Annotated in this window: 56 protein-coding genes (2 of these 56 only partly in view); 46 read left to right on the top strand and 10 right to left on the bottom strand. The window is 57.1% G+C overall.

Annotation, left to right across the window (positions count from 1 at the left end):
* The 3 genes from motA to B9Z31_RS07095 form a co-directional block, all read left to right on the top strand.
* A protein-coding gene (motA, locus tag B9Z31_RS07105) for a flagellar motor stator protein MotA (RefSeq protein WP_100118880.1) crosses the window boundary here: on the top strand, positions 1–657 show its 3' portion. The gene continues 207 nt to the left of window position 1, outside the view; only the last 657 of its 864 coding nucleotides appear in the window; its start codon lies off the left edge, out of view; its stop codon occupies positions 655–657.
* Positions 657–1643 carry a flagellar motor protein MotB gene (locus B9Z31_RS07100; protein WP_100118879.1) on the top strand — a complete coding sequence of 329 codons (987 nt, stop codon included), beginning with the start codon at positions 657–659 and terminating at the stop codon, positions 1641–1643. Before motA ends, B9Z31_RS07100 begins: the two co-directional genes overlap by 1 nt.
* Before the next feature lie 84 nt (positions 1644–1727).
* Positions 1728–2231: a hypothetical protein gene (locus B9Z31_RS07095; protein ID WP_100118878.1), complete on the top strand. Its 504-nt coding sequence runs from the start codon at positions 1728–1730 to the stop codon at positions 2229–2231.
* Positions 2232–2300: 69 nt separating this feature from the next.
* On the opposite strand, the gene B9Z31_RS07090 is transcribed toward B9Z31_RS07095, so the two are convergent.
* On the bottom strand, positions 2301–3575 hold the full coding sequence (locus B9Z31_RS07090) for a sigma-54-dependent Fis family transcriptional regulator (protein WP_100118877.1): 1275 nt from the start codon (positions 3573–3575) through the stop codon (positions 2301–2303).
* A gap of 328 nt (positions 3576–3903) precedes the next feature.
* On the opposite strand from B9Z31_RS07090, the gene B9Z31_RS07085 reads away from it, so the two are divergent.
* The 5 genes from B9Z31_RS07085 to B9Z31_RS07065 are packed head-to-tail and all read left to right on the top strand — an operon-like array spanning position 3904 to position 7632.
* A complete protein-coding gene (locus B9Z31_RS07085) occupies positions 3904–4395 on the top strand; it encodes an LPP20 family lipoprotein (RefSeq protein WP_100118876.1) in 492 nt (163 codons plus the stop codon).
* Positions 4396–4399: 4 nt separating this feature from the next.
* On the top strand, positions 4400–5635 hold the full coding sequence (locus B9Z31_RS07080) for a hypothetical protein (RefSeq protein ID WP_100118875.1): 1236 nt from the start codon (positions 4400–4402) through the stop codon (positions 5633–5635).
* Positions 5636–5670: 35 nt separating this feature from the next.
* Positions 5671–6210 carry a hypothetical protein gene (locus tag B9Z31_RS07075; RefSeq protein ID WP_143473821.1) on the top strand — a complete coding sequence of 180 codons (540 nt, stop codon included), beginning with the start codon at positions 5671–5673 and terminating at the stop codon, positions 6208–6210.
* A gap of 22 nt (positions 6211–6232) precedes the next feature.
* The gene (locus B9Z31_RS07070) at positions 6233–7354 is read left to right on the top strand and encodes a flagellar hook-length control protein FliK (RefSeq protein WP_100118873.1); all 1122 of its coding nucleotides are present in this window, start codon (positions 6233–6235) and stop codon (positions 7352–7354) included.
* Complete coding sequence (locus tag B9Z31_RS07065; protein WP_100118872.1) at positions 7351–7632, top strand: EscU/YscU/HrcU family type III secretion system export apparatus switch protein; 282 nt, start codon at positions 7351–7353, stop codon at positions 7630–7632. The genes B9Z31_RS07070 and B9Z31_RS07065 overlap by 4 nt, the downstream gene beginning before the upstream one ends.
* Before the next feature lie 28 nt (positions 7633–7660).
* Here B9Z31_RS07065 and B9Z31_RS07060 read toward each other — a convergent pair whose 3' ends face one another.
* The 3 genes from B9Z31_RS07060 to flgA form a co-directional block, all read right to left on the bottom strand.
* Positions 7661–8092, bottom strand: a complete 432-nt coding sequence (locus B9Z31_RS07060; protein WP_100118871.1) for a flagellar protein FlgN — start codon at positions 8090–8092, stop codon at positions 7661–7663.
* Between the two features lie 7 nt (positions 8093–8099).
* The gene (gene flgM / locus B9Z31_RS07055; protein WP_100118870.1) at positions 8100–8402 is read right to left on the bottom strand and encodes a flagellar biosynthesis anti-sigma factor FlgM; all 303 of its coding nucleotides are present in this window, start codon (positions 8400–8402) and stop codon (positions 8100–8102) included.
* Between the two features lie 112 nt (positions 8403–8514).
* Positions 8515–9351: a flagellar basal body P-ring formation chaperone FlgA gene (gene flgA / locus B9Z31_RS07050; protein ID WP_233200824.1), complete on the bottom strand. Its 837-nt coding sequence runs from the start codon at positions 9349–9351 to the stop codon at positions 8515–8517.
* Between the two features lie 265 nt (positions 9352–9616).
* On the opposite strand from flgA, the gene flgB reads away from it, so the two are divergent.
* The 12 genes from flgB to fliD all read left to right on the top strand — a co-directional run bounded on the left by flgB (position 9617) and on the right by fliD (position 22493).
* Positions 9617–10006 (top strand): flagellar basal body rod protein FlgB, encoded by a 390-nt coding sequence (gene flgB / locus B9Z31_RS07045; protein ID WP_100118869.1) that lies wholly within the window; start codon positions 9617–9619, stop codon positions 10004–10006.
* 2 nt (positions 10007–10008) lie between these two features.
* A complete protein-coding gene (gene flgC / locus B9Z31_RS07040; RefSeq protein ID WP_100118868.1) occupies positions 10009–10434 on the top strand; it encodes a flagellar basal body rod protein FlgC in 426 nt (141 codons plus the stop codon).
* A 14-nt stretch (positions 10435–10448) separates the two neighbouring features.
* A complete protein-coding gene (locus tag B9Z31_RS07035; RefSeq protein ID WP_100118867.1) occupies positions 10449–11141 on the top strand; it encodes a flagellar hook assembly protein FlgD in 693 nt (230 codons plus the stop codon).
* A gap of 62 nt (positions 11142–11203) precedes the next feature.
* Entirely contained in the window at positions 11204–13603 is a 2400-nt protein-coding gene (locus B9Z31_RS07030; RefSeq protein WP_100118866.1) for a flagellar hook-basal body complex protein, read from the top strand.
* 26 nt (positions 13604–13629) lie between these two features.
* The gene (locus tag B9Z31_RS07025) at positions 13630–14391 is read left to right on the top strand and encodes a flagellar basal body rod protein FlgF (RefSeq protein WP_100118865.1); all 762 of its coding nucleotides are present in this window, start codon (positions 13630–13632) and stop codon (positions 14389–14391) included.
* 19 nt (positions 14392–14410) lie between these two features.
* A complete protein-coding gene (gene flgG / locus B9Z31_RS07020; protein ID WP_199174455.1) occupies positions 14411–15196 on the top strand; it encodes a flagellar basal-body rod protein FlgG in 786 nt (261 codons plus the stop codon).
* A gap of 7 nt (positions 15197–15203) precedes the next feature.
* On the top strand, positions 15204–15935 hold the full coding sequence (locus B9Z31_RS07015; protein WP_100118863.1) for a flagellar basal body L-ring protein FlgH: 732 nt from the start codon (positions 15204–15206) through the stop codon (positions 15933–15935).
* A 23-nt stretch (positions 15936–15958) separates the two neighbouring features.
* On the top strand, positions 15959–17083 hold the full coding sequence (locus B9Z31_RS07010) for a flagellar basal body P-ring protein FlgI (RefSeq protein WP_100118862.1): 1125 nt from the start codon (positions 15959–15961) through the stop codon (positions 17081–17083).
* A 10-nt stretch (positions 17084–17093) separates the two neighbouring features.
* Entirely contained in the window at positions 17094–17579 is a 486-nt protein-coding gene (locus B9Z31_RS07005; RefSeq protein WP_100118861.1) for a rod-binding protein, read from the top strand.
* Positions 17576–20059 (top strand): flagellar hook-associated protein FlgK, encoded by a 2484-nt coding sequence (flgK, locus tag B9Z31_RS07000; protein WP_100118860.1) that lies wholly within the window; start codon positions 17576–17578, stop codon positions 20057–20059. Before B9Z31_RS07005 ends, flgK begins: the two co-directional genes overlap by 4 nt.
* 11 nt (positions 20060–20070) lie before the next feature.
* A complete protein-coding gene (flgL, locus tag B9Z31_RS06995) occupies positions 20071–20985 on the top strand; it encodes a flagellar hook-associated protein FlgL (RefSeq protein WP_100118859.1) in 915 nt (304 codons plus the stop codon).
* An 83-nt stretch (positions 20986–21068) separates the two neighbouring features.
* A complete protein-coding gene (gene fliD, locus B9Z31_RS06990; RefSeq protein ID WP_100118858.1) occupies positions 21069–22493 on the top strand; it encodes a flagellar filament capping protein FliD in 1425 nt (474 codons plus the stop codon).
* A gap of 24 nt (positions 22494–22517) precedes the next feature.
* Here fliD and B9Z31_RS06985 read toward each other — a convergent pair whose 3' ends face one another.
* From B9Z31_RS06985 to B9Z31_RS06975, 3 genes are read right to left on the bottom strand one after another with little or no spacing between them, the layout of a single operon-like run.
* The gene (locus B9Z31_RS06985; protein WP_100118857.1) at positions 22518–23387 is read right to left on the bottom strand and encodes a hypothetical protein; all 870 of its coding nucleotides are present in this window, start codon (positions 23385–23387) and stop codon (positions 22518–22520) included.
* 1 nt (position 23388) lies between these two features.
* On the bottom strand, positions 23389–23742 hold the full coding sequence (locus B9Z31_RS06980; RefSeq protein WP_100118856.1) for a cyclic nucleotide-binding domain-containing protein: 354 nt from the start codon (positions 23740–23742) through the stop codon (positions 23389–23391).
* Positions 23739–24239, bottom strand: coding sequence for a Crp/Fnr family transcriptional regulator (locus B9Z31_RS06975; RefSeq protein ID WP_143473820.1), 501 nt, complete (start codon positions 24237–24239; stop codon positions 23739–23741). The genes B9Z31_RS06980 and B9Z31_RS06975 overlap by 4 nt, the downstream gene beginning before the upstream one ends.
* A gap of 247 nt (positions 24240–24486) precedes the next feature.
* Here B9Z31_RS06975 and B9Z31_RS06970 point away from each other — a divergent pair, with 247 nt between their 5' ends.
* On the top strand, positions 24487–26430 hold the full coding sequence (locus B9Z31_RS06970) for a methyl-accepting chemotaxis protein (protein ID WP_100118854.1): 1944 nt from the start codon (positions 24487–24489) through the stop codon (positions 26428–26430).
* Positions 26431–26455: 25 nt separating this feature from the next.
* Entirely contained in the window at positions 26456–26620 is a 165-nt protein-coding gene (locus tag B9Z31_RS15480; RefSeq protein ID WP_158235661.1) for a hypothetical protein, read from the top strand.
* A 114-nt stretch (positions 26621–26734) separates the two neighbouring features.
* Here B9Z31_RS15480 and B9Z31_RS06965 read toward each other — a convergent pair whose 3' ends face one another.
* Together B9Z31_RS06965 and B9Z31_RS06960 are read right to left on the bottom strand one after the other, a co-directional pair.
* A complete protein-coding gene (locus tag B9Z31_RS06965; RefSeq protein WP_100118853.1) occupies positions 26735–27124 on the bottom strand; it encodes a response regulator in 390 nt (129 codons plus the stop codon).
* A gap of 26 nt (positions 27125–27150) precedes the next feature.
* Positions 27151–30405 (bottom strand): ATP-binding protein, encoded by a 3255-nt coding sequence (locus B9Z31_RS06960; protein WP_100118852.1) that lies wholly within the window; start codon positions 30403–30405, stop codon positions 27151–27153.
* Between the two features lie 157 nt (positions 30406–30562).
* Here B9Z31_RS06960 and B9Z31_RS06955 point away from each other — a divergent pair, with 157 nt between their 5' ends.
* The 10 genes from B9Z31_RS06955 to B9Z31_RS06910 all read left to right on the top strand — a co-directional run bounded on the left by B9Z31_RS06955 (position 30563) and on the right by B9Z31_RS06910 (position 41997).
* Positions 30563–30937: a response regulator transcription factor gene (locus B9Z31_RS06955; protein ID WP_100118851.1), complete on the top strand. Its 375-nt coding sequence runs from the start codon at positions 30563–30565 to the stop codon at positions 30935–30937.
* A gap of 8 nt (positions 30938–30945) precedes the next feature.
* The gene (locus B9Z31_RS06950) at positions 30946–32106 is read left to right on the top strand and encodes an adenylate/guanylate cyclase domain-containing protein (RefSeq protein ID WP_100118850.1); all 1161 of its coding nucleotides are present in this window, start codon (positions 30946–30948) and stop codon (positions 32104–32106) included.
* A 112-nt stretch (positions 32107–32218) separates the two neighbouring features.
* Positions 32219–32707, top strand: coding sequence for a PAS domain-containing protein (locus B9Z31_RS06945; protein ID WP_233200822.1), 489 nt, complete (start codon positions 32219–32221; stop codon positions 32705–32707).
* Positions 32673–34178: a methyl-accepting chemotaxis protein gene (locus B9Z31_RS06940; protein ID WP_100118848.1), complete on the top strand. Its 1506-nt coding sequence runs from the start codon at positions 32673–32675 to the stop codon at positions 34176–34178. The genes B9Z31_RS06945 and B9Z31_RS06940 overlap by 35 nt, the downstream gene beginning before the upstream one ends.
* A gap of 18 nt (positions 34179–34196) precedes the next feature.
* Positions 34197–35600, top strand: coding sequence for a chemotaxis protein CheW (locus tag B9Z31_RS06935; RefSeq protein ID WP_100118847.1), 1404 nt, complete (start codon positions 34197–34199; stop codon positions 35598–35600).
* Between the two features lie 12 nt (positions 35601–35612).
* Positions 35613–36674, top strand: a complete 1062-nt coding sequence (locus B9Z31_RS06930) for a protein-glutamate O-methyltransferase CheR (RefSeq protein ID WP_143473819.1) — start codon at positions 35613–35615, stop codon at positions 36672–36674.
* Complete coding sequence (gene cheB, locus B9Z31_RS06925) at positions 36671–37768, top strand: chemotaxis-specific protein-glutamate methyltransferase CheB (protein ID WP_100118845.1); 1098 nt, start codon at positions 36671–36673, stop codon at positions 37766–37768. Before B9Z31_RS06930 ends, cheB begins: the two co-directional genes overlap by 4 nt.
* 13 nt (positions 37769–37781) lie before the next feature.
* Positions 37782–38189, top strand: coding sequence for a response regulator (locus B9Z31_RS06920; RefSeq protein ID WP_019431196.1), 408 nt, complete (start codon positions 37782–37784; stop codon positions 38187–38189).
* Between the two features lie 48 nt (positions 38190–38237).
* Positions 38238–41561 (top strand): chemotaxis protein CheA, encoded by a 3324-nt coding sequence (locus B9Z31_RS06915; protein ID WP_100118844.1) that lies wholly within the window; start codon positions 38238–38240, stop codon positions 41559–41561.
* 19 nt (positions 41562–41580) lie between these two features.
* Complete coding sequence (locus B9Z31_RS06910) at positions 41581–41997, top strand: chemotaxis protein CheW (protein WP_100118843.1); 417 nt, start codon at positions 41581–41583, stop codon at positions 41995–41997.
* Positions 41998–42036: 39 nt separating this feature from the next.
* Here B9Z31_RS06910 and B9Z31_RS06905 read toward each other — a convergent pair whose 3' ends face one another.
* Positions 42037–42570, bottom strand: a complete 534-nt coding sequence (locus B9Z31_RS06905) for a hypothetical protein (protein WP_100118842.1) — start codon at positions 42568–42570, stop codon at positions 42037–42039.
* Between the two features lie 399 nt (positions 42571–42969).
* Here B9Z31_RS06905 and B9Z31_RS06900 point away from each other — a divergent pair, with 399 nt between their 5' ends.
* The 14 genes from B9Z31_RS06900 to fliF form a co-directional block, all read left to right on the top strand.
* The gene (locus tag B9Z31_RS06900; protein WP_100118841.1) at positions 42970–43338 is read left to right on the top strand and encodes a flagellar protein FlaG; all 369 of its coding nucleotides are present in this window, start codon (positions 42970–42972) and stop codon (positions 43336–43338) included.
* A gap of 158 nt (positions 43339–43496) precedes the next feature.
* Complete coding sequence (locus B9Z31_RS06895) at positions 43497–44330, top strand: flagellin (protein WP_100118840.1); 834 nt, start codon at positions 43497–43499, stop codon at positions 44328–44330.
* 117 nt (positions 44331–44447) lie between these two features.
* The gene (locus B9Z31_RS06890) at positions 44448–45275 is read left to right on the top strand and encodes a flagellin (RefSeq protein ID WP_100118839.1); all 828 of its coding nucleotides are present in this window, start codon (positions 44448–44450) and stop codon (positions 45273–45275) included.
* A 147-nt stretch (positions 45276–45422) separates the two neighbouring features.
* On the top strand, positions 45423–46247 hold the full coding sequence (locus tag B9Z31_RS06885) for a flagellin (protein WP_100118838.1): 825 nt from the start codon (positions 45423–45425) through the stop codon (positions 46245–46247).
* Positions 46248–46419: 172 nt separating this feature from the next.
* Positions 46420–48717 carry a tetratricopeptide repeat protein gene (locus B9Z31_RS06880; RefSeq protein WP_100118837.1) on the top strand — a complete coding sequence of 766 codons (2298 nt, stop codon included), beginning with the start codon at positions 46420–46422 and terminating at the stop codon, positions 48715–48717.
* 152 nt (positions 48718–48869) lie between these two features.
* Positions 48870–50327 carry a methyltransferase domain-containing protein gene (locus tag B9Z31_RS06875; protein ID WP_233200820.1) on the top strand — a complete coding sequence of 486 codons (1458 nt, stop codon included), beginning with the start codon at positions 48870–48872 and terminating at the stop codon, positions 50325–50327.
* A gap of 9 nt (positions 50328–50336) precedes the next feature.
* Positions 50337–51677 carry a methyltransferase domain-containing protein gene (locus B9Z31_RS06870; RefSeq protein WP_100118835.1) on the top strand — a complete coding sequence of 447 codons (1341 nt, stop codon included), beginning with the start codon at positions 50337–50339 and terminating at the stop codon, positions 51675–51677.
* 227 nt (positions 51678–51904) lie between these two features.
* Entirely contained in the window at positions 51905–52363 is a 459-nt protein-coding gene (locus tag B9Z31_RS06865; protein ID WP_100118834.1) for a M48 family metallopeptidase, read from the top strand.
* A gap of 343 nt (positions 52364–52706) precedes the next feature.
* Entirely contained in the window at positions 52707–53183 is a 477-nt protein-coding gene (locus B9Z31_RS06860; protein WP_100118833.1) for a hypothetical protein, read from the top strand.
* A gap of 53 nt (positions 53184–53236) precedes the next feature.
* The gene (locus B9Z31_RS06855; RefSeq protein WP_100118832.1) at positions 53237–54448 is read left to right on the top strand and encodes a flagellin; all 1212 of its coding nucleotides are present in this window, start codon (positions 53237–53239) and stop codon (positions 54446–54448) included.
* A gap of 237 nt (positions 54449–54685) precedes the next feature.
* Positions 54686–54889 (top strand): uracil-DNA glycosylase, encoded by a 204-nt coding sequence (locus B9Z31_RS06850; RefSeq protein ID WP_100118831.1) that lies wholly within the window; start codon positions 54686–54688, stop codon positions 54887–54889.
* A gap of 159 nt (positions 54890–55048) precedes the next feature.
* Positions 55049–56488 carry a sigma-54-dependent Fis family transcriptional regulator gene (locus tag B9Z31_RS06845; protein WP_100118830.1) on the top strand — a complete coding sequence of 480 codons (1440 nt, stop codon included), beginning with the start codon at positions 55049–55051 and terminating at the stop codon, positions 56486–56488.
* A gap of 11 nt (positions 56489–56499) precedes the next feature.
* Complete coding sequence (fliE, locus tag B9Z31_RS06840; RefSeq protein WP_100118829.1) at positions 56500–56871, top strand: flagellar hook-basal body complex protein FliE; 372 nt, start codon at positions 56500–56502, stop codon at positions 56869–56871.
* A gap of 26 nt (positions 56872–56897) precedes the next feature.
* Positions 56898–57094: the 5' end (the start) of a flagellar basal-body MS-ring/collar protein FliF gene (fliF, locus tag B9Z31_RS06835; protein WP_233200818.1), read on the top strand. 1660 nt of this gene lie beyond the right edge of the window; 197 of the gene's 1857 nt are visible here — the first part of the coding sequence; the start codon lies at positions 56898–56900; the stop codon falls past the right edge of the window.

The following is a 57094-nucleotide window of genomic DNA, read 5'->3' as shown; positions in this document are numbered from 1 at the left end:
CCCAGCTTTCACCAAGCCGACTACCTGGCCTTGATGCTCTTGGTGGGCAAGTTGCAAGCCGTCATGAAAAAAGAAGGCGTGGTGGCGTTGGAGTCGCACGTAGAGAACCCCGATTCCAGCGCGATTTTTGGCGAATTTCCCAAATTGGCCAAGGACCACTCCATTGTTCAGATGATTTGTGATCCGCTGCGCTTGATGGTGATCTCGCAGGGCAACCTGGACGCCGATGCTTTGGACGATTTGATGAAAAAAGCCATCAAGGTCCACCACCACGAAGCTTTGCTGGCGCCTGCTGCGCTGGCCGGTATCGCGGGTGGTTTGCCTGCCCTGGGTATTGTGGCCTGCGTGTTGGGTGTGGTGAAAACCATGGGCGCGATCGACCAACCCCCGCCCGTGCTGGGCGCGCTGATTGGCGCCGCCCTGGTGGGAACGCTGATGGGGGTGTTCTTGGCCTACGGCATGTTCGAGCCCTTTTCCGGTCGCTTGACGCAAATCATCAACGAAGATGCCCAGGCCTTTGACGTCATTCGCGAAATGATCGTGGGCAACCTGCGGGGCTATCCGCAGCCCTTGATCATCGAGTCGGCGCGTGCCTGCATTTCGCACCACAGCCAACCGAGTTTCTCTGAAGTCTTCGACGGCATGCGAGGTTCTTGATGGCGGAGGCAGACAAAGCCGCAGCAGGGACGCCCGAGGAAGTCGCGGCGGCCGAAGCTGCTGCCGCAGCAGAGGCGCTGCGGCCCATCATCGTTGTCAAAAAAATCATTGCCGACGATGGCCATGCGGGCGCCCACGGCGGTGCCTGGAAGATCGCGCTGGCCGACATGATGACCGCCATGATGGCTTTCTTTTTGCTCATGTGGCTGTTGGGTGCCAGCACCGAAGACAAGCGCAAAAGTGTCGCAGACTACTTCCGCCCCACATCGCACAGCCAGATCGCCATGGGCGAGCTGGCGGGCTCCAACGGCCTGTTTGGCGGCACGTCCATCATTGACCCGGACGGCTTCCCTTTTTCCTCCAAACAAACCGCGATGCTCGAGCGCCTGACGCCACAGGCCCAGGGCGGCCCAGGCGAAAGCTTTGGCTCTTCGAAAGAGGAAAACAACAAGGACGGCCCGTCGGAACAAGACCCCGGCAAGGAAAGCGGCACAGGCACGCCCAGCGAAAAGCAGGACAAACAAAACTTCGACAAGTTGGAAAAAGAGATCAAACAAAAACTGTCCGAGAGCAAACAGTTCGAGAAGATCAAGGACCAAGTCAGCATCACCCGCGACAAGGAAGGCTTGCGCATCGAGGTGATCGACAAGGCCGACTTTGCCATGTACGGCTCGGGTGGCGCCGAAATGGGGGCCAAGGCGGCCGCCCTGATGTCGGAAGTGACCAAGTCCCTGAAGCCCTTGCCCAACAAATTGGCCATCCGTGGCCACACCGACAGCACCGGCTTCCCGCCCGAGAGCATGCGCAACAACTGGACTTTGTCGACCGAACGTGCCGATGCCACCCGCCAGTTCATGCAAGGCCAAGGCGTCGGGGCCAACCGGTTCTCACGCATTGAAGGGGTGGCCGACACCAACCCGAATGTGCCCGGAAATCCCGCCGACCCCCGCAACCGCAGGGTCAGCATCACCGTGCTCAACCAATGACCGCAGCCCTGGCCCTTTGCACAAGCCCACGGTCATGAGGACTTGCCTGTTTTCAACCCACAACGCCCAGCGAGAGGTTCATCCATGCTGAAAAATATCTCCATCGGCATCGCCATCGGTCTTTTGGTGATGGGGGGCATTTGGGGCTTGGTGCACCTCTTGGGAGCCCCAAGCCAAGAGTCCGCCGAGTTGACCACCCCCAAAAGCATGCCCGGCGGCAGCAAGGGGGTGATGGACTTGATCTGTGAGTTGGAGCTGGACCTGGACGGTCAATTGGCACTGGGCATCAAAGAAAACGAGCCCTCGCGTGTGGCCATGGCGCAAGTTGATTTCGACCAAAAGTCTGGCTGGTACCAAGGCCGCATTGCCATCTCCGAAAGCCGTGCAGGCACGCTCACGCTGATGGGCACTCGCGTCAAGGTTTACCGTCCCGCCATGTTCCAACGCTTTGGCGTCATGATCTCTGGCGAAGAGTTTGTGGTGGACCGCAAAACCGGTCGTTTCGAACAATCCCTGAGTCTGTCGGACGGGCGCACCGTCAAGCTCATCAAGGGCACCTGCGCCCACGTGATCAAACCACCCTTTTGAGACCCTGCGCTCAAGGGCGTCGCCTTTCACCCGCGCCAGGGCGAACCCGGTGCAGCGGCTGGGCTCGCTTCAAGCCACGTTGCGCAGCTCGTACTTGTTGATTTTTTCGATCAAGGTCGTGCGTTGCAATTGGAGCAGCTTGGCCGTTTGAGACACATTGCCTTGGGTCCGTGCCAAGGCTTGCTCAATCAAGCTGCGCTCAACTTCCACCAAATGCTGCTTGAGCGACATGCCTTCAGGCGGCAAGGTTTGGATGCCCTGCGCCAGCAAGATCGCTTGCTCGACCTCGTTGATTTCATCGTTCGATGCCGACAAGGGTGCGGGACTGAACGCTTTGACGGGCATGCTGAAAGAGCCAGAGGGGCTCGACAACAAGTGCGACATCGGATCGTCTTCGCGGTCAAACGGTGAAGCCCCCAAGCTCTGCGCGCCTTGGGGCACGCCAAAAAGCAAGGCGTCTTCTGCCGGCACGACCACTTGCGACACGGCCACGTCGTCTTCCATGGAAGGCTGGAAAGTCGCAGGCGCCGTCAAACCGTTTTTGGCCAGCCACTCGGCCTGCAAGGCCGCCATGCCCAGCGGCATCATGCAGGCTGGAACGGTTTGAACATGCAGGACTTGGGCGGGGTAGAGGGTGGAAAAACGGTCAACCAGGTTGGACAATTCCCGCACATTGCCCGGCCAGGTGTAGCTCTGCATGAGCTGCATCATCTCAGGGGCAAAACGCACCGCCCGGATGTGCGGCAGCGCGTGCTTTTCGGCATAAAAATGCAGCAAGGCTGCCACATCGGATGGCCGCTCACGCAGTGGCGTGGTGGTCACAGGCAAGACGTTGATGCGGTAATACAAATCTTCCCGGAAACGGCCGGCTTCGACCTCGGCTTCCAGTTTTTTATGGGTCGCGGCCACCACGCGCACATCCAGAGGTACCTCTTTGGAAGCGCCCACAGGCAAGATGCAACGCTCTTGCAGCACGCGCAGCAGCTTGACTTGCATGTCCATCGGCAAATCGCCGATTTCATCCAGGAACAGCGTGCCCCCGTGGGCGAGCTCAAACCGCCCCAAACGGTCCGAGACCGCTCCGGTGAAACTGCCTTTTCGGTGGCCAAACAGCTCGCTCTCGATCAAGTCACGCGGAATGGCGCCACAGTTGATGGGCACAAAAGGGCCGTCGGCGCGAGGGCCTTGCATGTGCAGCGACTGCGCCACCAATTCTTTGCCCGTACCACTCTCCCCGGTGATCAGCGCGGTCGAGGCCGACGCCGACAGGGTTTTGATCAAGTCGCGCAGGAAAAGCGTGGCTTGACTGTCACCAATGATGAGGGGGTGGTTGCGAGGTTTCATCCAAGAATGGGCCAAGGACCGTGGGGCATCAGAGGGGGTGTTGGGCGATCACAGAGGTCTCTTCAACACAGTGTTGAAAATGACACAAATGACAATATTTCTGTTTATAAATCAAAATTCACACTTTGACCAATTGAAAATGGTAACTTAAGGACCCAGTCCCCTCGAATTGTGGTTTTTTACAGCACATGGCGCCCCTCGGCCTGCTCTATTCGACGGTGAAAGCACGCATGAGCCCTCAAGACTTCCCATGTGCTGTCGATACTTCCATCAAGATAAATCAGCTGGGCTATGGCATGTTGCCTTGTCCAGCCACTGGAGTTTCAAGATGACTTTTCACCGATCCCTGGCGGTCTCTCTGCTCTGCTTGGCCGCCTTGGCGGGCTGCGACACCCTGTCTTTGAATGCGCTCAAAGCCACCCCAGCGGCCGCGCCCAGCACAGCCTCGATGATCACGCCGCTGGTTGAGAAACGCGAAACCTTGGTGGCCACAGGGTACGCGGTCATCAGCGTGCAAAACCACAAGAACCCCGCCCAACAACGCCTCTTGGCCATTCGCGCCTCCAAGCTGGACGCCTACCGCTCGCTGACCGAGCAGGTGTACGGCCAGCAACTTGACGCCACCACCACGGTGGCCGACATGACCGTCATGAGCGACACCTTCCGGGCCAAAGTCGAAGGGGTGATTTACGGCGCTGTGCTGGTCAGCATTGCCCCCGTGGGTGAAGACACGTACGAGACCACACTGTCGCTGGACCAACATGTGGTGCGTGACCTGCGCAGCCTGTACCTGAACCAGCTGGCTGCTCGCCGCCGCTGACACCATGTCCCCGCAAGCCCTCTCCCACAGCACCCGTCGACTTGGCCGCATCTCGGCTTTGGCGCTGGGCTGCGCCATGACCCTGCTGGCTCAGGCGCAGAACAGCCCAGTGGCCAGTCCGGCGATGGGCGATGGCGCTGCAGCCCAAGCCACGGTCCGAAAGGACAGCCGGGCGACCCGCTCGCCAACGGCCAAACAACACGAGGCCCAACTGGGCGCGATTCGCCAGGCCATTTTGCAGGCCACCATCGATCGCCCCACCCGCGTGCTCAGCAGTGCCTGGATCGATGACAAAGGCGCCCTGCATGAAAGTGCCCATTTCCAATCGCAAGCTGAGGTTCGGGGCGTGCGCGTGCTCTCTTATTTACAAGACGAGCAAGACACGCCGCCACAGGTCAGTGCCGAGGTGCTGCCTTGGGGCTGGCGTGCGGCCCAAACCAAGGCCACCGAGTGCAAGGCCCCTCCCCGCCCCTGGCGCTTGCCGCTGGTGATGCAAACCCGTGTGGACACCGGTTTCACGGGCGCGCAGCAGTTTGCCAGCCAATCGGTGATGCATTGGGTGGACCAGTCGTGGACCCAGCACATGCAAGCTTCTGTGCGCTGGCGTGCGCAAAAGAAGTCAACTCCGCCCGACAACACTTACCTTCGGGCCTTGACCGGCCCGAGTGAAAGCCCGACGGGGTGGACCGCCGAATTGGTGCTCAAACCCCACGCCCCAGCGCAAGAGTACTCGGTGCGCCAAGCTTGGAATGACCTGAACAAAAACGCGCAAGATTGGCGCTGGACCTTGACCTTCACGCTCGGCGAACGGCATGCCAGCGAAGGTCCGATCGAGCCCCGTTGGCAGATGGAACAGGTCATCCGCATCGATCCGCAAAACGCCAGCCAAAATCCCAGTGCCTGGGTGCAAAGCCTGAAAGAGCAGCTCCAACTCCAGATGCAAGCTTGGGTGGCCCAACTGGACAAACGTTCGGCCTGCGAGCCGGTTCAATTCCATGTGCGGCGGACCGAAGCGGACAAGCTGACCCTGCAAGGGGGCACGGACAGCGGCTTGCGTGCGGGTGACCGTGTGTTGTTGATCAACCCCAGCCATGTGCCCAGCCAGATGCTGGAGCCGGGCGCCACGCAGCATCTGGCGCTGGCCCAGGTGGTCAACGTGGGGCGCGATCGCACCGAACTGCAACAATTGGCGGGCCCCACCTTGGCGGCGCAAGGCCACTGGATGGCCTTGCCACTCTGATCTGACCGTTTGAACCCACCCTGGACCCCCTGAACATGAGCCCTCGCACTGCCCTCTCCCCTCAGCCAACGACGGGTCGCCTGTTTGGGGTGGTCTGTGGACTGCTGGTGGCCGCCACCGCCATGGCCCTGCCAGGCGCCCAAGCGGCTGAAACCACGGCCGCTGCGGCTTCTGCGCTCAAAGTCCTGTCCACCCCTTTGGGCGGCGCTGACAGCGCATCGGCACAGGCAGACAGTGGCTCCGCCAGCCCTGCCGCTGCAGGCACGCTCATCACCGTTCAAAAAGGCGAAAGCATTGACGCCGTTTTAAGGCGCGGCCTGCCGGGCATGCCCTTGAAAGACGAGTTCATGCGACAAGCCTTGGCCAAGGCCAACCCGAAAATTTTCCCCAAAGGCAGCACCTACCCCGTTCGCCCGGGGACGGTCCTGGCCTTGCCTTCGGTGGAGGCCCTGCGCCAGCACATCTTGGCCCAAAGCCCACAAGCGGCGGCCTTGTTTCAAGCTCCGGCCGTGAAAGAGGACGCTGAGGCATCCCATACAGGTCCTGACAAACGCCGTTGGGTGCGCTTTCCTTGAAACCGGACACAGGCACTGCGGCATGATCACAGGGGCCGAAACCGCCCACCTCACCCCCAGAACGCCCACCATTTACCTGGAAGGCAAGCTGCCGCTCGTCATCGAGCGGACCGCAGCCGAGCTCGGTTTGCGCGATGGCCAAGTGGTGCAAGGCACGCTCGAGTCCAAACTCGACGCCATGCGGCTGAACCTGCAAAACCTCCAACCCGGGGCCTACATCGACCTGCCCAAAGACTTGCCCGCAGGTTTGCGGCTGGCTTCGGGCGACACGGCTTTGTTCAGGGTTCAGGTGCTGGCCAACGGCGCCATTGTGCTGCGCCCGTTGCAAGCCGCGCCCGCATCCACCCCAGCCGCCTCAGCAGCCTCGGCCAGCGCAGCGCCAGCGCTGCCGGGCCGCACCGAGCAACTGGGCTTTCGGCCGCCCGACATGCAAGCGCTGGCCCAATTGCTCAGGCCCGGTGTGCTCGAAGGCATGCTGCAAGGGCTGCAAGCCTCCGCACCGGGCCTGCAGGCCCTGCAGCAATGGCTCAAGTTGCGCCCCAGCATGGCGCAACTGACGCCCGAAAAACTGCAACAAGCCATGCAGCGCAGCGGCTTCATGACCGAAAACCTGCTGGCCCAAGGCATGGGGGCGGGCCTGATCGATTTGAAAAGCATCTTGCGCCAGCTCATGCGCGGGGGCTCGGCCGTGGACAAAGAGGGGCTGATCGGTGACAGCCTGGACGACATCGAGTCGCGTCAATTGATGGGGCAAGAAAGGATCGATGGCCGCGAGTGGGTGTTTTCCATGATGCTGCCCTTTGCCGACGCCGAACCTGTGACCATGCGCTGGACACGGGGCCGGCAACAAGCTGGCCAAGCCAAGCCCCCCTTGGTCATCCACCTGCACACCCGCAACCGGGATTTGGGCGAAGTCTGGCTGCAAACCCGCATCAGCGAGCAAACCGATGTCGACATGGTCATGTGGGCCGAGCGCGAAGATGTCGTGGCGCGCGCCAAAGCCTTGGCCAGCAACCTGGAACAAGAACTCGACAGCGCCGGTCTGAACATGACCCGGCTTCAGATCATCCACGGTCAAGGCCCGAATGACCCCATGCCGCATGCGCCCCCCGGCATGGGCAGTTTGCTGGACGTGCAAACATGAAAAGCCCCCTCAAAGAAGCCATTGCACTGGAGTACGGTGCCCGGAAAACCCCGGTCATCAGCGCCAAAGGGCAAGACGACTTGGCCCAAAAAATCATCGAAGAAGCTTTGAAGCATGGGGTGTATGTGGCGCAAGACCCGCAATTGCTGGCGCTGCTCAGCCGGGTGGACCTGGAGGCCGAGATCCCCCCCGAGATGTACACCGCGGTGGCGGTCATTTTGTCGTGGGTCTATTGGCTCAAAGGCATGCGTCCAGGGGACGAGAAAAAGCGGACCTGACAGCGCGCCGCCTCAGGTCGGGGCCGATTCAGGCGAGCTGGTAACCCCAGGCGCCGGGGCGACGGGCGATTTGGCCCATGCGGTCGTACAAATCCACGGCGGGCCCGGCTGAATCCCCTTGCAAGGCTTGCAAAGTGCCTTTGACCGCCTGCAATTGGCGCTGCAGCAGTTGGATGTTGCGCAAATGGTCTTGCTTGCACTGGCGCAAGCTGTCCTGCAGTTGCTGCCACGGCAAGGGCACAGGGTTTTGCGGGGCAGCCCACTCGGCCAACAGGGCCAGCTTTTGCAGCAGGCCGTTTTTTTCATCTTGAATGGCCTCGAAAGCGCTCAGATCGCGCACTTTCAGGGCCTCAAACTCCAAACCCAAAATGTCCGCCAGACGCGAAACCGCATCGGGTGCAGCCAGCAAAGCGGCCTCCCAAGAAGAAGCCTCGGTCTCAGGACGGATCATGTCGGACATGGGCGGGTCAGCCTTTGATCATTTTCTCGATCGCCACAAAGTTTTCGGCAATCCGGCGCGAGTCCACAGGGTACTGGCCCTGCTGGATGGCGGTCTTGATGGCCTCGACCTTGCTGCGGTCAAATTCGGGTTCTTGCATCACTTGCTGGGCCACTTTGCTCAAACGCAGTTCGTCGGTGGCAGGCGCAGCAGAACGTGCGGCCTCTTGCGAAGCAGACGCCTGGGCGCGCGGTTCACCCTTGGCAACCGACTGGCGGTTGGCAGATTCTATTTGGGCCTTGCGGCCGAAATGAGAGATGGGATCGGTCATATGGGTTCTCTTTTCTGGTCTCTGAACATGGAGCTGAGACCTTGCTCGAATACTGAATCGGCATGAGATTCTAGAACTTGAGAGAAAAATTGAAATTTTTGATTTTGAGGGGTCAAAGCCCCACCACCTGGTTGGGCCCCTGCACGCGGCCGCTCAATTCGCGACCGGAATCGCGGTTTTTGAGCTTGATCTGCTCGCCAAAACGGCCATCTTGCATGGCTTCGACCCGCGCGGAGATTTGAAACCCCTGCGCTTGCCCCACCGACAAGAGCACCATCTGGCCCCTTTTCACCAACACTGTGGGCCGAATGTCCTGGCTGCGCAAGGGTGTTCCAGGCCGCACATCCCGAACCACTTCGGCATGCATGACCTCGGATGCTTGTTCCAGCACATTCACAGGCATGTTGGGAGTATCGACCTGTTCACGGGAAACATGAGTCTCATTGAGCACCATGCCCCTTTGTAAAGGCACTTTGGCCAACAAGACCCAGCGCTTGGCAGGTTCGGGCGCGGCGGCGGACTCTGGTTTGGCTTGAGGCGGCGCTTCGGGCGCCCCGCCCGCGACGCTCACACGCACAAATTGCTGCCAAACGGGTTGGGCGCAGCGCACGCGGACGGTTTCGGCATTTGAGAACGGCACATCCATGTTCAGGGCCTGGTCACAAGCGCGCACCTTGACCCGGCTGTCCATTGGGGCCAGGGTGACCTGTTCTGGTTTGACTTTGCGGGATTGGGCCACCCACTTTTGGACCGAAGTCTGCATGACCTCGGCGGCAGAAGCGGGAGGATTTTGCGGCTTGGCGGGCTTGGCCGCAAACGACGAGGTGCCCAACAGCCACAACGCCAAGCCCCACAAAAGCCCGCGTGCAATCAGCAAGTCCATGAGGCGGCACAGCGCTTGCAAGAGGTGCTTCATGGGGGTGTGGAAGTTTTGACGATGGGTTTGCATGCCCTGGTTAAGCAAAAACAAGACCAGCTTTGACCGACACCCGCAGCGGCAGCGCATCGGCAAAGCTTTGCCGCCCACGACCAAAGCTTGCCGCCCCCGGGGGGCCCGCAGCACCCCCCGCACGAAATGGGGCGTCAAAAGGTGACAGAAAAACTTGGCACAACTTTTGCAGGTATCGGCACAAGCCCGCTCAACTTGAGGGGGCAACGTCAAAAGACCGACGTACCTTGAACATCGAACAACCTTACGCCGTCCAGGAGTCCAGATGAATTTGTTGAACCAAGCACTTGGCGTGCATGAACAAGCTTTGCAAGTCAAAAGCCGCCGCCTCGAAGTGTTGGCGCAAAACATTGCCAACGCCGACACCCCGCACTACAAGGCCCGTGACATCGACTTCAAGGCCGTGATGAGCGCCGCCCAACAACAAGACACCGCCATGGCCGCGACCAACGCTGGTCACTATGGCGCTGGCGAAGAGTTGGGCGCAGACGGCATGCGCTTTCGCACCCCTTTCAACACCTCTTTTGACGGCAACACCGTGGAAATGAGCGTGGAGCAAGCCCAGTACGGTAAAGCCGCCGCGGACTACCAGGCGACTTTGAACTTTTTGGAAAACCGGGTCAGCAGCGTGCGCAAAGCCCTGCGAGGAGACTGAGCATGAGCATGGACAACATCTTTGGCATTGCCGGTACGGCGCTCAATGCGCAACTGACCCGCATGAACGCCACCGCCTCCAACCTGGCCAACGCTGGCACGGTGGCCACATCCGAAAAAGACGCCTTCCGGGCCAAACGCCCGGTCTTCAAGGCCTTGGTCGACGAGCAAATGACCAACGCGGGTGCCGCCTACGTGGGCGGCGTGAAGATCGATCGCATGGTCGAAGACACCGTCGCCCCTCGCCGTGTTTCTGACCCCAAGAACCCCATGGCCGACAAAGACGGTTATGTCTACCAGTCCAACGTGAGCGAAGTCACCGAGATGGTGGAAATGATGGCCGCCGCCCGCTCCTACCAAAACAACGTCGAAGTCATCAACACGGCGCGTCAACTGATGATGCGCACGCTGGACATCGCCAAAGCCTGACCCGAAAGCACCCCATGACCACCGACACCGTCAGCTCCTCCAGCCTGCTCAAAAACGTCACGCGTTACGAAGACGTGAAAGACAAGGGCGTGGCCAAAACCAAAGAGGAAATGGGCAAACAGGATTTTCTGACTTTGTTCACCGCCCAGCTGCAAAACCAAAACCCGCTGGAACCCGTCAAAAACGAAGCGTTTGTCGCCCAATTGGCCCAGTTTTCACAGCTTGAAGCCTTGACCAACATGCAAACGTCTTTGGACTCGTTTGTGACCTCCATGTCGGGCGAGCGCATGCTCAACAGCGCCTCACTGATTGGCAAAAAAGTGGCCATGAACGACACGCCCACTTTGCTCACATCGGGCAGCAGCCTGGACGCCACCATCGATTTGCCAGCAGGCGCAAGCGGCGTTCAGGTCAATGTGCACGACAGCCAAGGCCGTCTGGTGCAGGAATTGATCGCAGGACCCCAATTGCCCGGCACCATGCCCTTCACTTGGAACGGTCTGGACGCCGCCGAGAATCCCGTGCCCACAGGGCTCTACCGCTTGAGCGCCACCGCGGTGGTCAATGGTCAAACGGCCACGGTCCCCGTCAGCACCTTGTCCACTGTGCGCGCCATCGCGACCAACCCCGGTGACGGCAGCGTCAGCGTGGAAGTCGATGGCGGCAACACCATGTTACTCAAAGACGTCAAGCGCGTGGGGCTGTAAAGCAGCACGCCACCTCTGAACGCCCTCACCCCACACCTCACGCATCACAGGAGCTTTACAGCATGTCGTTTTACACCTCGCTCACCGGTCTGAACTCGGCCACCGCCCAATTGGCCGTGACATCCAACAACATTGCCAACGTGGGCACCTCGGGCTTCAAGCGCTCGCGGGCTGACTTTGGCGACATTTTCTCGACATCGCCTTTGCAAAAGTCGTCCAGCAACATCGGCCAGGGCGTGTCGCTCAAGCAGGTGAGCCAGGAATTCAGCCAGGGCAACATCTCCACCTCCGGCAACTCGCTGGATCTGGCCATCACGGGCGATGGCTTCTTTCCCTTGAAGACACCCGATGGTCTGCAAGACACCTACACCCGCAACGGCTCGTTCACCCTGAACGACCAGAACAACGTGGTGAACTCCACCGGACAACGCCTGATGGCCGCCTCGGTGGACTCGTCCGGCAAAGCCGACTTGACCAACCTGAACGCCTTGACCATCCCGTCCAAAACATCGGGCGAAGCGGTGGAGACCACCCAAATCCAGCTGGGCCTGAACCTGCCCGCGGACTCGGAAGTGATCACGGCAGACTTTGACCGCACCAACCCCAGCACCTACAACAAAAGCACCGCTTTGACCGTGTACGACAGCGGCGGTAACGGTTACCTGGCCACGGTGTACTACGCCAAAACCCAGAACGCCACACTCGACAGCCCCTTCTCCAAATGGCAAACCTACTTTTTTGTGGGTGACACCGAAGTCAAGCCCGCTTTGCAGCAAGCCACGGACACCTTGGGCAGCAACTATTTTGTGAACAAGTACGGCGATGTGTTGCCGAAAAGCGATCCACGCGTGGTGCCCAGCTCCGGCACCACCGAGATGTATTCCCTGGACCAACTGACCGACACGCGCCCTTCCTCACCCGCGAAAGCCGTGTCGGCATCGCTGGCGGCCGCCGATTACGCGGCGGGCACCTTTGTGGCAGTCCCCTCAGGCACCCTCAAGTTCAGCATGAAGATCGATGGCGCGCCAGCGAGCAACACCGCCACGCCTGCTGCGGCCCAAGAGATCACCTACAACCTGACCGCCGCCGACAAAGACCCCCAGATTTTGGCCCGCCAACTGGAGATCGCCATCAACAACGTGATGGGCGCTCTGCCCGACACACCCGCGGTCGCGGGCACGCCTGCCGTTGCAGGCCCACCCGCGGTGGCGGCCGTCCCAGGCAAGCCAGCCATCTCCAACGCCCGCTTTGGCATCACCGTGGCCTTTGACCCGGACACCGCCAAATTCTCCATCTCTTCAGGCACAACGGGCGACAACTCCAGCATCTCCATCTCTGGACCCGACGCCAATGCCACCAAATACCTGGGTTTGGTCGACAACTCGCCCAACTTGACCGTGGCGGCCTCGTCGACAGAAGCGCTGCGCGGCAAGGCCAGTGAACCTGCGGTTTTGAGTGGTGAAGTGATGACCATCAACACCGCAAAAAGCATCCAGGTCACCTCTTCCAACAAAGACTTTTTTGTTTCGGTGGACGGCATCGTCAAAAAAATCGAACTGCCCTTTCCCACCACCTACACCAACATTGAGACCTTTGCCAAAGCATTGCAAGACGAGATCAACACCATCACGGATGCCGAGACAGGCCGCAAAGTCTTGGGCGTGACGGTCGGCTTTGACGCCAAAACCAAGCAACTGAACTTCACCACCGGCACCACCGGCAGCAACTCTTCCATTCAGGTCACCGGATCTGCCGACTGGGGCTTGGCCAACACGGAAATGCAGTTTGGCGCCACCACCGATTGGAAAAAACTGGCGCAATTCACAGAAAACGGCGCTTTGCAATTTGTGAAAAATGGCGTCCAAACGGAAGACGCCACCGGTTTGTCCAGCAAAACCGAATGGTGGCCTGTTTACCTCGATCGCGGCGAGTTGAGCTTCGATCTGACGGGTAAACCCGTGTCCCCCTTGACCGGCATGCCTTTTGAAACCGCCTTCTTGCAAGGTGGTAAGGGTGCGCTGACCATGTCGATCGACTTCACCAAGTCGACCCAATACTCCAGCGCGTTTGCGGTGTTGTCGCAATCCCAGGACGGCGCCCCTGAAGGCGACCTGATGGGCCTGAACATTGGACCCGACGGTTTGGTCAATGCCACCTACTCCAACGGCTCGCAAGTGTCGCTGGGCAAGATCGTTTTGGCCAACTTCTCCAGTCCATCGGGTTTGCGTCAGGTGGGTGATGCCAGTTATTTGGCCTCTGCATCTTCTGGCAGCGCCAAGATCGGTGAAGCGGGCTCGGCGGGCTTCGGTTCGATCCGTGCAGGTGCCACCGAACGCGCCAACGTGGACTTGACCCAAGAGCTGGTGGATTTGATCACCGCGCAGCGGAACTTCCAGGCCAACGCCAAAGCGATTGAGACCAGCAGCACGATGACCAGCGCGATCATCAACATCCGGGCTTGAGCTCGTAAAGCACTGAGAAACAGACCATGGACCGCCTTGTTTTCACTTCCAACGCCACCATCAAAGAGCAGGCAACGGCTCGCCAGGTGCTGGTCAATGATTTGGCCAACGTGTCCACGGTGGGTTTCAAAAGCAGCTACGACGTGGCCCTCAAAACCGTCAAGGTAGAAGGCCCTGGTTTTGACTCACGTTACCAAGCGCAAGCGGTGGCCCGCGATCAAATCCGTTTGACACCCGGTCCTGTCATGGCCACCGGCCGTCCCATGGACATCGCCTTGGCCGACAAGGCCGTCATGACGGTGCAAGCGCCCAATGGGGATGTGGCCTTCACGCGGCGTGGTGACTTGAAAATCAACCCCCAAGGTCAATTGGAAAACGGCTCTGGCCACTTGGTGCTGGGCAATGGTGGCCCGATCGCCATCCCCCCGGGCATGGCGGTCGCCATCAACCCCGATGGCACGGTCTACGCCAGAGACCCGGCGCAACCCTCGACGGCTCCCATGGTGCTGATTGACCAATTGCGCTTGCGCGACGCCGGCGACACCAAATTGGGTCGCCGCCAAGACGGCCTGTTCAAGGTGGACGGCGAGCCTGATGGCACCGATCTGGCCTTGGGCAACGCACAGCCCCGCTTGATTCCCCAAGCGCTGGAAGGCAGCAACGTCAGCGCCATCGAGGCCATGACACGGCTGATCGACCAGTCGCGCAGTTTCGAAACCCAAATTCGCATCATCAAGGAAACCAAGGCACTCGACGAGTCCGGCTCTTCCATGATGAAACCCGCTTAAACACTGACAGGAGCCTCCCATGGATGCATCAATGTGGATTGCCAAAACCGGCCTGGACGCGCAGCAAACGCGCATGTCGGTGATCTCGAACAACTTGGCCAACGTCAACACGACAGGTTTCAAGCGCGACCGTGCTTCGTTCGAAGACATGCTCTACCAAAACCTGCGCCAACCCGGCGCCCAGGTCGGCGCCGACGCGCAAGCCCCCACGGGCCTGATGCTGGGTACCGGTGTGCGCATCGTGTCGACCGAAAAAACCCATACCCAAGGCAGCTTGGTCAGCACCAAAAATGCCCTGGATGTGGCGGTTCAAGGGGACGGATTTTTCCAGATTACCCAGTCGGATGGCACCGTGGCGTACACCCGTGACGGCTCGTTCAAACTGTCCTCAACCGGCCAACTCGTGACCGCCAATGGCGCGGCTTTGCAGCCGGCCATCACCATCCCCCCCAACGTGGCCAGCATCACCATTGGCCAAGACGGCACCGTGTCGGTGGAAGCGGCGGCTGGCGGTGGCAACCAGATCATTGGTCAAATCCAAACGGCCCGCTTTGCCAACCCAGCCGGTCTGCAATCCATCGGTCAAAACCTGATGAAAGAAACCACCGCCAGCGGAGCGCCACAGGTCGGCCAACCCGGTTTGGCAGGTGCAGGTCAACTGATGCAAGGCGCTTTGGAAGCGTCCAACGTCAACGTGGTCGAAGAGATGGTCAACATGATCGAAACCCAGCGCGCCTACGAAATCAACTCCAAAGCCATCTCGGCCGTGGACGGCATGCTGCGCTTCCTGAACAACAACATGTGAGCGCAACATGAATCGCACTGTTTTCTTCCCCCTGGCATTGACTTTGGCACTGGCTTTGGGCGGCTGCTCCACCAGCCCTCCGCCCATGACGCACACGCCCGAATTTGCACCCATCTTGCCGGTGGGCATCCAAAAACCACACATGGCAACCGGCGCCATTTACAACGGCCGCCAAAGCGACAACTGGTTTGGCCGGGTGGGCGCTTACAACGTGGGCGACGTGATCACCGTGCTGCTCAATGAATCCACCCAAGCTGGGCGCACGCAAAGCGGCAGCGTCAAACGCGGTGCGAAAAACGATGTCATCCCCACTTCTGCTGCCGCTCCTGGCGGGTTGAATGCCAAGGTGCAAAACATGCGTTTGCCCAACGTATTGGGCTACAACGCACAAGGCGTGCTCAATGGCGTGGACTTGAGCAAAGCCAACATTGAGAGCTCGGGCGGCGGTGATGCCGACCAAAAAGCCAGCCTGATTGGCGACGTCTCGGTGACCGTCTCCGAAGTTTTGGCCAATGGCAACTTGATGGTGCGCGGCGAGAAACAACTGGCTTTGACCGAAGGCGCCGAAATCATTCAGGTCAGCGGCATCATCCGACCTGAAGACATCTCGCCCAACAACACCGTGCAGTCGCGCCGCTTGGCCAACGCCCAGATCGCCTACCGCGGCACGGGTGACATGGCCAACGCCGCCACGGCGGGCTGGGGAACCAAAGCCTTGTTGAAGCTTTGGCCTTTCTAAAGACTTGACGCTGAGCACCCTCCATGAAATCCACCCTCGTTTCACTGATATTTCTGCTGAGCTTCACAGGCGCTGCCTGGGCTGACCGTGTCAAAGATTTGGCCTCGGTGGCCGCTGGCCGCACCAACCAACTGATCGGCTACGGTTTGGTGGTGGGTTTGCAAGGCACGGGCGACGGCGCGGATGTGTCCTTCACCGCTCAAAGCATGAAATCCATGTTGCAACGTTTGGGCGTGGGCATTGATGGCCCTCTGTCAGACTTCGAACAAAACGCCTCCAGCGGCAAAATCGACATCAAAAACGTGGCCGCCGTGATGGTGACCGCCGAGTTGCCCGGTTTTGCCAAGCCTGGCCAGAAAATCGACATCAACATCTCCGCCATCGGCAAGGCCAGCAGCCTGCGCGGCGGCAGTTTGTTGCTCACCAGCTTGCGCGGTGTGGACGGCCAAATCTACGGCCTGGCCCAAGGTGCGCTGACCGCCACCGGGGTCGAAACCAGCGCAGCTGGCTCCAAAGTCAGCATCGGCGTGCCCACCGCTGCGCGCATCCCGAGCGGCGCCACCGTCGAGCGCATGGTGGAAACCCCTTTCGAGAAATCTGACCATGTCGTCATGAATGTGCGCGAGTCGGACTTCACCACCACCACCGCCATCGTCAACGCCATCAACAAAAACTTTGGCAACGGCACAGCGCAGGCGCTGGACGGCATGTCTTTCGCTGTCAAAGCCCCCAGTGACATGTCGCAACGGGTGGCCTTTTTGAGCATGGTGGAAAACCTCGATGTGGTCCCGGGTGAGCCACCCGCACGCGTGGTCGTCAACTCCCGCACAGGCACTGTCGTGATCAGCCGCAATGTCCGCATCACCGCTGCCGCGGTCGCGCACGGCACCATTTCTGTGTCCATTGCCGCCACCAACGAGGTGTCGCAACCCAACGCTTTCTCGAATGGGCAAACGACCCCCGTGCAAAACGCAGACATCGCGGTGTCCGAGCCCAAGAATCCCATGTTCCTGTTCCAGCCAGGTGTGGACTTGCGCCAAGTTGTGGATGCCGTGAACCAAGTGGGCGCAACCCCCTCGGCCCTGATCGCCATCCTCGAAGCCCTGAAAAGCACCGGCAGTTTGCGCGCGGAACTGATCGTCATCTAAAGAGACCGCCATGAACGACTTGTCCACCGACACCGAATCCAGCACCTACCTGGACTTCAACGCGCTCACGCGCCTGAAGGGTGAGGCGGCGCAAGACCCGAGCAAAGCCATTCGCAAAACATCGGAGCAGTTTGAGGCTTACTTCATTCAGCAAATGATGAAGACCATGCGCGAGTCGATCGAGAAAAGCGACTTGGTCGAAGGCGGCAACATGGACACCTACCAAGACCTCATGGACAAAGAAATGTCTCTGGAAATGGTCAAACGCGGTGGTTTGGGTGTGGCCAACATGATGGAAAAGCAAATGCTGCGGGCCCAAGAGCTGAGCACCCAAGACGCTTTGCGCCTGCACGCGCCCAAGGCCCAAGCCCAAGCCATGCCTTTGACCCCCACACGCGAGGCCATGCCGCTCAACCCCGAAGTGGTCAAGGGCTACCAACTCGAGCGCTTCAACGGCTTCAAACTCGACCGTGTCACGCCAGGAGCTAAACCATGAGTGATTTGCTCAGCATTGGCAGCTCCGGTGTCACCGCGTACCAACGCGCTTTGGCCACGGTGTCCAACAACATCGCCAACGTCAGCACCGATGGCTACACACGGCAAGACATCTCGCTGACGTCCAACCAGCCCAGGCAGGTGGGCAACAGCTATCTGGGCACGGGTGCACGCTTTGATGCCGTGCAGCGCCAGTACGATGCTTTTGTCGAATCCAACCTGCGCAACAGCAACAGCGACTTGGAAAGCCAAAAGCCTTTGCTGTCTTACGTCAACCGCCTGATCGACGTGATGGGCGACGAGAGCATTGGTCTGACCACGGCCATGAACCTGTTCTTTGAATCGTCACGCGATCTCTCCAGCGACCCCGCCTCTGTGGTCACGCGCAGCACTTTTTTGCGCGATGCCGAGGGCTTGTCGTCCCGCTTTCAGCAACTGGCTGGGCAATTTGACCTGCTGGACAACGAAACACGCCAATCGGTCGACACCGATGTGGGCCAGATCAACTCCTTGACACAACAGCTGGGCTTGCTGAACAAGCAAATGGTCAAGCACAGCAGCGCCGACAACCAACCCTCTGAACTGCTGGACCAACGTGACCGCTTGCTGCGCGAGCTGTCGAGCCTGATTGCCGTCAAAACCAAATTCGAGCCCAACGGTGCCGTGCTGGTCAGCGTGGGCGATACGCTGGACCAGGGCATTTTGGTGCAACAGTCCAACACCCGCGACATCAGTGTGTCCCAATCGAGCATCGACAAAAACAAACTCCAGTTTGCCATCGACGCCTACGGCACGCCGGAGACCATGTCGGGCATCAGCAGCGGCAAAATTGGCGGCATCATGACCTTCCGCGAGCAGGTGCTCAACCCTGCCGCCAACTCGCTCAATGATCTGGCCGAAGTCATGGCCCGCGAGATCAACGCCATTCACCGCGAAGGTGTGGACGCCGAGGGCCTTCTGGGTGGCGATTTGTTCGCCTTCAGTGCCGACAAACCTTTGCAAGCCGCGGGCATGCAAATGGTCATCAAAGACGCCAACCGGGTGGCTGCTGCCGGTCAATTCCGGGTCATTGACAACCCCTTGAATGGCGGCACCGCCCAGGCACGGGTTAACTACAAAGCGCCCGAATTTGCTGGCCCGACCGCCTTGCTGGGCGAACTGGCCTTGGGTCAGATCCCACAAATTGGTTCGGTCACGGTCACCACCAGTGCCGGCCAGGCCTTTGCCAGTCTGGGCCTGGTGCCAGTGGGCACCCAAGACTTGTCATTGACGCTGAAAAACCCCACGGCCAACCAATCGTTTCAAGTGCTCACGCGTGACGGTCGGCATCTGCTGGGTCGGGCCTTGAGTGTAGACCAGCAATCCCTGTTGCTCAAAACGAGCAACGGTGTGGAAGCGGGCGCCACCTACAACACCAGCTACCTCAACGCCACGGGCGCAGCCGCTTATTTGGAGATGGACATCTTCATGGGGGCCAAGGCCGATGTGGGCCTGGCTCAGCAGTTCAACCCCGCCACCCGCGAATTGTTGGCCCCTCAAAAAACGCCAGCGGTGCTGACCGGCAATGCGTTCACAGGCCCGGCCAGCGGCATCGCAGCCGGCGCCCTCACCCTCAATGGCCATGCTTTGCCTCTGCTTGCGAGTGGTGCCAACCTGAGTGCCGTGGTCGGCTGGCTCAACGCGTCATCGGCCAGCACAGGCGTCACGGCGAGCCAAGTCGAGGGCAAACTGGTGCTGTCCCGCCCAGCCGGCAACGTCACCGACGACATTCGCTTGGGGATGGGCCCCAACGGCACCCCAGCGGACTTGAAACAACTGGGCTTTGACACCCGCATCTCGGTCAAAGGTGGCACCACCGACGACCTGCTGGTTTTCGTGACCGACAACAGCGGCGGCGACAGCACAGCCCAAGTGACGGCGCAGTTTGAGGGCATCGAAGGCGGCATGAAGTCCACTTTGCGGGCCTCGCCACTCAAAGTGACGTTCATCACGGACAGTACGTACAGGATTTTGGACACCCGCACGGACACCGTGGTGGCCGAGCGCCAGTTGCAAACCGATCCCAACAACTCGACCCCGAGCTTGATCTACCGCGGTTTGCGCATGGAGTTTTCGACCGCGCCCAAAGCAGGCGACATCTTCAACATCGATGGCAACAAAGACGGCATCGGCAACAACGAAGCCATGCTGCGCATGGTGGCGCTGGAAGACGAAGCGATCATGCCCGGCGGCCTGACCATGACCGAGGCGTACATCGAACGCGTGAACCAAGTGGGCAGCGTGGCCCGCCAGGCGGCCATTGCCGAACAGGCCCTCAGCGTGGTTTACCAACAAGCCCAGGAGGCCCGCGACGGCGTCTCGGGCGTGAGCCTGGACGAGGAAGCCTCCGCCCTGGTGCGTTTTCAACAAGCTTATCAAGCCAATGCCAAGGTCATGCAAGTGTCCATGGCCTTGTTTGACGCCATCTTGCAAGTCCGCTGACCGGAGGCACCATGAAAATTTCGACCTCTTTTTTGTTTGACCGTGCCACCGAGCGCATGACCAAGATCCAAAACCGTTTGGCGACCACGCAGGCCCAAATGGCCGAGTCCAAACAAATCCTCTCGCCCAGCGACGCCCCCGACCAGGCCGCGGCCATTCAGCGCCTCAAAGGCGAAGTGCAGCGGCAAGACAGCCACATGCGCACGCTCGACGTGGCCATGCGCCGCTACACCGCCGAAGAGACCGCTTTGTCGGCATCCAACGATGTCTTGATCCGCATGAAAGAGTTGGGCATTCAAGCGGCCAACGACACCCTCTCACCCGATGATCGCAAAAGCGTCGCCGTCGAATTGAAAGCGCTGCGCGACCAGTTGCTCAGCTTGGGCAACACGCGTGACGACAGTGGCAACTATTTGTTTTCCGGGACCCGCGTGAACACCCCGGCTTTCGCCGAAGGTTTGAACGGTGATGTGATGTACCAAGGCGATCAAACGCAAACCCGCATTCCTGCCGGTGTCGAGCGAACGGTGCAGTTCACCCGTGCGGGCACCGACGTGTTCAGCCGCGTGGTTCGGCAAGACGGCAACAGCGTCGGCTTTTTTGATGCCTTGGACCAAATGATCGACGGCGTCAACAGCGCCCAGACGGGCCAGATCCAGCAAGGCATCGCCGACCTGACCCAAATGCACAACAACCTGACCTTGTCTCAAGCACAAAATGGCTCAGACCAGGTCGTGGTCCAATCCCAGCTGGATGTGTTGAGCGAAACGGCCTTGCGTTTCAAATCCACCTTGTCGGAAATCGAAGACTTGGACTACGCCGAGGCCGTGACCCGCATGAACAAAGAAATGATGGCGCTGGAAGCGGCCATGGGCAGTTTTTCAAAGATCTCAGGCCTGAGCCTGTTTGACTACATCCGAGGTTGAGTCGGCCGACTTGAATTCATTTTTTTGAATTTCTGCCGATTCATTGCACATCCCTGATCAACCTCTAACCAAAGTCTCCCCACATGGCCACCACCACCACGAACATCGTCAACACCTTGGGTGCCGGATCCGGCATCGACGTCAAAGGTTTGGCCCAAAGCTTGGTGGATGCCGAAAAAACACCCAAAAAAGAGCGCATCGACACCAAAATCACCCAGACCGAAGCCAAGATCACGGGTTACGGGGCCGTCAAATTTGCCTTGTCCGAACTCAAAACCGCATTTGGCAAACTCAACGATGCGAGCGACTTCAGCTCCATCAAGCCCAGCAACACCCAGTCCAACGCATTGGGCATAACGGCCAGCAGCACGGCCGAGGCGGGCAGCTACAACATCGAGATCTTGCAAACCGCGCTCATGCAGCGGACCGGCAGCAGCACTTTTGCAGACCGGGCCACGCCCCTGAACGTCATCAGCCCTGATACCACCGGCACCGCTTTCTCGCTCAACTTGACCATTGGCGGTGTGGACAAAGGCGACATCAGTGTCGTCAACCCCACGCCTGCAGGCATGGTCAGCGCGATCAATGGCGCCAAGCTGGGGGTCACGGCGCAGCTCATCAACACAGGCAATGGCTACAACGTGGTCATCTCGGGTGAAACAGGGGCCAGCAAAGCCTTCAGCCTGACCAGCAAAGACAGCAACGGCGTGGCCGTGCCAGGCGTCAGCTTCACCAACCACCTGCAAACGGCCACCGATGCCAGTCTCAAAATCAATGGCTTGACGGTTTCCCGCAGCAGCAACACCGTGACCGACGTCATCGATGGCGTGACCCTGGACCTTTATGCCAACACCACAGGTTCGGCCCGTGTTGACCTGAACCGGGACACCGCCAGCATCAAGGACAACGTCAAAGGTTTGGTGACGGCTTACAACGATTTTGAAGAGACACTCAAAATCCTAGGCGACCGCGACAGCGAGGTGGAAGAGTTCGGGGGCGCGCTGGCCGGAGAAAGTTTGCTTCAGTCGGTGCGCGCCCAAGTGCGGGCCATGATCACCGACACCTCCAGCACGGCGGGCACCACCATCCAGGCCGCCCGCAACGTCGGACTGAGCATGGACCGAAACGGCCAACTCACTTTGGACGAGAGCAAACTCGACACCGCGCTGCAAAACAACTTCGCCGAGGTCTCGACCATGTTCTCGGCGGGGACCAACAACCAAAGCATTTACAGCGCGGCGCCAGGGGGCTTGGCGGGTGATGCCATCAACAAAATCGAAAAGATGCTGCTGTCGACCGGCGCCATCGAAAGCCTGAGCCGAAACAGCACCGCCAAAATTGCCAAGTACAAAGACGAATTGGCCGATTTGGATGCCCGCATGGAGAAGTTGATGAGCCGTTACATGAGCCAATTCAGCGTCATGGAGAGCATTGTGGGCAACAGCAACAGCACCCGCGAAAGCCTCAAAGGCACTTTTGAGGGCATGGCGAAAGCCTACAACAGCTGAAAACGCGGCCTCAGGCGAGACGGCTCAGTCGCGTCCACCGCCTTGGCGCAGTTCCCGCTCGATGCGTTGGGTTTGTCGCACCTTCACGGCGTCGACGCCCAGGGCTTGGGCCGCTGGGCTGGAAAACAGCGCTGCATGCTCCAAAAAAAGCAAACGGTTCTGGGGCAGCATCAGCCGCTGGGCTGCTTGCGGTTGTTTGGGCGCCCATTCGGTCGCCAAAGACTGCGTCAAACCCAAAGAAGTCTGCGGCAAGGTGCTGGCCAAAATGTCGGCCTCTTGCACCAACACGGTCAAACTTTCGAGTTGCCTCAGGTCAAAGGTCTGGGCACGCACTTGCACGTGACACCCCTTGACCCGCGCAGGATCGGTGGCCATGATGGCCTGCGCCAGGGCTTGGCGGTCTGCCTCCGCCAGCCCCGCTTGGCTCATCCACGGTTGTAAATCTTGGACCGCACGCGCTTCAAACTCACCCGGCTGCGCGTTCGAGCCCCCGGGGTGCAAGAAATCATGCCCGGCCATGATGGCCAAACCCATGGCGGCCACGCTGGGCATGCGCGCGCCTGGTACCGCCAGCAGCGCCGAGGTTTTGAGCAAATAGCTCATGCCGACCAAGGTGTCTGCGATGTGCAAACGGTTGTGGTAAGCCGGCTCCAGGCCTTGGGCTTGGCGCCGCGCCCCGTCTTGCTCCACCTGCTCGGCCACCCGCCTGCCAAAAGCGAGCAGGCTGTGGGCCGAAGAGCCCTTGCGCGGCGTGGCCAAACCCAGCTGGGCCCAAGCGCGATCAAACACCAAGGGCAAGCCTGGCCACTGATCAGGCCAAGCACGGCGCAGGTTGCGCAATGAAATGCCCACGTCTTGCAATGTGGGCATCGCCATGGGACGTGCGCCAGCCATGTCAGGCTTTCGTGCGCAAGGCGTTTTGCATGTTTTGCTGCAGCATCATGGCTTCAAAAACAGCCGTCAAAATGGGCGACGCCGTTTTCAGCAAACCCCGCAGGCCCTCGGCCGTGATCTCGAGCAAAACGGTGCCCTCGCCCGCCAAGGCCGTGGCGCCACGGATACCGCCCTGCAGCATGGCCTGCTCACCGAAAGAATCGCCTTCTTTCAAAGTTGCAAACACAGCGCCGGTATTTTTGTCGGCCATGCGAATGGTGCCCGACTGAATGAAGTAAAGCTTGTCAGCGGGTTCACCCGCTTTGAACAGAATTTGGCCCTCTTCGAGCTTGATTTCGTCGAATGTACTGCTCATGGCAACAATGGCGGTGGTGAGGTCAGCTGCATGGTGCGCATGACGGTGGACTTGAGAATACCTTTCAAACCGGGCGGCATGTTTTTCACCAGTTTGGAGATCACATAAATCGGGAAGACCCGAACCTGCACATCATCGACCGCGATGGCGTCCATGTTGTAAGGCAAGCCCCCGACTCCCTCGGCCAGGCCAATCACGCTGCCCGGGCCCAAGCGGTAGATGTCCTCCCCCTTGACCCCCAAAACAGCCCCTTTGATCACAAAGTAGGCCGAGCTGACCGGCTCGCCTTGGCGAGCAAACCGGGTTTTGGCGCGAATCAAGGACGTGCTGAGCTCTGAAGAACCCCACAAGGAAAAGTACAAGCGCTCATTGGCATTGAGTTTGCCGGAATGGTAGAGCTGCATGCTTTGCTCGGAATAAGGGTCGCGAACACCCAAAGCGTGCAAATGCTCAATATTCACTGAAAAGGAAGCTGCAACGAATTTGCTAGTGCTCATGGCATCCCCTTGGCCGATCGCAAGCCAAGCATCGTGGATTCAATAATAAAGCCAACATTCTAGCTGAATATAAAGTAATTAACAAATCAGGGCCATCATCGCCAGTCTTTAGCATTTATACCAATAAATGAATCAATAACGAAAATTTTGGCACCATCATGGTTATGATGACGCACACGCGAAACCTCGCGCGCGCTGACGGCACCCCCTTGGTGCAATCTGTTCCATCACCGTTTTCTATCTGCTCATGAACCACTTCAGTGTCAACATTCGCCTCTTCCTTTTGGTCGGGCTTCTGTCTTTGGTGTCCATCATTGTGGGACTGACCGGTCTCAAGGGCATGTCGGAGTCGGTCAACGGCTTGCGCACCGTATACGAAGACCGGGTCGTGCCCTTGCGCGACTTGAAGGTGATCGCCGATCTTTACGCGGTGAACATCGTGGACATGGCGCACAAGGTGCGCAACGGCAACATCGAGTGGGAAGAGGCACGCAAAAACCTCAAAGATGCACGCCAGGGCATCACCAAAACCTGGAATGCCTACAAAGCCACCTACCTGGTTGAACAAGAAAAGAAATTGGTCGCTGACATCGAGCCCATGCTGGCCGCAGCGGAAACCAGCCTCAACCAACTGCAAAGCATTCTGGAAGACGAAGACCGCAAGGCCATCGCACGGTTCACGATCGACACCTTGTACCCTGTGATCGACCCCATCAGCACCAAGTTTTCTGAGCTGATCGAAGTCCAGCTCGACGTTGCCAAGTCCGAGTACACGCAGTCGCGCGACCAATACGAGCACTCGCAACTGATCAGCATCGTGTTGTTGGCAGGCGGCACCTTGGCCGGCATTTTGTTTGCCATGCGCATCGTGGGCTCGGTGGTCAATCCGCTGCGCCAAATGCAAGAAGCCGCTCAAAACGTGTCCCAAAATTTCGACTACAGCACGCGCATTCAAGTGGTGCAAGACGATGAGGTGGGCGCCACCGCACGCGCCTTCAACACCTTGCTGCAAGCCCAGCAAACTGCCAATGCACAGGTCAACAGGGTGGTCCAGCATTTGGCGGACGGTGAATTGAACCAGCGCATCGAAGGCGATTTGCAGGGTGATTTGGGCCAAATGAAACGGGCCATCAACAATTCTTTGGACAGCGTCCAGCAAACCATGAGCGGTTTCAACGGTCTGTCCAAGGCCCTCTTGCACGGCCAGTTCGCCCATGACATTGATTTCAGCACCACCCGCGGCGAGTTCCGCGAAAGCCTGGCCCAAGCCGCCACGGCCTTGCAATCGCTGCACAGCATGATCGGCAACGTCGACTCGGTGATGGCCTCGGTGGCCGCCGGCGACCTGACGCAACGCGTGCACAGCGATGCCACCGGCGATCTGCAACGCCTCAAGAGCAACATCAACAGTTCCCTGGATGCCTTGGGTCATGCCCTCGGTGCTGTGCACAACAGCACCCGCCAAGTGGCGGCGGCAGCCAACCAAACCAGCACCGCCATCGGTCAAATTTCCGACGGCGCACAAAACCAAACCCATGCCATCAGCCAAGTGGCCTTGGCCATTCGGCACACCGCGGAGTCGGTCACCGATGTGTCGCGCAACACCGCCATTGCGAGCCAGAAGTCCCGCGACTCCATGGCCATCATGCAAACCGGCATGGGCAAAATGACCCAGATGGTTCAGGTGGTGAACAACATCTCGGTGCACTCAGACAAGATCAACAAGATCACCGAAGTGATTGAAAAAATCGCCAACAAAACCAACCTGCTGTCCCTGAACGCCGCGATTGAAGCGGCCCGTGCAGGCGAGCACGGCAAAGGCTTCTCGGTCGTGGCCGAAGAAGTGGGCAAACTCGCGGCCAGCAGCGCCGAAAGCTCGCAAGAAATTGCCCGCTTGGTCCAGCAAGCCGTGGCCGAAACCGCGCAGGCCGTGCAAGTGGTTCAAGAAGTCAACCGCGACATGTCCATGATCGAGCAAGGCTCGCAAGAAACCGACCAAATGCTGCAGCGCATCTCCTCGGCCTTGGAACAACAGTCCGCCGCGGTGGAAGAGATCAATTCCAACCTGGGCAGTCTGGACCGCATTGCGGTCAGCAATGCTGCGGCCTCTGAAGAGATCACCGCCACCGTGATCGAGTTGTCGAAACTGGCGGAACAAACCCGCCAGGATCTGGGCCGCTTCACCGTTTGATCTGGACAAGAGAGCCCCTGGCTTGGTGCAGCAAAGCTCAGCGGTCGAACAAATCAATGTGAACCTGAACAACCTGGACCAGATCGCACAAAGCAACTCGGCCGCATCGGAGGAGATTGCGGCCACGGTGGTGGAGTTGTCCAAAATCGCCGACGCCACGCGCCGCGAAGTGGAACGCTTCGAAACTTAAAGCCTGTTGGCGGGCAGCGCACAAGGCCCTGCCCCATCCCGCTTGCAAGAAAAAAGGCCCTGATTTCAGGGCCTTTTTTGGTTCTTCGGGGTGGGTGTTTCAGGGACGCAAGACTCAAGTGCGGGCCTCCAGCAAGGCCTTGATCTGCGACATCAAATCCACCCCTTTGAACGGTTTGGAGAGGCTGGCATCAGCCCCCGGCACCTGGATGCTCTCAATGCCATAGCGCTGCATGATGTTGCGTGTGCTGCCAGACACCACAATCACGGGCACATCGGGCCAGCTCTGGCGCAGCTGCTCCACAAAGTCGACCCCGTCCATTTTGGGCATCACCAAATCGGTGATGACCAGATCAATGGCGTGCTGCTTCAAACAAGCCATGGCCTCGTGGCCATTGGTGGCGGTGATGACGGTATAGCCCGACATCTCCAACATTTCCTGCACACCCGCTCGCAACAGCTCTTCATCGTCCACCAACAACAAGGTGGCTGGTTCATGTGACATGTGAGATCTCGATCAATAAAGAGGCATCAAGCCTGTGTGCAGGGCAAACTGATGGTGAAGGTCGTGCCTTGGCCTGGTGCGGAGACACAGTCAATGTTGCCCCCCATTTGGGTGATGATGCTGCGCACCATCGCCAAACCCAAGCCGGTGCCCTTGCCCACCTCTTTGGTGGTGAAGAAGGGCTCAAAAATGCGCGACATGATTTCAGCCGGAATGCCATCCCCGTTGTCCGAGACGGCAATCGACACATGGCTGGCATCTGGCCGGCCCAGCTTGATGCCAATCAGGCCGTCACGCCGGTCACCAATGGCATGGCTGCCATTGACGCACAGGTTGACAATCACCTGCTGCAAAGTACCGCTCTGGCCCCGCAAAATCACGCCGGAACTCAAGGCCTGGGCATCCACCACAATGTCAATGCCCTTCAAGGTCGCTTGCAGCAAGCCCTGCGTTTCTTCGATCACCGGCAACAATTCGAAGGGCACCAAGACCTCTTCCTCGTCATGCACGCTGCCGTCTTCCTCCAGGCGCTTGCGCTCACGTCCCAAGGCATTGAGCTTGAGCACAATGTCACGGGCACGGGTGGTGGCTTGCAAAATAGCCGACAGGTTTTTGGCGGCCTTGGTCTCACTGCCCAATTTCATCTCGACCAACTCGGCGTGGTTTTGGATCACACCCAAGAGGTTGTTGAAGTCGTGCGCCACACCCGCGGCCAACTGCCCCAAGGCATCGAGCCGCTGAGACTGCTCCACCTTTTGCACCATGCGCAGGTTTTCGGCTTCTTTTTCCTTGATCTCGCGCATGTCCTTGATCGTGACCACCGCGCCCGTGAGGCGGTTGTAGGGGTCAACCAAGGGCGATGCGGTCAAGACCACAGGCAGCAGGCTTTCTTGCTCGCGGTGCAGCACCGTCCAATCGATGTTGTGCATGCGCCGGATCATGAACGCGCTCAAGGCATCCAAATCCGGAATCAGCCACACCATCATCTCTTCATTGCCCTGCGCAGCCTGCGGGACCAACAAGGTCGGCAAACGCATGACAGGGGCATTGCCGGCACGCCAAGCCACCTCGATGATCAGCGGGTCGTGGCCCGCGTTATCGACTTCGGTTTGATCGCGCAAGGCCAACAACTCACGGCTGGTTTGCTCGGCCAGGAGCAAGGGCTCGGGGCTGGACTGAGGCGGCACGGTCAGGCCCAGCAAAGCGCAGGCCGTGGGTGTGGCCCACTTCAAACGCCCCATTCTGTTGGCGTACAGCAAGGGAATCGGCAGCGACTGGACCAAACCCGGGTCTTGTGCCAAGTCCTGAACCAAGCGGCGCAGCAGCAAAGACGTTTGCAAAGGTAACCAATAAGCCAGGTCATGGCCCTTTTGTTGCCCCGGCAGCAGTTGATGAACAGGCTGCAGGGCCGTGCTGGACTTGTCACTGCCCAGCAAATCGAGCGCCATGGGGTTGGCACTGATGACACGGCCCAAACGGTCCAAGCGCAGCACGCCGTCTTGCATCGCGTCCATGCTCATTTCGAGCAGTTGGTGCTGGGCGCGAATTTCTTCACCCTTGTTGACCAAACTCGAGACATCGTGCAAGTTGATCACCGTTTGCTGGGGCATGCCCGAGGCATCGGCCAAAAACGATGAGCTCACGCGCACCGGAATGTGCGTGCCCGAGCGGTTGCGCAGCTTGGCAATCATCGCTTCTTCGTCACCCGGCGTGAGCTTTTGCAAGGTGGTGGAATTGGCCACACCCCAAGGCAAGTCGCGCTCACCGCGCACCAAGACCAAGGTCACGCGCTCGCCCAACAAACGGTGGTTGATGAAACTGATCTCCACCGCGTGCGAAGGCGCGCCCTCGCGCCAACGGATGGGCAAAGGCTGGCCGGAACCCGAGCGGTAATAGGTGTCGTCACCCGTGACCAGGGCCATCAAATCGTTCAACTCTTCGGCGGGTGCACCGCTCAGCATGGGCCAAAAAGGCATGCCCTGGAGCTGATCAACGCCGCATCCCAACAACTGCGCCATGCGGTGGTTGGCGCGCAGAACCTGACCGTCCAAGTCCAAAACCAAAGCACCCAAGAGGTTGTCGGTCAAAACTTCCCAATAAGCCGCAGCGTTCTCGACGCCCAAGCGGGTCAGCATGTGACCGTAACCCTTGAAAATCGACAACAGACGGGTTTCGTCTTCCTCAAACAGCAAACTGCTGGGCTGGCCAATCAACAAGTCACGGTCAAAGCCTGTCAGCTTGAGCAAGGCAGGGTTGCAATCTTCGATGCGCCCTGCCCGGTCCACCACCACCAAGCCGCTGTGCATATTGCCCAAAATGTCATTGACGTAGGCCATTTGCTTTTTCAGGGCCACCTCGCTGTCTTGCAGTTTTTGGTGGTGCTCTTGCAGCTCACGCGTCAAATGGTTGGCGCGCGACAAAGAGGCCTGCAAGGTGTCGCGTGCACTGGCCGACTGCATGGCCACCGCGATGGCGGCAGAAACCGGCTCCATCAGCGCTTCCAATTGGGAAGGCAGCGCCTGGAATGCGGTCATCATCAACACGCCGCGCACCTGGTCCTCAATGACCAAGGGAACCAACACCACATCACCCGAACCGGTGTGGCTCACGGACTGGAGCAAGGCGCTGGGGATCTCTGAGTTGCGCAAAATGGTTTTGCTCGCAGCCAAGGCCTGCAAGCTGGCGTAAGCACAGGTCAAGGACTCGGGCAAGGCCACATGCTGCCCCGCCGAGGTGCTTTGGCGCTGCAAGGTGCATTCGGCATGCAAACGGCGGCTGCCCGTTTCGGCTTCGATCACGTACACAGCGCAAGAGCTCAAACCCAAAAACCGCGTCAAGGTCTGCGACACCTTGTCCGACAGCGCTTTGGGGGTGTGGTCATGCCGGACGGTGTCGTGAATCAAGGCCAAACCTTGGTCGCGCCAGGAGCGCTCTTCGTGGTGGGTCTTTGCTTTTTGCAAGTTGCCGACCACCGTGGCCAGGTCACCCAACACCCCTTGTCCGCCCTGCTCCAAGGTGGCTTGCACCTGAACCAATTGGTCTTGCGCCAGCAAACGCGTGACACCCGCCAAGTCAGCAGGACTTGCCCCCAAATGACTTTGGTCAGATTGCCACCACAGCCATGCCGAAAGGACAACCACCCCGGCCGAAGCGATGGACACGGCCCAGAAAAGAGAACTCCCCCCATTCGACCCCAGCCAGCTGCTCAGCAAGAGGCCCACCACACCCACCAAAATCAAGCCCATCCAAGCTTTGGGGGTCCACGAACGAAACAGGTTCATAAAGAGCTGACCTCGAAATAAGAAAGGTACCCAAAAAGACAAAAATTAAAGAAATAATGTCTCATAGATACGTGGTAGAAGTTATCATTTTAATTGAGAGATCCTCATTATTTACAATTTTATTGATAGAATCGCGAGCGATACGGAGAATATTTGAATGACCACGATTTTGCTTGTAGATGACGAGGATCTTTTGCGCGAGGGTGTGCGTGAAATTCTGGAATTTTCTGACTTCACAGTCATCGAAGCACGCGATGGCATGGAAGCGCTCGAGCTGTTTGCCGTCAACAACGTCGACTTGGTGATCTCTGACATCGTGATGCCCAACATGGACGGTGTGGACTTTGTTTCTCGTTTGCGCGAGTCCTTTCCCGCGGTGCCGATCTTGACCATTTCGGGCGGCAGCCGCGTTGTGAGCGCTCGTTTTGGCTTGGATTCGGCCCTCCTCTCCGGGGCCAACGACAGCCTGACCAAGCCATTCACGGCCGTGCAATTGCTTGACAAGGTCAAGGCATTGCTGGCGGCCAACTGAGCCCAAGCATGGCAACGAGCGCAGGCCCATCTGTTCAGGGTTCAGACCGCGGCACGGGTGCCGAGCTGGACTTGGGCGCCAAGGTTTCGTCTGATTTCCAAAAAGCCAAGGTTTTGTTGGTGGACGACAGCCGCTTGATCCGCATGGGATTGAGGAAATCGTTGGTTGAAATCGGCTTGTCTGACATCACCGAGGCCAGTGACGGGCGCGAGGCGATCGAGACGCTGGTGCGCGAACGTTTCGACCTGATGCTGCTGGACATGGAAATGCCCGAAATGAACGGCATGGAAGTCTTGGCCGTTCTGCGCGACACGCCCCACCAAGCCTGGCCACCCGTGATTGTGATTTCGGGCGGCACCAGCCTGGAAGATGCGGTTCGCTGCATCGAGTTGGGCGCCGAAGATTACCTGTCCAAGCCTTTCAACCCGGTTTTGTTGCGCGCCCGGGTCAAAACCTCGGTGGAACGCAAGCGTTTGCGTGACCAAGAAGCTTTGCGCATGCGTCAGCTCAAAAGGCAGCACGAAGCCTTGGCTTCCGAGCAGGCCAAAACAGAACAATTGCTGCTGAACATCTTGCCGCGCAAGATTGCTCAGCGTTTGAAATCTGGCGAGGAGCACATCGCCGACGCCTTCCCCAACGTGAGTGTGTTGTTTGCCGACATGGTGGGTTTCACGGCCATGTCCCGCACCATGACGGCGAGTGCCCTGGTGGAAGTGCTGGGCGACTTGTTCTCTCGGTTCGACCTGATCACCGAAAAACACGGCCTGGAAAAAATCAAAACCATCGGCGACTGCTACATGCTGGCCGGCGGCGTGCCCGACCCCATGGACGATCACGCCCACGCGGTGATCGATGCGGCCATTGAATTTTGCACCGCCCTTGAAGAGATGCGCGAGCGCACGGGCGGCGCCTTGCGCATGCGCATTGGCGTGCACAGCGGCCCCATCGTGGCCGGCGTGATTGGCCTGCGCAAGTTCACCTATGACCTGTGGGGTGACACCGTCAACGTGGCCAGCCGAATGGAGTCCACGGGCGAGCCAGGCAGGATCCACGTTTCAGTCAACACAGCCAACCTGATCCGAAACGATTTCAAACTGGAGTCCCGTGGCTCCATCGAAGTCAAAAGCCTCGGTCAGGTCGAAACCTTTTTTGTCAACGGACGCAACTGAACTCCACTCCAGCGGCCCCGCATTGGCGTGTTTCACCAACCGCTGATCGCCGCTCAAACCAGAGAAAGCCATGGCGCGACAACACATACAACCTACTCTGCAAGAAAGGCTCATGCGAGACGACGACTTCATCGTCTCCAAGGCCGATCTCAAGGGCCGCATCACCTACAGCAACGAGGTGTTTGCCGAGTTTTCGGGTTTCACCGAGGCTGAATTTTTGGGCAAGCAGCACAACTTGGTGCGCCACCCCGACATGCCCCGTTGTGTTTTCAAATTGCTGTGGCAACACATCGAAAGCGGCCAAGAAATTTTTGCCTACGTGAAGAACCTGTGCAAAGACGGCTCTTTTTACTGGGTCTTGGCCAACGTCACGCCTTCGCGCGACGCACAGGGCAAGGTCGTGGGTTACTACTCGGTGCGCCGCAAACCCAACCCCAAAGCGCTGAGTGTGATCATTCCGCTGTACAAGCAACTGCTTCAGACCGAACAAAACGCTGGCTCGCGTGATGCCATCGAGGCTTCACTGACCCAAATGCACAACCTCCTCCAAGAAAAGGGCGTCAGCTATGAGCGCTTCATCCTCGACCTCCAAGGGCTTTGATCTCAGCCCCCAACTCCTCTTGGGGTTGGCAGGTGTTCTGGGCTTGGCTGCAGCCGCCTTCGCGTTGTGGCAATCACCCGATAGCTCTGTGCTGATCGCTTTGTGCGCCCTGACCGCCTTGCTTTTGCTGGCGGGCTTGAAGGCCGTCGGCCGCGAAAACGAACTGCTGGCTCGGATTGACCATGTTTTGTCCGAAGCCGCCCAAGGCCAATTGGAAGCCCGAATCACCCAAATTCCAGCCCAAGGCCGTTTGGTGGAAGCAGCCTGGCGCGTGAACGACGTGCTGGACCAAATTGAGGCGGTCTTCCGCGAATCCATGACCGTGGTGACACGCATGGGTTCAGGGGACTTCTCTCGCCACCCCCAGCCTGCAGGCCTCCGAGGTTTGTACCCTCAGGTGCTGGCGCAAATCGCCACCGTCCAGAAAAACATGGATGTCACGGTCCAAATGCTCAGCCAGAGCATGCGCTCCATGGCCCAGGGTGACTTTGAAGTGCGTGTGACGACACAAGGCCAAACCGGCCAGTTCTTGGACATCCTGAACGACGCGCGCACCACCATCGAGGTGTTGGACGCGCTCATCAGCGATGTGGTCAAGGTCATGGACGCGGTGTCCAACGGCGATCTGAGCCAGCGCGTGCGGGCGCATGGCGAGGGCTCTTTGGGCAAGCTCAAAGACGACATCAACGACTCTTTGCAGGCCCTGGCCATTTCCATGCGTCAGATTGGCGAAAACGCCCAGCAAGTGGCTGGCGCGGCCAACGACACCAGCACCGCGATTGGCCAGTTGGCCGACGGCGCACAAAGCCAAACCCAATTCATTGGCCACATGGTCAGCGCCATTCGCCAAACGGCCGCGGCGGTGAGTGACATCGCCTCCAACACCGAGCACGCCAGCCGTCAAGCCCAAGAGTCGACCACCATCGTGCGGGGCGGGCAAGACAAAATGGTCCAAATGGTGGATGTGGTCAATGGCATTGCCCTGAGCTCGGAAAAAATCAACAAGATCACCGATGTGATCGAGAAGATCGCCAACAAAACCAACCTCTTGTCTTTGAACGCGGCCATCGAAGCGGCCCGTGCCGGCGAGCATGGCAAAGGCTTTGCGGTGGTGGCCGACGAGGTGGGCAAATTGGCCGCCAGCAGCGCCGACAGCACCAAAGAGATCACCCAGCTGATTCAGCAAGCCAGCCAACAAGCCAAAGAAGCGGTGATTGCGGTGAAAGAGGTGAGCTCGGACATGGAGCGCATCGTCAAGTCTTCCACCGAAACCGATGGCATGCTGCAGCGCATTTCAGCGTCCGTGGAAGAGCAAACCCGCATGATCCAAGAGATCAACTCCAGCGTTGAAAACCTGGAGCAAATTGCCCGCAGCAACTCGGCTGCATCCGAAGAATTGGCAGCCTCGATGATCGAGTTGTCCAGGGTGGCCGATTCCACCCGGACCGAAATCACCAAGTTCAGCACCTAAGCGGCGAGACCCCATCCCATGGAACTGGTACTTTTCGACATCCAAGAAAACCGCTTTGCGCTGCGTGCGTCAGCGGTCAGCCAGGTGCTGGAATCCTTGGCAGTGACACCCCTGCCCTATGCACCGCCTGAAGTCGAAGGCCTGGTCAATGTCACGGGCACTGTGCTGCTGAAAATCGATCTGGCACTGCGCTTGGGCATGCCCGCGCGCACAGCCGACGCCAACGGCAACTTGCTGGTGGTCATCACAGGCCATGAAAACATCGCGCTGCAGGTCGATCGGGTGCACAACAAGATCAACCTGGACGAATCCCTGCTGACCCCTTATGTGGACCCCGATCAGCGCAACCTGGTCTGCGGCGAGTTCACACTCAACGAGCGCATGATTTTGCTTTTGGATGAGCAATCTCTGGACATGCGCAACATGGACGCCACAGGCGTGCCCGAAGGCGGCGGCGGCCTGATTGGTTTTGACCTGCACGACACGGCAAGAACCGACGCGGCCAAGCAGGCCAACAACGACATGGCCACGGTCACCGTGGAAGACTGCGGGGAAACCTACGCACTGCACATGGCCCATGTGCAAGAGATCGTGGAGATCGGTGCCTTGACGCAACTGCCTGGCGCAAGCCCCGAAGTTCAAGGCCTCATGCAACTGCGCGGCCAGGCCTTGCTGATCGTGTCTTTGGGCGGATTGCTGCACCGACCCCACACCACCGAGTCGAAATTTGTGCTGGTCGTGAAGGTCCAAGGTCTGCAACTGGGTGTGAGCGTTTCGGCCATCTTGGGCATCGAACGCTACCCTCGTGAAGCCGTTCAAGCGGTGGCGGGTTCGCAAGATGCCCAGTTGGAGGGCTACCTCAATGGGGCCGCTGGCCGAGAAGGTCACATGACCGGTTTGTTGTCGATGACGGGCCTGCTCTCACCCCAAGCCGTTGCCCATTACCAGCGTTTTTTGACCCAGCAAACCACCTTCATGCTCCACAACAACCATTTGGTCCCCAGCGCCATGCGCCGCATGCTTTCTTTCAGATTGGGAAGTGAACGCTGCGCCCTGCCCTTGGGGCTTGTGGACCGCGTGGAAGAGTACACCGCCAGCGTGGATCTGCCCGAAGGCGACCAAAGCCTGAGCGGCGTGATCCAGATCAAGGGGGAGATTGCGCCGGTCATCGATTTGCGCAAAATGCTGGGGGTAGCGCCCCTGGAAACCTCGTCCTACGTGGTGGTTCGCGTGGACAACGAGCCTTGGGCCTTGATTGTGGACCGCATCGAACGCGTCATCGACATCGAAGAAGCCAACATCACCCCGGTTCGAAACCAGCAAAACGATTACCTGAACGAGGTTGGCAAGCTTGACGGCGAGCTGATTTCACTCATCACTTTGGCGCCACTGACCTTGGCTGCCAAACGCCAAATGAAATGAAATGAACAGCCTGTGACACAAGATAAAAAAGTCAATGACTTGATCAGTCAAATGCGCTCAGCGGTCGACACCGCCCGCGCCGCCACGACCACGCCAGCCGCACCTTCTTACAGCAGCCAGGCCGCCAAACCTGCGCCGACGCCGGCACCCGCATCGTTCAGCCGGCCTGAAGAGGCCAGCCAATCGCGTGCCTTGCTGGTGTTGATCAACGAGCTGATGGCGGGCGTAGAAACTCGCTTTGGCATCAAGCCCGGCACCCTGGTCGAGCGCAAGCTGGTGCGCATTTTCAAAGACATGCCCATGGCCACGTTGAAAGACTGGGTCGAGAGCATGAACAACTGCTCGACAGAGCACTCTGAATGGCAATCGCTGGTCGAAAACTTGACCGTGCATGAAACCTATTTCTGCCGCGACCCCGATCTCATGAACATGTTGGCCGATGAGATCATGCCCCACCTGCTGAACCTGCGCAAAACCCAAAAGCAAGTGCAAATTTGGTCGGCCGCCAGCTCCACAGGTGAAGAAGTTTATGACCTCACCTTCTCGGCATTGCGGGCCATGCAAAAAGCCGGCTATGCCCGTTTGTTTGAAGGCAAATTGGTGCCCGAAGCCGGCTGGAGCGTGTTCTCTTTTGGCACCGACATTTCCAACCAGGCGCTGCGCACGGCCAAAGCGGCTGTGTACGGAGACCTGGGCATGGGCTCGTTTCGCAATTTGCCAGACGAGTGGAAAACCATGTTCGAGGACGTCAAGATTGCGCCCGCCAACGCCATGCCCGGTGTGAACTACTTCAAGATCCGCGAGTGGATTCGCCAATGCACACGCTTTGAGCGCTTCAACCTCATGAACAACCGTCCGCCTGTCATGGGCATGGACTTGGTGTTCTGCCGCAACGTGCTGATCTACTTTGAAGACCCCATCAAGAAAGCCGTGCAGACCATGCTGGCACGCGCCATGTCGACGGGCGGTGTGTTGGTTCTGGGCGCATCGGTTCAAATGCTGGTGCCAGAATATTTCGAATCACGCTTGGGCAAGGGCGGCCCCTGGTACGTGAGAAATGACAAGCGCGTATGATCAGATTGCTCATTTCTGACGACTCGGCGTTCATGCGCATCGCCATCCGCAAGATGGTGGAGAGTCAAAGCGACATCGAAGTGGTCGGTGAAGCCAAGACCGGGCAAATGTGCGTGGAGATGGCGCGCGAGCTGCGCCCAGACGTCATCACCATGGACGTCGAAATGCCGGTGATGGATGGCCTCGAAGCCACCCGCCAAATCATGGCTGCAACGCCCTGCCCCATCATCATGCTCAGCAGTCTGACCGAACGCAACTCGGTCACGACCATCCGTGCGCTGGAATTGGGTGCGGTCGATTTCATTGCCAAAAAGTCCTCTTTTGTGCAACTCGACATTGTGCAAATCGGTGCCGACTTGGTTGAAAAACTGCGCTACTGGGCCAAAAAGAAATCCCGCCTGAGCACCATCCGCAGCTTTGGCGCGTCCCCCTTGTCGGCGGCCAACAACGCGCCTGCAGCACCGCGTCAGTTGCGCACGGTCCCGTCGCAGCAAAGCGCTGGCTTGGTGGTCTTGGGCATCTCCACAGGGGGTCCCGCCACCCTGCCGCATGTGCTCAAGTCCATGGGCCGCTTGGGCTGCCCCATGGTGGTGGCGCAACACATGCCGCCCATGTTCACCAGCGGTTTTGCAGCGCACTTGCGCAGTGAGACCGGCTTGGACGTGGTTGAAAGCACGGAACAGATGGAACTCAAGCCCGGCATGATCGTGATCGCCAAAGGCGGCACCGATGTGGTCATCCGCGAGCCTTTCCCCGGCAAGCTGATGCTGTACCAAAAAACCGATGTCAGCGCGACCATCCACCCCAACGCCGATGTGCTGTTCCGCTCGGCTGCGGCCACCTCTTGCCATGTGGTGGCGGTGGTCATGACCGGCATGGGCAGCGATGGCATGCTGGGTGCCAAAGACTTGGTGGCGCGCAAAAACGCGCATGTCCTGGTCCAAGAACCCGAAAGTTGCATCGTGGACGGCATGCCCACATCGACCCTGAATGCTGGCTTGGCCACGGCCGTGCTTTCCCCCAAAGAGATCGGTACCCGCCTTTCTCGCTTGTGCGTTTCACGCACAATTCCCACTTTCAAAACCTCTGTTTGATAGAGACTGCCTCATGACCAAGAAACGCATACTCATTGTTGACGACTCTTTTGTGATGCGCGCCCTGTTGCGTGGCATCGTCACCTCCGATCCTGATTTGGAAGTGGCTGGCGAAGCCACCAATGGCCTGGAAGCCCTCCAGCAAGTCAAAGAGATCGCCCCCGATCTGGTCTTGCTCGACATCGAGATGCCCCACATGGATGGCATCGAGTGCATCAAGCGCCTGCGCCTGATGAGCAAAGTGCCGGTGATCATCGTGTCTTCGGTGGCCCAAGCCGGCTCCCCACAAGCCATTGAAGCCCGCAAATTTGGCGCGGCCGAAGTGATTGCCAAACCATCGGGTGCCATGAGTCTTGACCTCAATGCCAAAAAAGGCCACGAGATCGTCACCGCCTCACGCCGAGTGCTGGGTCTGTCGTAAAAGGCATTGCCTGTTTTTCGACACTAAGCTCGAAAGGAGTGTGGGACCGTGTCTGACGATTTTCTAGAAACCATCTGGGCGCAGTACGCAGTAGAGACCGAAGAGCACATTGAAAGCATTGAGTCCTTGTTGGTCAAGGCCGACGGTGAGTCGCTCAATGCCGAAGAGGTGTCGGGGCTCTTCCGAGCCTTTCACTCGCTCAAGGGTCTGAGCCGGGTCATGGAATTGGGCGCCCTGGAGTCGGTCGCCCACCGCTGCGAGGATTTGCTCGGCATGGTCCGCGAAGGCACAGCCGCGCTCGACAAGAACACGGTAGACCTGTTGCTGCGCTCGCTCGACGTGATCAAGGTTCTGTGCGAAAAAGCCGTGGCCGAGCGCAGCGACGGTGAAAAACCCGCTGCACTGCTGGCAGAACTTGAGCGCGCCTTCAAAATGGTCAGTCAGGGCCAAGCCTTGACCGTGCCAGACCACAACGAAATCCCTGCGGCACCCGCACCCGAGCCAGCCCCCGTAGCGGAAGCAGCGCCACCAGCTGCCAACGCCGCCACTGAAGCCCCTGCAGCACCCGTAACAACGGCATCGCCTGCAGCCGCCAGCCCGGCGAGCAGTCCTGCGCCCGCGCCTGCCGCTGCACCGGTTCGCACCGAACCCACCAAAGCCGCGGACGGCACGACCGACAACCGCCAAGTGGTGTTCTTGCGCCTGATCAGCAACGGTTTGCCGATTCTGGAACGTTTGGCCAATTCGATTGCCACCAAGCAAGAGGCTTCTCAAGTCTTGGCGGTGGCCAACGACATCCGCAAACCTTTGAGCTGGATGCTCAAAGGCTCCAACAGCCTGGGTTATGCCGGTCTGGACACCCGCATCGAAGAAATTTTGGAGGCCTTGCCGGTCACGGATGTGATCTCCCAGGCCGACGGCGAGCGCATGGTCGATGTGATCGTGGCCTTTTTGGACGACCTCAAAACCCTGGGTGAAACCACGGGCGTGGATCTGGGCGGAGAGTCCTTGGCCAAAGTTTTGGCACGCACCCTCAAAGACAACCTGTTGATGCATCTGACCCAGGTGGAAGCTTTGCTGCAGACCCTGGAAGCCGCGGGCCAGGAGGCAGAAGAAATTGCCAACCAGCTGTCGCAGCGCTTTTCGCGCATCCACGGCTACCTCTCTTCGCTCTACCCCCAGTCGCGCACCGATGTGCCTTTGCTCTTGGTCGATGCCTTTGCGCGCGCAGCCCGCAACCAAATGGGCATGGACACCGAAGTCATCGGGCTGTCCCGCGAAGCTTTGCAATTCATCCGCGATTTGCTCGGTGCCAGCGGGCGCCAGCCTTTGAAGCAAGGCCCCTTGAAAGAGACCGACGAGCGACTGCACCAACGCATTCGTGACTACCTGTGGTCGCACGACGATGCGGGCGACACCCCCGTGGACGCTGTTCGCCAGTTTGTGGCGTCGATGAACATCCCGATTGAACTCTCGGAGCTGCTCTCGCCCGACAACACCCGCGAGTTGGTGGAGCTGATCCAGGACGGCCACTTGGCCTATTTGATCAAAGCGCACCTGGAATCGTCCGAGAGCATTGCCACCGCTTTCCTGGAATGGGTGCACGACAAAGGCCGTGTGATCACCAACCGGACTTTGATCGAGGACAACCTGAGCTGGTACGAAATGCTGTTCATTTCGAAGGCGCCTCGCCCTGCCATTGAGCAAGACCTGAGCGCCATCGACCAAGGCTCTGGCCATGTTTTGCTGCTGGGCGAGTTGGGCAAAGACCACAACAAACCCAATCCGACCGCCAAGCCGGCGGCGGCAAGCGCTGCAGCTGCCGCACCCGCGGCCAAACCCGCTGCTGTTTCGGCGCCAGCTGCTCCCGCACCCGCGGCAGCACCTGCGGCGACCGCGCCAGCACCTGCTGCCCAAGCCCCTGTCGCAGCAGCAGCAACTGCGCCTGCCCCATCGGCCGCAGCAGCGCCTGCCCCATCGGCTGCACCTGTTGCTGCTGCAAGCACCACCGAAGTGGCGGTCGCCAAACCCGCAGCGGCAGCGCCAGCGCGGGCGGCTACACCCGCCGCAGGCAACGCCTCGTCCAACGTGATCCGTGTGCCGGGCGAAATGCTCGACCAGTTCATGAACCAAATTGGCGAGATGGTACTGGTGCGTGGCCAACTCTCGCACATCATCAGCGACCAGCGCGCGCGTGAAGGTTTGATCCGCTTGCGGCAAGAAGGTCATCAGAAAGACCCACAAAGCCAATTGGCCGACATTCAGCAAGTCGCTGAAAACCTGGAAGACCAACTGCGCCGCCTGCAAGAAACCGACGCCCTGATCCAAGGCGCCTTGTCACGCCTGCAAGACAGCGTGATGGGCCTGCGCGTCGTGCCTGTGGAGCTGGTGTTCAAACGCTTCCCACGCATGGTGCGCGACTTGGCTTTGGCACAAGGCAAGCAAATCCGTTTGGAATTGATTGGCCAAGAAGTCAAGATCGACAAAGCCATGGTCGAGTCTTTGGCCGACCCCCTGCTGCACATGGTGCGCAACAGCGCCGACCACGGCGTGGAAAAACCCGAAGAGCGTCGCCAAGCAGGCAAACCGGATGAAGCGGTCATCCGCATCCAGGCCGAACAGCAAGGCAGCCGCATCATGATCCGCGTGATCGATGACGGCAAAGGCATTGACCCCGAACGCGTGCGCCGCAAAGCGGTGGACCGCGGCTTGGTCAAAGAAGAAGACAGCCTGCAGATGAGCAAAGAAGACATTCTGGGCTTCATCTTCCGCCCGGCTTTCAGCACCGCCGATGTGGTCACCGAGACCTCGGGCCGAGGCGTGGGCATGGACGTGGTGCGCACCAGCGTGATGCGCTTGGGCGGCACCATCCACCTCGACTCCGAAGTCGGCCGTGGCACCACCTTCACCATGCAAATGCCGCTGTCTGCGGCCGTGCAAGAAGTGTTGCTGGTCAACACCGCCAACCAGACCATGGCCATCCCCGGCCGTTATGTGGCCGAGTTGGTCGAGGTCAGCCCGGAAGAGTACCAAACCGTCAAAGGCCGCACCGCGATCTTGCTGCGGGGCAACTTTTTGCCCATCGTGCGGCTGGAAGAAGTGCTGGGCTACCCGCCCGCCGAGAAGCAGTCACACCGCTATGTGGTGGTGCTGAGCGACGGACAACGCACTTTGGGTGTCTCGGTGCAAGAGTTCGTGGGTCGCCAAGAACTCTTCACCAAAGACATCCACCCACGCTTGGCGGCATTGCCCGGTGTTGGCGGCGCCAGTATTTTGGGCGATGGTCGGGTGGTGTTGATTTTGGACGCTGCAGCTTTGTACCGCTTGGCGGAAAACCTGCAAACGCCCCACCACTTGCCACTGAGCGCGTAAATCGGGCACGGCAAGGCACATGGCGCAGTTCCTTCACATCCGAGTCGAAGACATTGACCTCCTGCTGCCTGCTTTGCAGGTGCACGAGGTCATTGGTCTTGAGCCACAAAGCCGCTCGGCCGAAGACCATGCCATTTGGCGCGACCAAGTGATTGCCAGCTGCGACTTAGGCCACGTCCTGCAAAGATGTGCCACCGCCCTGAGCCACCGTCAGTACGGCGTGGTGTACAGCCCTGACGACTCGGATGCTTTGCCGGTATTGATGCTGATTGACGAGGTTTTGGGTTTGCGCAACCCCCAGCCAGACCAGCTGCACAAACTGCCGGGCGTGATGACCACGGCGCATGGCCTGTTTGACGGGATCTGGATCGACAACAAACTGGGTCTCAAAGCCTATTGCGTCAAAAACCAATTGCCTGCGGATTTTTTGGGCTGAAACTTCAGCGCTGCTCGGCCCCAGGGGCCGCAAGCCCAGTCACTCGTCGGACATCCCGCTCAAGTCTTCTTCCACATCGGAAGATTTTTCACTTTGGGTGAGTTCTTGGCGCAAGAACTTCATCACCACAATCTCAAAACCCAGGCCGATTTCTGACAAGCAAAGGTTGTCGGCCACTTGCTGCATGGCGGTGATGGCTTGCTCCACGCTCAGTTCAGTGCGCTGGTACTTGGCACCGAACATGAAGGCACTGTCGGCGTACTCTTGTGGCAGGTAAGACCAAATGTCTGTTTTGCCGGAGCGGATTTTCTGATAACACTCCGCTTTGGGCATCGGAGGCGGCTCTTCGTTCTTGGCCACCGCAAAAGCAGCCATTTGCTGCCAATCGGCCATGCGCTCAGCACCCGAGATGAAAGTTTTGTCCAGTTGGGCGCAGCACAGCATGGCCATGCCGCGGCGCATGCGGTTCGCCTCAAAAGTATCAGCAGACGACTCAACCACCTTCTCATAAGCTTGCTTGGCGCGCTTTTTGAGAACTTCTGGCGACTCGGCTCCCTTGAAGATCGAAAACATGAGTACCCGCTAAGAAAGGCCAACGCTTTGAGCGCGTGACAAAAATGAACACATGGGCTTTGGCAGGGCCAAATTCCATACCCCAAACTGACTAACAGTATAAGCGTTGTTGTCAATATTGAGAATTTTTTAAGACAAAAAAGAATTTCGTGGATTGGCGCAGCTGGCCTTGGAAGGCCTCTCCCCATCTGATTCAAAATTTGATAAAAGTTGTATTTTTATATGCAAGCACGGCGATCAAGGGACAAAGCGGCAAAAATTTGCCGCTTTTTTGTCAAAACCGCTCAAGTATTGCCGCTCACTGCCGAATCATGATGACGATACCCCCACATTGGCTGGCCTCAACGCCGGCCCATTCGTCCGTACTGTCAGAGGGGGGCTTGATTGAAGGAACACACCATGAGCAACGACATCACCCCCAACCGCCTGCCGCCCGCTGCAGTGCCCAGCACGCCGGTCGCCAAACCTGCCGAGGAAGTGCGCGCCAAAGTCGCCGAAGTGGCCAAACCCGCGGTTGAAACCCAACCCAAGCAAGACCCCCTGGAAAGCCGGCGCTCTTTACAAGAAGCCACGGAGCAATTGAACCAACAGATGCGGCGCAACAACCGCGATCTGAACTTCAGCATGGACGATGTGGCCAAGACTTTGGTGGTGACCGTCAAAAATCAAGAAGGTGAAGTGATTCGCCAGATCCCTTCTGAAGTGGCGCTGCGCGTGGCACACAACCTGGACAACGTCAAAGGCTTGATGCAAGACGGAAAGTCTTGATCTGATCAAAAAATTCAACAAAGCCCTAAAGCTTGTTGAACATGAACCGATTCATCAAGTAACAGAGATTCAAAACCGATTTTCTGTAATTAACAGGCAGGTCCTACTCCATCCGGTTCCTGCCAACCACTTGAAATCAATCTCTTAGGAGTAAGACCATGTCCGTAATCAACACCAACGTCAAATCGATGATTGCCCAAAATGCCATGACGGTGAACAACCGTACGCTGGGTAAATCCATGGAGCAACTGTCCACCGGCAAGCGCATCAACTCTGCTGGCGATGATGCCGCAGGTTTGGCCATCGCTAACCGCATGACCGCCCAAATCAAGGCGCTGGACCAGTCGGTTCGCAATGCCAACGACGGCATCTCGATGATGCAAACCGCTGAAGGCGCCACCAAAGAAATCACCAACATGCTGCAGCGCATGCGTGAGTTGTCGGTGCAGGCCTCCAACGACAGCTACAGCTCAACCGATCGTACGGCCATCGCCGCCGAGGTCACCCAACTCACCAACGAAGTGACCCGAATCGCCACCAACACACAATGGAACGGCATGGCTATTCTGGGCGGTGCAGCTGCCTATAGCTCGATGACATTCCAAGTGGGCACCGAAGGCGACGCCACTTCTGCCATCACAGTGGGCTTTTCGGGCATGAGCGCTGGCGCTTTGACCATTGGTGGCACGAACTTGTCTTTCACCACCAGCGTGCAAGCGCAAGCATCGATTGAACTGCTCGATACCGCCATCACCGCTGTGGACACCTTCCGCTCTGGTTTGGGTGCCCGCATCAACCGCTTGACATCGGCTGCAGACAACTTGGCCAACGTGGCCTTGAACACCTCAGCTTCGCGCAGCCAAATTGAAGACACCGACTACGCCAAAACCACGACCGATTTGGCCAAGAGCCAAATCATCCAGCAGGCAGCGACCGCGATGCTGGCGCAAGCGAACCAAGCACCTCAATCGGTTCTGTCATTACTCAAGTAATCAACCAGATCAATCTGACCATGATCTTGGTCAGGTGAACTGACTCTTTGATCCAACTTATCCAAGCCAATTGGCTTGGAGATTTGGAAGTTTTTTTAGTCCTTTTAGGAAATAACCATGTCCGTAATCAACACCAACGTCAAGTCGATGATTGCCCAAAACGCCATGACGGTGAACAACCGTACTTTGGGCAAAGCCATGGAGCAACTGTCAACGGGCAAACGCATCAACGCCGCATCTGATGACGCTGCGGGCCTGGCCATCGCCAACCGCATGACCGCCCAAATCAAAGCGCTGGACCAGTCGGTTCGCAATGCCAACGACGGCATCTCGATGATGCAAACCGCTGAAGGCGCGACCAAAGAGATCACCAACATGCTGCAGCGCATGCGTGAGTTGTCGGTGCAGGCCGCCAACGACAGCTACAGTGCCACTGACCGCACGGCGATTGCCGCCGAGGTCACTCAGCTCACCAGCGAAGTGACACGAGTTGCTACCAATACGCAATGGAACGGAATGGCTATTTTGGGCGGTGCAGCAGCCTACAGCTCGATGACCTTCCAAGTGGGCACAGAAGGCGATGCAACTTCCGCCATCACGGTAGGTTTCTCCGGCATGAGTGCAGGTGCTCTGACCGTCACCGGCTTGTCTTTCAGCACAAGTGTGTTTGCTCAAGCCTCGATTGAACTGCTGGACACCGCCATTACCGCTGTGGATACCTTCCGCTCTGGTTTGGGTGCCCGCATCAACCGTTTGACTTCGGCTGCTGACAACTTGGCCAACGTGGCCTTGAACACTTCGGCTTCGCGCAGCCAAATTGAAGACACCGATTACGCCCAAACCACCACTGAATTGGCCAAGAGCCAAATCATCCAGCAGGCAGCGACAGCGATGCTGGCGCAAGCCAACCAAGCGCCGCAATCTGTTCTGTCCTTGCTGCGCTAAAACTGAACTCCACAGCACCCCTGGTCACAGCCAGGGTGCTGTTGTTTGAAAGTTAAAGGGTTGGCTTCGTCGGCCAACCTTCGTCGGCAATACTCTTGCATGTTTGATCCACCTGCAAGCGGCAAGAGTCACTTTCGGAGTCGCCAAATGGCCAGCATCAATACCAATTTACAAGCGCTGCAGGCACAAAATGCGCTATCGGTGAACAACCGGCAACTCAACTCGTCCATGAGCCAGCTGTCTACAGGCTTGCGTGTCAACGCTGCCTCGGACGATGCCGCCAGCTTGGCGATCGGCAACCGCATGCAAACGCGTGTTCTGAGTTTGAACCAAACCATCCGCAACGCCAACGATGGCATCAGCATGATCCAAACGGCTGACAGCGCTGCACAGTCGCTCTCCGAGTCCTTGTTTCGCATGAATGAGTTGGCCATCCAGGCCTCCAACGACACCAATGGCACATCGGACAGAACCGCACTGAACGCCGAGTTCACCCAGCTGCAAGCTGGGATGACCTCGATCATCAACGGCACGACCTGGAACGGCATGAGTCTTCTCAATTCAACAGCCACCTACAACTACCAGGTAGGGGCCAACGGGGCCAACAGCTCGACCTCTGATGCCGTGGGCGTGACCTTCACCAGCTTGTCGACTCTGTCGGCCCTCAGTGCCAGCGGCGTGGGCACCAGCGCCAATGCCGCCTCGGCCATCACAGCCGTCTCCAGCTCCTTGACCACGATCAACAGCAACCGTTCGGCTTGGGGTGCGGCCATCAACCGATTGACATACGCGGCGGACAACTCGGCCAATGTATCAATGAACCTCAGTGCGTCCAAAAGTCAATTGATGGACACCGATTACGCCAAGACCACGGCCAATATGGCACGCGCTCAAATCCTGCAAGATGCGGGGACGGCCATGCTCTCACAAGCCAACCAACAATCGTTCTCGGTTCTCCAACTGCTGAACTGACCTGCCCTTCCAGAACCTGGCCTAGCTTGGCCACAACACTGGAACATTTATTGCTGTCTTTTTGCTTGCGCCTTTGAGGGCGGCAAGCTGTTGCCGTTCCTCTTAGGTTAAACCGTTTGCACAGCGTGGGGCCTGCCCGGCACACGCGCTGGCCACAACCTGAGAACCGAGCATGCTTCAAGTCAGACCACAGCCCGCCAAGAACCATCACGCAAAAAAAGCCGAAAACCTGTACCAAGCGGGTCAGTACAGTGAGTGCATTCTTGAATGTCGGTTGGCACTTCAAAAAGCACCTCAAAATATAAGACTTCTGGATCTGTGTGCCTTGTCCTATTTGCTGACAGGGCAAGACGACGCATGTGTTGAAAGCTATCGGGCAATCTTGAAGATCGATGCAGGAAATTTCATTGCCAATCTGAATATCGGGAAAATATTTATCAATCAAGGTAAGTACAGTCAAGCTTTGGATTTTCTAGAAAAATGCTTGATTGAATCAGAACACTTGAGCAATGTACGGCTCATGATGGGCATTTGCCACGAAATGACAGGCAACTACCCTGAAGCCGTTAATTTTTACACCTTAGTTCTCAGTCATGAGCCGCACAAAATAAAAGCCTATCTCCAATTGGCATCCACGCTCTTTAAACTGCAACAAAAAAATGCGGCTTTTGAAGTGTTGGATACTGGATTCAAACTCAATCCAGGAGCTTATGACCTGCTGTTCATCAAAGGCAACAGTCTGATAGAAAATGGCCTTTATGCATCTGCAGAAGATGTCTTCAAAGAATTAGAAAAACTCAGCCCCAATAACATCATTTACACGTCAACGCACGCTGAGTTATTGAGGAAAATGCGCAAAACCGAAGAATCCTTGCTTAAATATAAAGAAGCTTTAGAAATTGATTCACAACACATACCCACACTTATCAACTATGGCAATCTGCTGAGTCATTTAAAAAGGATTGAAGAAGCCATAGATATATTTCATGATGTGATTGCACTTGATGATCAAAACAGCATGGCCCTCGGCAATATTTCAAATTTGATGCTGATGAAAAGAGACCTGAATAAAGCACTAGAATATGCAGAAAAGACTTTCAAACTCACGCCCAATGTTGCCGGATCTTACCTTTATACCATGTCCTTTCATTGCGAATGGCAAAATTACGATGAAGTCATTTTAAAATTAAATCAAGACACCAAATTTGGATGGTCTGGTCCTTTTGCTCCAATCATTTTTTCAAATCAAGCCGAGCATCATCTTGCCTATGCTAAAAACTGGGCAAAGCAAGTAAAAGCCACTAATTTATTAGGCCCCATTCAATCCTATAAAAATCATAAAAAAATTAAATTAGCGTATTACACAAGTGATTTTTTCGGCCATGCTACAGCCATGTTAATCGAAGGATTGCTGATGTCGCACGATCGGGATTTGTTTGAATTACATGCTTTTTCCTTGGACCTCACCAAGGAAGATGAATATACACACAGAATCAAAAATTTATTCGATCACTACCACGAAGTCTTTCACTACAGCGACCGGGCCATCGCCAACTTGTCCAGGGAGCTCGAGATAGACATTGCCATTGATTTAAAAGGCTATACCGAAGGCTCGAGGCCTGCCATTTTTGCAGAAAGAGCCGCACCGGTTCAAATTAATTTTCTTGGATTTCCTGGCAGTATGGGCGCTGATTTCATTGATTACATGATCGCAGATCCCTATACGATCACCGATGAAAATAGAGCATGTTTTTCTGAAAAAATTATTTTCATGCCGGATTGTTATCAACCGAACCATCCGGGGCGACCCAAACCACACGGTCAGTCAAAACATCCGTCTGAACTTCCTCCTGAAAAATTCATATTCTGCAGTTTCAATAACGCTTACAAAATCACCCCATCACAATTCAAATTATGGATGAAAATACTTCAAGATGCACCTGACAGTGTGCTGTGGCTTTTGAAATCCACAGAAAAAGCTCAGTTTAATTTGCATCGATATGCAGCTGAGGCCGGCATCGATTCAAGCCGAATAATTTTTGCCGATTTTTTACCCGAAGCTGCACATCTTGAACGCTTGAGCCATGCGGATTTATTTCTGGATAGCTTTCCATGCAATGCTCACACAACAGCGTCGGATGCATTGTGGGCGGGCGTACCTCTGCTCACACGGTCTGGCCAAACTTTTGCAAGCAGGGTCGCAGGCAGCATTTTGACCGCTGTTGGCGCAGAAGAACTGATCGTGGGGACTGATGAAGACTACTACAAATTAGCCATGCGAATTTACAATGACACTGAATACCTTGGCTTTTTGAAAAAAACAGTCAAATCCGGCATCAGAAATGGCCCTTTGTATGATATTAAAAAATATACAACTTATTTCGAAAAAGCCCTTATCAGTGCACATAAAAATTTTGAGGAAAACCGTGAAAAAATAGATTTTATATGTAAGTCATCAACAGATATTTAATTTGCAAAAACTCATGGATTTTTCAAGCACAAGAGGAAATAAATCACCACGCCTTTGAAGAGTGTCGGCTTTTCACTAAATTTTCTGGCACAACTTTTGCTTAGTTTGTTGAAATTTTTGGATTGATCAGCGACATGCCCCAACACATACACTTGTGCATCATTCAACCCTCGGGCTATATCCACTCCCTTGGATTTTTAGATCAGGCACGTTTTGCCCGCCACCAGTTCCGCCAACTTGGTGCTGAGGTGACGATTGGGAAAAACAGGCTTCGCGAAGATGCTATCAACATCATCTTTGGCGCACATTTGGGCTTTCCAGCGCAGCTCAAACAGCGATTCACCTGTGTTTTCTTCAATCTGGAGCAATTGGGCGAAGGTGGTGCCATCGTCAGCAAGGCTTACATTGAGCTGCTGAGTTCATCGGCTGTGATGGACTACGACTCACGCAACCTGGCCGCCTACGGCTGCAAAGTGGGTGACATTCCAATCGTGTCATTTCAGTTTGCCCCCTACTTGTACCAAGCAGAAATGCTTCCCCTTGAAGATCGCCCCATCGATTTGTTATTTTTTGGCGGCATCAACGAACGCAGGCATGCCATTATTGATCGCATCGAAGCCTGCGGATGGAGCGTCTCTCGCTTTGACCAACCGTTGTTCAGCGAAGAGCGCGACCAATTCATTCGGCAGTCCAAAGCCGTTTTCAATTGCCACTTTTATGAAAGCAGTCGTTTCGAACAGGCTCGCGCCTTTCACACGTTGTCGATGGGCACTCCGGTCATTTCAGAGCGTACAGATCTCACCACCCCTCCACCCGCTTTTGAAAAGGCAGTGAGGTGGGTGAGCGACGACGAGCTGGAAAACTTCTTTGCCAACGAGTTCTTGACACCCAAGTGGCAGCAACAGGCTCTGGAGCAATTGCAGGCCTTTAGAGAAACCGATGCAAGCGAGTCCTGGAAAATAACCCACGACTACTGCCAAGCTCTTTGGGATATAGACGGAAAGGGAAAAGCTGACCAAGTTTGGCGGCCGACCCAAATGAATCTCGGTTCGGGCAAAGACTACAAACTTGGCTGGTTGAATGTAGACATCATTGCCAGAGCACATCCCGACTTGGTCATCGATCTGAGTCAAGAGGTTAAATTCCCGATAGAAGCCAGAACCCTGGGTGGCGGTACAGTCGTTTTAGAAAAAAACAGCCTGCACACGATTTATGCCAATAACGTACTCGAACATGTGCCGGATCTTCCTTGCTTGATGACCAACCTTTTAGCACTACTCAAAGAGGATGGTGAATTTGAATTAGAGGTCCCGTATGAAAAATCAACAACCGCTTGGCAGGACCCTACTCATTTGCGTGCAATGAATATCAATTCTTGGGCTTATTACACAAGTTGGTTTTGGTATATGGGTTGGTTCGAACACAGATTCGAGATCGTGTTATTTCAATGGCTTGACATTGATTTGAAGGCGTGTGAAGAAAACCAAGCTGCCTTCATGAAAGTACGACTGAAAAAAATCTGTACCACACCACATGAACGAACAATAGCAAGACTGACACAATCCGACTTTGGTTCGGTGCCAGATGATATTTTTAATTCATATAGTTGAAAGAAAAAAATGAGCTCTTACTATGATGGCCTGAACATCAAACTACTTGAATCCATACCAAAAAATGCAATGAAGGTATTGGAGTTGGGTTGTGCCAACGGTAAATTAGGTCGGCGCTATAAAGAATTTAATAAAAACACCCACTGGGTAGGCATTGATATCAGCAAAAAGGCAATTTCAGAGGCATCCAAACATCTTGATGAAACGTATGAAATCAATATTGACTCTGATGATTTAGATAATATTGGTAAAAATTTTGACGTAATTGTTATTGGCGATCTTTTAGAACATTTAAAAAATCCAGAAGATCTATTAGATAGAATTTACGATTTAAGTCTACCAACCGTTTCATTGATTTGCTGCATCCCCAATACTGCTCACATCAGTATTGTAGAAAGGCTTTTATCCGGTGATTTTTCCTATGATGAAATGGGCCTTTTGGATAAAACCCATACACGCCTTTTTTCTGCAGCATCAGCCATAAAAACGTTTTTGAATTCAGGATGGTTACCTGACATCATTGACCGTTATGATACGCCTACACGAACTGATGCATTCATGGAGTCAATAGTTAATTCAGCCAAAACCCTCGGAATACCACGCGTTACGGCCATCGATCAACTTAGTCTTTATCAAATGATCATTAAGTGCGAAAAATGGCCACTCACCATTTTCGAAAAACCAGGCCCAACAGCCTCCTTTAGTATTATTGTTCCAGTCAATAAACCATGGCAATATGACTTGAATATACTTCGATCTCCTGGTCTGAAAGAGATCAATGCTGAAATTATTCCTGTATTTAATGCAACCAGTGCAGCTGATGCATACCAAACAGGGGCACAAAAATCTAGCCATCCTTGGAAAATTTTGGTCCATCAAGATGTCTATTTTCCAACGGGTACTGGAATGGCTATTGGCCGAAATTTGGGAAAACTATCATCGCAAAATATTACGCAACATCCAGTGGGATTTGCTGGCATGAAAATAGATGCCAATGGAAAAATTTCAAAATCCGGACTTTTAATTGACAGAAAAAATTTATTCAACAATGGTGCTGCAAACAATGCCTGCTCTATAGATGAATTTGCTGTCGCCTTGCATGAAGATGCCAATGTGGCGATTGATCCCAATATGGGCTGGCATCTCTGGGGTACAGAACTTTGCTTCCAATCGAAAAATAAATCAAATCAATATCAAGCCAAAATTATTGACGTCCCTTTATTTCACAACTCGATAAATGATTTTATTTTACCGGAAGATTTCTTAAAAAGCCTCAATAAACTATATTTAAAATATCCAAATATAAAATCAATTGACACCCTGTGCGGGACATTCAGCATAACAGATTAAGGTAATTTAAATTTTCCGAATCTTAATCTTAAAATCATTACCTCTATCCACTTTAATCCCATGAATTGATCTCACTGATATCAGTCAAAAAATCATTAAGTTCAGTTTCACTTAAAGACTTATTTGAATTCACGGATACACCTAAGCAACGCAGGCCCACAAATTGCTTAGATGTATGAAGAATTCCCCAACGGCGAAATGTTGCCGATCACATCAAGGAGCTACGCATGCTGCAAGCCGCAACCGACTTTCTGGGCAAAACGACCTACTCTGCCCTGTTGACCAGTGCAAGCCAAGAGCTGAGCCCGACCAAAATCCGTCAATCGATTGCCGACTTGGTGGGTCAAAACCGTTTGACGGAAGCCGACAGCTTGTCACACGAGGCCCTTCGCCGATTTCCTCAAAGCGAAGACATTCTGGTCATCCGGGCTCTGGTCACACAAGTTCGGCAAGATTGGCCTGAGGCCAGTGCGGTGCTGGAGAAATTGATCAGCCTGCAAGGGCACACCGCTCCCGCCATGACCTGGGGCCAATGGGTGCGTGTGCTGCGTTGCATGGGCGACGACGCCCGCGCCATGACCGCTGCTGCGCAAGGTTTGGCAACGCACCCCAAAGACGCGCAACTGCAAGAGGAGTTTGCCTCTTTGCAGCGCATCAGTGTGAAGCCCGCTTTGAAAGTGGCTTGAGCGACGGGGTCGCGCCGCGACCCTGATTGCTAGCAACCATCATTTCGCCGACACCCGCGGCCCCCTCTGAACAGAGGGGGCCGTTTTTTTTCGCCCGCCGGCATGGGCGGCAAGACTTTGCCAAGCGGCAAGTGGCAGCGGCAAGCCTCAGGCCCTATCCCGCCCCAATGTCATGCTTTCGACAGCTCGAACGGGTTCTTGAGAGGCGACAGCGTCAATATATTTGAAAAAAAGTCGGAAATAGGCTAAAGAAAAGCTGGCACGCGGTTTGCTTAGAAGTGTTCATCCTCGGTTTTGGCGCTGTGCCACCGAAATTTTGACACTTTCATTCAGGAGACTGCATATGACATCCCTTTACCAAGCCATGCTGTCACAAGCCGTTATGGGGCAAATGCCCAGCATGCGGGTCGTGTCGCAGTTCTCTGCCGCTGAAATTCGGCAAACCTTGGCCGACCTGGTGGCCGCTGACCGGATCGACTTGGCCAACGCCTTGGCCGCTGCGGGTCAGAGCCTGTACCCCGAGAGCGAAGACATCCTGTCCATCAGTGCTTTGCTGGCCGAAATCCAAAAAGACTGGACCACGGCCGAAGAGCACCTGCGCAAACTGGTGGAGACACAAGGCGCAGCCACCACACCCTTCACATGGCGTCATCTGATCCGCGTTCTGCGCTGCCAGTTTGAGCATGTCAAGGCATTGCAAGTCGCCAAGCAAGCCATGGCCGCTTACCCCAACGACACCACTTTGAATGACGAGTTTTTGGCAATTCAGAAACTGGTTTTCGAACAAGTGCCCCTGGCCGCTTCGGTGCAGCTGCACTGAGCCCCCCCTTCAGAGCCTTCTTGTCTCAAACACTTACTTAAAGAGTCACCACCATGTCCGTCATCAACACCAACATCAAATCCTTGGTTTCGCAAAACGCGATGGTCAAAAACAACCGCGATTTGGCCGATGCCATGCAGCAATTGTCAACCGGCAAGCGCATCAACTCCGCCAAGGACGATGCCGCAGGTTTGGCCATTTCCTCGCGCATGACCGCACAAATCACAGGTTTGGACCAAGCGGTGCGCAACGGCAACGACGCGGTGTCGATGTTGCAGACCACGGAAGGCGCGATGATCGAGATGACCAACATGCTGCAGCGCATGCGTGAGTTGGCCGTTCAATCTTCCAACGACACCTACACAGCGCTGGACCGCGGGTATATGGACCTGGAGTTCCAACAACTCAAAACCGAAGTCAACCGCATCACCGACACCACCGAGTGGAACGGGATGGCCTTTTTGAATGGCACCACGGTCAACGACGACGGCACGGTCGGTAAGTTTGAGTTTCAAGTGGGCGCCAACAACGGGCAAATCATCACACACACGGTGGCAGACATCGGGTTTCGAGCCGATCCCGGCGCGACAAAGTTTGAGACCACCACGCCCAACGTTGTGGCTGTCACAGGCCCTCCCGCAATCGCTGCACAAGCGCAAGTGTCAACACTGACCCTGAGCGGGCAGTATTTTGCTGGGGATGTGGTCTCCTTCACAGCGGGCGGTGAGACAAAAACTTACACCGTTTTAGAAGCGGATTTGGCAAGTCCAAACAACGACACGAATCTGGCAAGCATTGCCGCCAAACTGCTCACGGCCGCTGACACACCGATGGGTACTGCTGGTGTGACGCGAACCAACAATGTTTTGACATTTACGGCCGCCACTGCGGGCACCGGTTTCACGACAGCGTCCACCGTCACTTTGACCAAAGACGATGGTGCCTTGACGAATCTGAGGGCTTTGGACATCTTGAACAACACCGGCGCCAACACCTCCCTGCTTCAGCTGGATATCGCGATCAACCGCATCAACACCGAGCGCGCCAGTCTGGGTGCCACGATCAACCGCTTGAACTACGCGGTCGACAACTTGGCCAACGTGTCCCTCAACACCTCCGAGTCACGCAGCCGAATCATGGACGCGGATTACGCCAAGTCCAGCAGCGAGTTGGCCCGCACGCAAATCATCTCGCAAGCCGCGACCGCCATGTTGGCCCAAGCGAACCAGCAGCCACAAACGGTGCTGAAGCTCTTGCAAGGTTAAGTGGGCCATTGAATGCGAACACTTTCACCTTGCACTGACCGGAAAACACGGCAGTTTATTTTGTCCATGTGCGCCCAGGCTCAAAGCCATTGGGCGGCACAACGCATCCAATCGGCACCCGCGCAAGCCGCCAAAACCTTCGCGCCGCTGAACCGGCAAGCCGTGCTCGACATGCTGCAAGACTGAGCCTGCGAGACTCTCGCCGCTGGATCGAAGCCCTCCCTGTCTTGAAGCCCCATGTCCACCCTGGCTGATCAGCCCACCCGTGGCCCCAACTGCTGGCATTGCCGGCATTTTGCGATCACCCACATCCCCTCTTCGCCTTATGCTTGCCGCAGCATGGGCTTTCAGTCACGCCTGTTGCCTTCGCTCGAAGTGCTGCGCGTTGACGGGCAGTTTTGCCGCCTGTTTTCGCCCAAAGAAACGCCCGCCAAAGCTTGATTTGCGGCTGTCAATCTTCCGTCAAGCCCCTGTCAATTTCCCCATACCAATAAAAATATCAAAGTATTCATTTTGATATTTTTTAGACCTCTAGAGATTCATATTTAAACTGGCACAAGGGTTGCTTAGTTAGTCTCATCTGAACATGAGACCAACACCGTGAAGTCACAACCCTCGACCAACCCCCTGGCCCTTTGGCTGGACCCCGAAGCCGCCCTGAGCCCCGAGCACAGCCAAGCGTTGCAGGTCAGCGGCTGGGCGGTGATGCCCGTCAACACCCTGGACAACTTGCTCGCCCATGCCGCCGATGCGGCCATGGTGGTGCTGCACCTCACGGCCGACGTGACCCGGCTCAAAGCGGTTCAACAACTGTTGCAAGACGCTGGCCTGAGCACCCCCGTGGTGTGCCGCGTCGATCGCCAAGAATTCGACCTGGCCGTGGAAGCCACCCAAGCCAGCGCCCTGACGGTGCTGTCCAACCACGATGTGCGCCAAGCCTCTTGGCTGCGCTTGCACAACCAGCTCAACCCAACAGCGACCCGCTTGACGCCCCAGCCTGTGCGCAACGTGGTGTTTGTCGACCCGGCCAGCCAACACCTCTTGGCCTTGGCCCAAAAAGTGGCCCAAGCCGATGTGACCGCCCTGCTGGTGGGCCCCACCGGCTCCGGCAAAGAAGTGCTCGCCCGCGTGTTGCATGAGGCCTCGGGCCGGGCGCAAGGCCCCTTTGTGGCGCTGAACTGTGCGGCCATGCCCGAAAACCTGATCGAAGACATGTTGTTTGGCCACGAAAAAGGCGCGTTCACGGGCGCGCACCGTGAGCAAAAAGGTTTGTTCGAGCAAGCCCAAGGCGGCACCTTGTTCCTGGACGAGATTGGCGAGATGCCCATGCACCTGCAAAGCAAGCTGCTGCGCGTGCTGCAAGAGCGCCAGCTCACCCGCCTGGGGGGCCAAACCACCATCCAACTGAACGTGCGCATCGTCGCGGCCACCAACAAAGACCTGAAAAAAGCCATCGCCGAGCGCGAGTTCCGCGAAGACCTGTACTACCGCATTGCCACCTTCCGCATGCGTTTGCTGCCCCTGGCCGAGCGCCCGGGCGACATCATCCCCTTGGCCATGCAGTGCTTGTTGCAACACGACAAAAAGCCTTGGCAGTTGTTGCCGCAGGCCCAAGCGCAGTTGCTGCAATACCCCTGGCCTGGCAATGTGCGCGAGCTTGAAAACGTGATGCGCCGTGCCATGGTGTTGTGCGCCGACCATGTGGTCACCCCCGCGCACCTGATGTTTGACGATTGGCTGACCGCAGCGGCCGTGGCCGCAGCCCCCGCCCTGACGCCCGCCACCGCCCTGAGCGCGCAGCCGGTCCTGTCAGACCTGACAAGCGCCATGCCCCGTGCCACGCCAGAAGACATGCCGCAGGCGATTGACCTGAACAGCGCAGCCCGCATGAACGAGCACCAAGTCATCATGGCCACCCTGGCCAACACGCCCAGCAAAACAGAAGCCGCCAAGGTTCTGGGCATCAGCCCACGGACCTTGCGCTACAAACTCGCGCAGCTGCGTGAACACGGCTTGGGCATGGCCACCGCGGCCTGCTGAAGGAGACCCGCATGATCGACAAAGCCATTTCCCCTGCCAGCATCCAGTCGATGCTGCAAACCCTGCGCAGCCACCAAAACGAAGCGGCTGGCCAATCCCTGGGCATGCCCGGTGCCACCGAGTTGGGCGGTGCCCCAAACGGCGTGACCGGCGGTGTACAGAAAACAGGCTTCTCCGACCTGGTCTCCGGCGCCCTCGGGCAAGTGAACCAATTGCAGGTCCAGTCGTCTGACATGCGGGCTGCCTTTGACCGCGGCGAAAACATGGCGCTGACCGACGTGGTGCTGGGCATGCAGAAATCTTCCTTGGCCTTTGAAGCCACCTTGCAAGTTCGCAACAAGGTGCTCAAGGCTTACGAAGACATCCTGAACATGCCAGTCTGACCCTCCCAAATTAAAGAAGAACCAACATGGCTGCAGCAATCGCAACAATGAACACCGGGGTGATGACCACCCCCCAAGGGTCTGACAACTTACCCGCCACCACTGGTGGCAGCAGTTTGGCCACCGTGCCGGGTGCGCCCGACAAGGACGGCAAAGCCACGGGCACAGGCACGAGCCTGAGCCCCTGGAGCACCAAGGGCATGTCGGATTCGTTCACGCAAGT

The sequence above is a fragment of the Limnohabitans sp. G3-2 genome, from assembly GCF_002778275.1.
Lineage (GTDB): Bacteria > Pseudomonadota > Gammaproteobacteria > Burkholderiales > Burkholderiaceae_C > Limnohabitans_A.
Note: the sequence above shows the minus strand (reverse complement) of the source record. Positions and strands in the feature narration are given on the sequence as shown.

Bases quoted from the DNA above. Each gene is read 5' to 3' on its own strand.
- B9Z31_RS06910 (WP_100118843.1), top strand. From the start codon at position 41,581: ATGGCGCAGTTCCTTCACATCCGAGTCGAAGACATTGACCTCCTGCTG.
- B9Z31_RS06860 (WP_100118833.1), top strand. From the start codon at position 52,707: ATGACATCCCTTTACCAAGCCATGCTGTCACAAGCCGTTATGGGGCAA.
- B9Z31_RS06965 (WP_100118853.1), bottom strand. From the start codon at position 27,124: ATGTCACATGAACCAGCCACCTTGTTGTTGGTGGACGATGAAGAGCTG.
- B9Z31_RS06960 (WP_100118852.1), bottom strand. From the start codon at position 30,405: ATGAACCTGTTTCGTTCGTGGACCCCCAAAGCTTGGATGGGCTTGATT.
- B9Z31_RS06980 (WP_100118856.1), bottom strand. From the start codon at position 23,742: ATGAGCAGTACATTCGACGAAATCAAGCTCGAAGAGGGCCAAATTCTG.
- fliD (WP_100118858.1), top strand. From the start codon at position 21,069: ATGGCCACCACCACCACGAACATCGTCAACACCTTGGGTGCCGGATCC.
- B9Z31_RS06975 (WP_143473820.1), bottom strand. From the start codon at position 24,239: ATGAGCACTAGCAAATTCGTTGCAGCTTCCTTTTCAGTGAATATTGAG.
- B9Z31_RS07065 (WP_100118872.1), top strand. From the start codon at position 7,351: ATGAAAAGCCCCCTCAAAGAAGCCATTGCACTGGAGTACGGTGCCCGG.
- B9Z31_RS07005 (WP_100118861.1), top strand. From the start codon at position 17,094: ATGAACGACTTGTCCACCGACACCGAATCCAGCACCTACCTGGACTTC.
- flgL (WP_100118859.1), top strand. From the start codon at position 20,071: ATGAAAATTTCGACCTCTTTTTTGTTTGACCGTGCCACCGAGCGCATG.
- B9Z31_RS07100 (WP_100118879.1), top strand. From the start codon at position 657: ATGGCGGAGGCAGACAAAGCCGCAGCAGGGACGCCCGAGGAAGTCGCG.
- B9Z31_RS06890 (WP_100118839.1), top strand. From the start codon at position 44,448: ATGTCCGTAATCAACACCAACGTCAAGTCGATGATTGCCCAAAACGCC.
- B9Z31_RS07035 (WP_100118867.1), top strand. From the start codon at position 10,449: ATGACCACCGACACCGTCAGCTCCTCCAGCCTGCTCAAAAACGTCACG.
- B9Z31_RS06950 (WP_100118850.1), top strand. From the start codon at position 30,946: ATGGCAACGAGCGCAGGCCCATCTGTTCAGGGTTCAGACCGCGGCACG.
- B9Z31_RS07070 (WP_100118873.1), top strand. From the start codon at position 6,233: ATGATCACAGGGGCCGAAACCGCCCACCTCACCCCCAGAACGCCCACC.
- B9Z31_RS06850 (WP_100118831.1), top strand. From the start codon at position 54,686: ATGTCCACCCTGGCTGATCAGCCCACCCGTGGCCCCAACTGCTGGCAT.
- B9Z31_RS06905 (WP_100118842.1), bottom strand. From the start codon at position 42,570: ATGTTTTCGATCTTCAAGGGAGCCGAGTCGCCAGAAGTTCTCAAAAAG.
- B9Z31_RS07010 (WP_100118862.1), top strand. From the start codon at position 15,959: ATGAAATCCACCCTCGTTTCACTGATATTTCTGCTGAGCTTCACAGGC.
- B9Z31_RS06945 (WP_233200822.1), top strand. From the start codon at position 32,219: ATGCGAGACGACGACTTCATCGTCTCCAAGGCCGATCTCAAGGGCCGC.
- B9Z31_RS06970 (WP_100118854.1), top strand. From the start codon at position 24,487: ATGAACCACTTCAGTGTCAACATTCGCCTCTTCCTTTTGGTCGGGCTT.
- flgA (WP_233200824.1), bottom strand. From the start codon at position 9,351: ATGCAAACCCATCGTCAAAACTTCCACACCCCCATGAAGCACCTCTTG.
- B9Z31_RS06935 (WP_100118847.1), top strand. From the start codon at position 34,197: ATGGAACTGGTACTTTTCGACATCCAAGAAAACCGCTTTGCGCTGCGT.
- flgB (WP_100118869.1), top strand. From the start codon at position 9,617: ATGAATTTGTTGAACCAAGCACTTGGCGTGCATGAACAAGCTTTGCAA.
- B9Z31_RS06985 (WP_100118857.1), bottom strand. From the start codon at position 23,387: ATGGCTGGCGCACGTCCCATGGCGATGCCCACATTGCAAGACGTGGGC.
- B9Z31_RS07090 (WP_100118877.1), bottom strand. From the start codon at position 3,575: ATGAAACCTCGCAACCACCCCCTCATCATTGGTGACAGTCAAGCCACG.
- B9Z31_RS07025 (WP_100118865.1), top strand. From the start codon at position 13,630: ATGGACCGCCTTGTTTTCACTTCCAACGCCACCATCAAAGAGCAGGCA.
- cheB (WP_100118845.1), top strand. From the start codon at position 36,671: ATGATCAGATTGCTCATTTCTGACGACTCGGCGTTCATGCGCATCGCC.
- flgM (WP_100118870.1), bottom strand. From the start codon at position 8,402: ATGACCGATCCCATCTCTCATTTCGGCCGCAAGGCCCAAATAGAATCT.
- B9Z31_RS06955 (WP_100118851.1), top strand. From the start codon at position 30,563: ATGACCACGATTTTGCTTGTAGATGACGAGGATCTTTTGCGCGAGGGT.
- B9Z31_RS07075 (WP_143473821.1), top strand. From the start codon at position 5,671: ATGAGCCCTCGCACTGCCCTCTCCCCTCAGCCAACGACGGGTCGCCTG.
- B9Z31_RS07095 (WP_100118878.1), top strand. From the start codon at position 1,728: ATGCTGAAAAATATCTCCATCGGCATCGCCATCGGTCTTTTGGTGATG.
- B9Z31_RS06880 (WP_100118837.1), top strand. From the start codon at position 46,420: ATGCTTCAAGTCAGACCACAGCCCGCCAAGAACCATCACGCAAAAAAA.
- B9Z31_RS06870 (WP_100118835.1), top strand. From the start codon at position 50,337: ATGAGCTCTTACTATGATGGCCTGAACATCAAACTACTTGAATCCATA.
- flgC (WP_100118868.1), top strand. From the start codon at position 10,009: ATGAGCATGGACAACATCTTTGGCATTGCCGGTACGGCGCTCAATGCG.
- B9Z31_RS07060 (WP_100118871.1), bottom strand. From the start codon at position 8,092: ATGTCCGACATGATCCGTCCTGAGACCGAGGCTTCTTCTTGGGAGGCC.
- B9Z31_RS06865 (WP_100118834.1), top strand. From the start codon at position 51,905: ATGCTGCAAGCCGCAACCGACTTTCTGGGCAAAACGACCTACTCTGCC.
- B9Z31_RS06885 (WP_100118838.1), top strand. From the start codon at position 45,423: ATGGCCAGCATCAATACCAATTTACAAGCGCTGCAGGCACAAAATGCG.
- B9Z31_RS06855 (WP_100118832.1), top strand. From the start codon at position 53,237: ATGTCCGTCATCAACACCAACATCAAATCCTTGGTTTCGCAAAACGCG.
- flgG (WP_199174455.1), top strand. From the start codon at position 14,411: ATGGATGCATCAATGTGGATTGCCAAAACCGGCCTGGACGCGCAGCAA.
- B9Z31_RS07015 (WP_100118863.1), top strand. From the start codon at position 15,204: ATGAATCGCACTGTTTTCTTCCCCCTGGCATTGACTTTGGCACTGGCT.
- B9Z31_RS06900 (WP_100118841.1), top strand. From the start codon at position 42,970: ATGAGCAACGACATCACCCCCAACCGCCTGCCGCCCGCTGCAGTGCCC.
- B9Z31_RS07085 (WP_100118876.1), top strand. From the start codon at position 3,904: ATGACTTTTCACCGATCCCTGGCGGTCTCTCTGCTCTGCTTGGCCGCC.
- fliE (WP_100118829.1), top strand. From the start codon at position 56,500: ATGATCGACAAAGCCATTTCCCCTGCCAGCATCCAGTCGATGCTGCAA.
- B9Z31_RS06920 (WP_019431196.1), top strand. From the start codon at position 37,782: ATGACCAAGAAACGCATACTCATTGTTGACGACTCTTTTGTGATGCGC.
- B9Z31_RS07080 (WP_100118875.1), top strand. From the start codon at position 4,400: ATGTCCCCGCAAGCCCTCTCCCACAGCACCCGTCGACTTGGCCGCATC.
- B9Z31_RS06940 (WP_100118848.1), top strand. From the start codon at position 32,673: ATGAGCGCTTCATCCTCGACCTCCAAGGGCTTTGATCTCAGCCCCCAA.
- B9Z31_RS06895 (WP_100118840.1), top strand. From the start codon at position 43,497: ATGTCCGTAATCAACACCAACGTCAAATCGATGATTGCCCAAAATGCC.
- B9Z31_RS07030 (WP_100118866.1), top strand. From the start codon at position 11,204: ATGTCGTTTTACACCTCGCTCACCGGTCTGAACTCGGCCACCGCCCAA.
- flgK (WP_100118860.1), top strand. From the start codon at position 17,576: ATGAGTGATTTGCTCAGCATTGGCAGCTCCGGTGTCACCGCGTACCAA.